The sequence below is a fragment of the Alloacidobacterium sp. genome, assembly GCF_035631355.1.
Lineage (GTDB): Bacteria > Acidobacteriota > Terriglobia > Terriglobales > Acidobacteriaceae > Alloacidobacterium.
On sequence record NZ_DASQIX010000061.1, the window covers coordinates 1 to 57,671 of the forward strand.

A 57,671-nucleotide genomic window follows, 5' to 3' on the forward strand; every position below is an offset into this window, starting at 1 on the left:
AAGAAGACTCTCGCTCGTGTCCAGCCTTTGCAGCAGCCGCGATTGGACGTCGGCCTGAAACTTGGCGATCTTGTAGCGGCGGATCGAGGAAAACAGAACCCAGACGATCCATCCAATCATGAAAAATGCGCCGCTTGGTACGAGAATGTCTTGCATGTCATTTAACTCCTGAGCGTTAATTACTATGTTCACCCGATAAAACGCGATTCACGCCGAATGGTTAACCAGCGCAGTAGAAAAAAATTGACAATGGCCCCGTCGACCTTCCGCGTAAAGCCGAAAAGGTCCTGTCCTGCTAGCATTGAGTAAAAGAGATTCAGGAGTTCATCATGGCTGACGCACTCACCGTTCCCGCCGGCGAAACCACAGGACACCCACATACCGCCCCTGCCCCGGCAAAATCTGAAGAGAAGAAAGTCAAGCGCCAGATGATCGGCTTCATCTTCTTCAAGGTCATGCCCGAATGGCGCCGTCTGCCGGAAGGCGAGCGCGCCGAGCACAAGCGCCAGTTTGCCGAGGTCATCAAACGCTGGAACAAGCCCGGCGAGATGCTTAACCTCACCTACTCCACCGTTGGCCTGCGCCCCGATGTAGACATGGTCCTCTGGCGCATCTGCTACTCGGTCGATGACCTGAACCGGATGATGTCCGATCTGCTGGCTACTCCGCTTGGCGGCTATCTCACTACGCCGCATCACTTTCTGGCCATGACCAAGCGGTCGCAGTACCTCATCGGACACGAGCATGAGGGCCAGGCCGACTCGCGCGGCTTTCTCCGCCCCGGCGGCCAGAAATACATCTTCATCTACCCATTCTGGAAGACCCGCGCCTGGTACCTGCTCCCCATGGAAGAGCGCCAGCGCCTGATGAACGAGCACATCCGGATCGGCCACATGTACCCGCGCGTCAAGCTCAATACAACGTACTCCTTCGGCATCGACGACCAGGAATTCGTCGTGGCCTTCGAATCCAACTTCCCCGAAGACTTCGTCGACTTAGTGCAGCAACTGCGCGAAACCGAAATCAGCGCCTACACGCTGAAGGACACACCCATCTTCACGTGCATCCGCATGACGCCGGAAGAGATGCTGGATCGGCTGGGGTGACTTGTAACAGGCGGCGCGCGGTTACTAAAAGAACCTGGTTCGTACCAAGTCTTCATGCGCAAGCTCAACTAACTTGTGATGAAGCTTGTTCTCGATCGCTGCTAGTTGCTCTTTACTGTATCGAAGCTCTAGTGGCGTCGCCCCCTTAGATCTGGGTCGTAATAGTTCATTTCTTTCATTTTTAGCCAATCAGTCTTTACGTCCGACTTTCTGAGCTGCTCCGCGATAAAAATTCGATCTTCAAACATCCTTGCAAGCTCTTGGACTGCCACGTTCAATCGCTCTGGATTATTCGGTCGTCCTGATCCTGGCCGTTCTTCAGTTACAACTGTAACCGTGTCATATAAGAGATCAATCAAATCACGATATTCAGCTTTCAATTGATCAGCCAACCACTTCTTGTGTTCGCGAGTGGTAGTAAGCACATGCCCCAGCAAGGCGCCGAGGATAAGGGTCACTACAGCAATGATCGTCGTCTGCATGTGCGGATTCCTCTCAAGCACTCCGTAGCCGAGCCTCGGCTATCGCTTCCGAGATCACATCATCCTTAACTCCATGCCGTCGCAGGCTTTCAGCAAGTACCTGCACCTGCGAATTCTCCATCCGCGCAAGGTCCTTCCTGAGCCCCTGCCCGATGTAAGCACGAATCAACGGCTGATATCCGGAAAACCCAAGCACTGGAGCAATTTCCTTCAGATCGTTAATCACATCTTCCGGAAGACGCATGCTGATGGTCGTCATCGTGCGGTCTTTCCGCAACCGCTTCCTGATTCGTTCACTCATCTTCATATTTCCTCCGTTCCTGTGCTGTAGCTACACGAGCAGAGATAATCCGGATTGCATCGTCTTCCCGTAAAAGATGGGCGACGAAGAGCAAATCCCAATCTTCCGTCATACCGATGGTCGCCTCGCGTTTCTCGTCAGTTGGGCCTGCGTGTTCTAATTTGACAAAAGGATCAAAGAATACCTCGCAAGCTTTCTCGAAGGAGACACCGTGCTTACTCTTGTTGCTCGCCGCTTTTTCTGAATCCCAAACAAATCGCTGCCCCTGATAAAGGAAGACAATATCCACCTAGGAACGTATATACATTATATATGCACAGGTCAAGGCGCATTCGCGTTACTTAAGACTCTTTCTTAGTGTTCTTGACGCCCTTTGCGATAAAATTCGTCGGCAGCCATGGCTCTCCTCGTAATTCCCAGTACGGTGATCTGGTCGTATGGCGTCGCTGCCGTCGTTCTCGCAGCCTGGCTGGTCGCGATTTCTCTTCGCGGCGATTGGCAAAAGGCGCAAGGATTCGACAAGCTGCTTCTGTTCGGGACGCTTTTCTACGCGGCTCCGGTCGCGGCCTTCGGCACCGAACATTTCACGTTGACCAACGCAATCGCGTCGATCATCCCGGCGTGGATTCCGTGGCATTACTTCTGGGTGTACCTGGTAGGCGCCTGCTTTATCGCAGGCGGGCTGAGCTTGGTGACAGGGATTCAGGCGCGTCTCGCGGCTAGTTTGTTCGCTTTGACATTTTTTCTTTTCGTAATCCTGATGGAGGCGCCAGCCTCGGCCCACCAGCTGCGGAACCGGTTTGCCCTGACAATCGTGCTGCGGGAAATATCTTTCAGCGGCGGCGCGCTGGCCTTGGCTGCTCGCCTCACCGAGGAGCAGCACCGACGCGGCGGACACATCCTTGCGACAATTGCGCGATACTTCATTGCCATTCCCGTGCTGTTTTACAGCTTTGAGCAGTTCATGCACGGCGATCACGTTCCCGCCGTCCCCCTGGAACCGTTGACGCCTACATACATCTACGGACATGCGATTTGGACATACCTGGCAGCCGTGGCTTATGCAGTGACGGGTGCCCTGTTGTTTGTCGGCAAGAAGACCCGCGCAGCGGCGACGTGGCTGGGCTTGACCGTGCTCTTTGTTGAGCTGGTCGTCTACGTGCCGATTGGAGTAGTGGAACGCGCCAGCCTCGACAACGGCCTCAACTACGTGTTCGATACGCTGATGTATTGCGGAGCCGTTCTTCTTCTCGCGGACGCCATGCCCCGGTCTCGTCAGAACTCACAGTCCATCTCTTGATATTCCTGGTGTCCTTCTGCGATAAAACATCACTATGCCCAACATGAAAAACGCCCCCCAAAAGGCTGCCCAGAAACCTCACTTGAACACCGTCCTCACAAAACCAGCGAAATCCTCCTCCAAACTTAGAGATAAGTTCAACTCAAAACGCGACCTCGCCCCCGAGCGTGTAGGCGAAATCCTGAAGCGCCTCGCCGCTACATACCCGAATGCCGAGTGTGCCCTGCACCATCGCAACGCATGGGAATTGCTCGTGGCGACCATCCTCTCCGCGCAGTGCACCGACGTACGCGTGAACATGGTCACACCCGAACTCTTCCGCCAATTCCCTACGCCGAAAGCGATGTCCGAAGCCTCACAGCCCGCGCTCGAAGAGCTTATCCGCTCCACTGGCTTCTACCGCAATAAGGCGAAGTCGATCTTAGGAGCGGCAAAAAAAATCACGCATGACTTCGGCGAAAAAGTTCCGCGCACGCTGGCCGAGCTGACCACTGTCCCCGGCGCGGCCCGCAAAACCGCCAACGTCGTTCTGGGGGTGGCCTACGGCCTCGCGGAAGGTATCGTCGTCGACACACACGTCCTCCGCATTTCGCACCGGTTGCATTTGACGCAGGCAACAGAGCCAAAGCAGGTTGAGCAGGACCTAATAAAGATCATCCCTAAAAACCACTGGATTGCCTACTCGCACGAAGTCATCCACCATGGCCGCCAAATCTGCATCGCCCGCAAACCGAAATGTGCCGCTTGCACTCTGGAAACCGTCTGCACTTCCGGCGATAAAACTTGGTCCAGCGATTAGGTGCTGTCATCCCCACCGACGCGGAGCGTAGTGGAGGGACCTGCGGTTTATCGTCACTTAGCGTTAACCATGAGGCTCACTTATAAATTAAATGAATCGAAGTCTCGGTCTGCGGGCACGCAACGTCGATACTCGCAGTCTTGAAGTCAGGTGGGGTGAGAAAGACCTTCGGATTGTTGGCAAACCCAAATCCTTCCTTCGGAATCCCGAGAAAATTCCGGTCCATTTTGTGGTTTCCATTTTCATCGTGAAGCACAGTAATCGCATATCGCCCGGCCAGAACATCGAGCGTGACCGTCGCCTTGTCTCCTGAAAAAGGATGAGGCCCATGAAGAAACGCCTTGTCATTTTTCTCTGGCCAGCCATCCGGAGAGGTGAACAGCGAAACTCCAAGATGGCCCTTCTGGTTGCGGAAACCATCGACATGAATGACAAGCGTACAGGTTGATTGGGCCCGTATCGGAGGAACCGACAACGCCAACGTCGCATACCACACCGCAAGCCCAGAAGTTTTCCACACCGGTGCAATGTTTGGCATAGTCGGCACCTTTCCTCCGCAGAATTAAATCGTGTCAAGCCCAAAATTGCATTTTTTGATCATGACTCATTAAAGAGAGGGGGATTGCAACTCCCGGAGCGTCGCATGAACCAGCCCGTCCACATCATGCGGATCGGCCTCATCCGCAGGCTCCCATCCGTGCTCATGCAAAGTGGCGGAGGTAATCGGTCCGATTGATAATGCCCGGACACCTGCAGGGGCGGAACAAATCCCGGCCTCATCCATCAGCCGGAAAAAGTTGGTCACTGTCGAAGAACTCGTGAACGTCACAGCGTCCGGTACTGGCGAACCCACGAAAACTCCCCGCATCAAGCGCGCCGATTCCTCCGGAACCACGGTACGGTAAGCCTCAACGATATCCACCACAGCACCCAATCGTCGCATCTCATCGGGAATGACATCGCGGGCCACTGCAGCCCGCGCCAGCAGCACGTGCGATCCGGCAATTTTACTGTCTAGCATCTCCACAACAGACTCAGCTACATACTTCGGTGGAACCAGATCGACGCGGAAACCTGCTGCTCTTACGGCAGAAGCGGTTGCAGAACCAACCGCAACCAGCTTGACTCCGGAAAGCATTGAGCGCCCGATTTGCAACAGTGCAAACCGCTCACCCAGCACGCGTGCAGTGTTCGCGCTGGTAACAATCAGCCATTGATACTGCTGCAGATTGCTGAGGGCAGCATCCAGGGGCTCATATGAATCAGGAGGAACGATCTCAATCGTCGGCAATTCGATCACGCAAGCACCGAGCGCCTCAAGTTCCCTGCTGAGCCGGCTTGACTGACTCCGCGGCCGCGTAACGACAATTGTCCGGCCTGCCAATGGCAATTCGCTCACGGCTGAGCTGCTCCCAGAATTTCGGGCGCGCCCTGCTCCATCAACCGCTCTGCCAGTTGCCTCCCGAGCTCTTCCGCGCTTTGAACGAGCTGATGATCGAATTCCGCGCGTACCAGCGCCGATCCGTCAGGATGGGCCACAACGCCAGTAATCATATGGCCTTCCGGCGAAGGCTCGCAATAAACGCCAATGGGTACATGGCATCCGCCACCAAGTTCTGCCAGCGCCGCTCGCTCTGCAGTCACGGCAAAGCGGGAGGTCGGATCGTCTAGAAACGCAACGGCATCAAGCGTTCGCGAATCATCAGCGCGTGTTTCGATGGCCAGCGCGCCCTGTCCCGGAGCCGGACAAAGGACTAATGGCGAAAATCTCTCTCGAATCCACTCTGTTCGCCTCAGCCGATCGAGTCCGGCAGACGCAACAACAATGGCATCGACCAAGTCTTCGTTGAGCTTGCGCAGCCGGGTATCGACATTACCGCGGAAATCGACCAACTCTACATTCCGCCGCTGCGCCCGAAGCTGGGATTGCCGGCGCAGGCTGCTGGTGCCGATGCGCGCGCCGGAAGGCAGCGATTCAAATGAATCATATTTGACAGAAACAAACGCATCACGCGGATCGACGCGCGGCGGGATGGCGGCAATAGTGAATGACTCGGCCAGTTCCGTAGGAAGGTCTTTGAGACTATGAACGGCCAGATCGATTTTGTTCGCCAGGAGCGCTTCTTCGATCTCCTTGGTGAACATGCCCTTTGTCGCGACTTTATCGAAGGCCACATTCTGCAACGCGTCGCCTGTCGTGCGGATAATCTCAATTGCGACTTCGTGCCCGGCGCTGCGCAGCTTGCCGGCGATATGGTTTGTCTGCCACAGCGCAAGCTGGGAACCCCTGGAACCGATACGGATCACGAGCGGTCCTTCTGATTGCCCGCAATGACCGGCTCGTCCGTTTCTGCTGGCACAGTCTTTGACGTAATACGAGAATTCGCTGGTTCCTGCGTCCGAGTGAGATGGAACACCGAACGCATCACTTCCAGCATCACGGTGTCGGCCTCAAGCGCCGCTGCTTTGATGGCCTGCATTGGCAAATGAAGAAACTTGTTCATCAGTCCGCGCGTCAGCGCCTCAACCGCCGCCTGCTGCTCTGGCGTTAGCGATTGCAGACGCGCCTGCATCCGCCGCAACTCCGCCTGACGCATCTCTTCTGCCGAACTCTGCAGATCGATGATCATCGGCGTGGCGTTTAATGCCTGCGCATGCCGCTGGAACCGCTGCACTTCTTCGGCGATGATTGCCTCGGCCCGCTGCGCCTCGCGCGCCCGGTCAGCCAGGTGCGATGCTGCGACGGATTGCAGGTCATCGATGTCGTAGAGAAAGACACCGTCTACGCGATTGATCTCAGGATCAATGTCGCGCGGCACGGCAATATCGATAAAGAACATGGGCCGATTGCGCCGTTTATGCAGAAACTGCTGCCCATGCTCGCGGCGGAAGATGTGTTCCTGCGATCCTGTCGACGTGATGATAATGTCCGCCTGGTCGGCAGTCGCATAGAGATCTTCGAAGCGGACAGCGCGACCCTGAAAATTCTGCGCCAGCCGCACCGCGTGGTCATGAGTGCGATTGGCAACATAAATTGCGTCCGCGCCCTGCTGCAGAAGATGCCGCGCTGCCAGCTCGCTCATCTTGCCTGCACCAACCAGCAACACGCGCTTCCCTTCAAGCGAGCCAAATATCTTCTTCGCCAGATCAACGGCAACAGAGGCAATCGAAACTGATGAGCTACCAATCTGCGTCTCGGTGCGGATTTTTTTCGCAACCGCAAACGTCGATTGCAGCAGCTTTTCCAGATGGGTCTGAACCGCCCCTACAGAACGTGCCGTTGTATAAGACTCCTTCACCTGTCCAAGTATCTGCGGCTCGCCCACCACCATCGAATCGAGACTCGATGCCACTCGGAACAAGTGCTGCACGGCATCCGTCTCGCGGTATTCATAGATATGCGGGCGCAGTGATGCGGTTCCGACGCCGAGATAACCTTCAAGAAAACTCAGCAAATCAGGGCTGTTGGATTCATGGCAGGCCAGCAATTCAACCCGGTTGCAGGTGGAGAGGATCATGGCCTCATGCACACCTGGAAAGTCGAGCAGCGCATGAGTCGCCTCTCCCAGGCGTTCGGGCGCAATGGCCAATTGCTCGCGTAATTCAACAGGGGCCGTTTTGTGGTTTACGCCTGTGAGCAGAAGTTTCATGGCGTACTGAACCTATGTACCGAGCTGAATAAGTTTGCAGCCCACACACACAACATGAGCAAAATAACTGCACTTGAGAGATACACGGCGCGCTTTCCGCGCAATCCTGCCGAGCGATGCACAAACAGGATTACCAGATACAGTACCCACATCACGAACGACAGCACAACCTTGGGATCGACGAAGTAGGCCGCGCCCATATGCTCCTGCGCAATCAACGATCCGATCAGCAGGCCGCCGGTCATGCAGTAGAAGCCGAATACGAGTGTCGTTCGGGCAATCTGGTTCATGGTGTCAAGCGGCGGCAGCCATCCTAGAAAGCCCGGCGATTGCCGGTTCTTAAGTCTGCGCTCCTGCGCGAGATAGAAAAGACTGGCCAGCAGGCTGAAAATCAGCGCGGCATAGGCCGCCAAGAGCAGCGTTACATGGATCGCGATCCATCCGCTGCGTACCAGCGATGAGGAGAAGGTGTATTTGTCCGGCCCGATGGCTGGGATCAGAATCACGAGAAACGCTAGGGGCAGCGCAAAGACGCCGAACGAGATTGTGCGATAGCGCAGCCAGATCAGCAGGAATGCCGTCACAATCAGGAGCGAAAGCGTGGCCTGCACCTGGTGCATGCCCACCGGCATCAGCCTGTGCGCCGCGGCCAGCATCTCTACAAACGCGACGATATGATAGAGCCACCCGGCAATCGCCAAAGGGAGGCAGACCCGCTGCCAGCGCGGACGCTCTCCGAGCACAGCCGGCAACGCAGCAACACTGGCCAGTCCATAAAGAGCCGCCGCAACTCTAAGCCATAGCAGATACATGTAATTAAACCTTAAGTATAACTGCGCAGCGCCGGCTGGCGCTTCGATTCACCAATCAACATGACGATGCGGTATGCTGGCCTTTCCCGGTGCCCGATACTTCCGTCCAATCTGTCGATACGGCGCAGACGCCGCTCATGCGCCAATATGCCGCCGCTAAGCAGCAGCATCCTGACGCGCTGCTTCTTTTCCGTCTGGGCGATTTCTACGAACTTTTTTTTGAGGACGCGCATGTGGCGTCGCGCGAGTTGCAAATCACTCTCACGGCGCGCGACAAGGAGCGCGCAGTGCCGATGTGCGGCGTTCCATATCATGCAGCTGAAAGCTATATAGCGAGGCTGCTGCGTAAAGGTTATCGTGTCGCCATCTGCGACCAGATGGAAGATCCAAAGCTTGCGAAAAAGATCGTCCGGCGTGAAGTGACGCGCGTTCTTACACCCGGAACGGCCATCGATCCCGCTCTTGGCTCCGAGCAGAACAATTTTCTGGCTGCAATTTTGCTCGGAGAAAATCTTGCGGCACTCGCGCTGCTCGATCTTTCTACTGGAGACTTTCGCGCCGCGGAATTTACCGGTCTACAGGCATCGGCTTTATGTCTTGATGAATTGCAAAAAGCGTCACCCAGCGAAGTGCTTTTATCAGGCACGAATCCGCCGCTGCTGCTGACACAAAACACGAATCTGTCTGCGCTTGACCGCATCAAAACCAAAACTCATCTTGAAGACTGGGTCTTTACCAAAGATTACGCCGTGCCGCTGCTGGAGCGTCAACTGGCGGCGGCATCACTTGACGGCTTCGGACTGTCACTGCATCCAGCCGCAGCCATTGCCGCCGGGGCCATTCTGCATTATGTGCGAAGCACGCAGCGCGCTGGGCTTGAGCATGTCGACAACATTCGCTTTTATGAACGCTCCGAGCACCTCCAACTCGACCAGGTTACAGTCCGTAATCTTGAACTGATTGAGCCGCTATTTAGCGGAGCAGGAGCGACGACAACGCTTTTCCATACGCTTGATTGCTGCCAGACGCCAATGGGCAAGCGGCTGCTTCGCGCATCGATACTGCGACCTCTTCTTGACAGCGGCGCAATCAACGAACGCTATGAAGCAATCGAATGCCTCAAGGATGACCTGATCCTCCGCGAGAAAGTCCGCAAAACGCTCGAAGGCATTCTCGATCTAGAGCGGCTGTTGGCCCGCATCTCATTGGACAGCGCAGGACCGCGTGACCTGCTCGCGCTGGCTGCCTCCCTGCAGCATCTTCCCCTGTTGCAAAGCGTGTTAAGCCAGATTGATTCGCCGCTATGGAAACAGCTTTCCGCGCGGCTAGACAAGCTTGAGGACTTGTGCGCCCGGATTCAGCAGACGATTCAACCCTCACCGCCTCTCACCCTTGCGGATGGTGGAGTCATCACTGTCGGCATTGACGCAGAACTGGACGAACTGCGAACACTCAGCCAGAGTGGCCGACGATCCATCGCAGCAATTGAAGAGCGCGAGCGGGCACGCACAGGCATTTCATCTCTGAAAGTCCGGTTCAACTCCGTCTTCGGCTACTACATCGAAATCACAAAAGCGAACCTCGCCAATGTCCCACCTGACTACGAGCGTAAACAGACGCTGGTCAATGCCGAGCGTTTCACTACGCCGGAACTCAAAGATTACGAGACGAAAATTCTGACTGCGCATGAGCGATCAGTGGAGATTGAAAAACGCATCTTCGCCGATTTGCGGCGCGGCATTCTGGACCACGCCAGTCGTATACGCAAAACCAGCAGCGCCGTTGCAGAGGTGGATTTATTAACGAATTTCGCACATCTCGCAGTACTCCGGCATTACGTGCACCCAAAGCTTGTAGAAGAGGCTGTGCTTGAAACGGCGCGCGCGCGGCATCCTGTGATCGAGTGCCTGATGGAGGAGGCTGGCGAAGGCCGCTTTGTTCCCAACGATTTGTATCTCGACATTCAGGGGCCTGCAATCCTGCTGCTCACCGGACCGAATATGGGAGGAAAATCGACCTATCTACGACAGTCCGCATTGCTCGTCATTATGGCGCAGATGGGCTGCTTTGTTCCCGCTGACAATATGCGCTTCGGACTGGTGGACCGCATCTACACGCGCATTGGCGCCAGCGACAACCTTGCCCGCGGACGATCCACCTTTATGGTTGAGATGACGGAAACGGCGACGATTCTCAACACGGCAACGGACCGGTCCCTGATATTGCTCGATGAAATGGGCCGCGGCACGGCAACCTTTGACGGCCTCTCGCTTGCATGGGCAACGCTTGAGTATCTGCACGCGAATATCGGAGCGCGAACGTTGTTCGCGACTCACTATCATGAGTTAACGATACTGGCGGAACAGCTGACAAAGCTCAAAAATCTACGCGTCTCTGTAAAGGAAACACCACAAGGCATTATCTTTCTACATGCCATTGAGCCTGGGCCGGCGAGCAAAAGCTATGGCATCGATGTTGCGCGTCTTGCAGGATTGCCACCTCAGGTCATTCAACGCGCCCGGCAGGTACTCAAGCAGCACGAACGGTCTGAGCGTCACAATGTCGCTGCGGAGACTGAAGCTCCGTTACAACTCACGATGTTCACGCCGCTATCACAGCGTATTCTCGACCGCCTGCAGGAAACGGACATCAACTCGCTGACGCCGTTGCAGGCTCTCAATCTGCTCGAAGAATTGCAAAGCGAAATCAAGTCCTCACAGGGCGGCAAAGCATGAAAGCAACGCTTCGCAGGCAGGTTGGACAACTCCTTATTGTGGGCCTTGAAGGCCCCGAGCTTACTTCCATCGAGCGCGCCTGGCTAAAGCTGGTGCGTCCCGGCGGTGTGATCCTCTTTCGTCGAAATATTGAAGAAGCAAGACAGACGGTGCAACTGCTTCGTGAAGTCACGGAGATAATTGGCAAATCATGCTTTCGCTGCATTGACATTGAAGGAGGCCTGGTTGACCGCTTGCGCGACCTGATCGCGCCCATGCCTTCACCTGCTGAAGTCTATGCCACCCGGAAACCAGCGATCTTCAGGAAGCATGGCCAACTCATTGCGCGGGAGGCTCGTAGTCTGGGCTTCAATACGGTCTTTGCCCCAGTACTTGATTTAGCCTTACCTGTGTCTGCCGACGTTTTGTGTAACCGCGCCGTATCCGCCGACCCCGCAGGGGTGACAGCTTATGCTTTGCCATTCCTTCAGGAGTTTGCCGCTGAGGGCATCCTTGGATGCGGAAAGCATTTTCCAGGCCTGGGAGGAAGCAGTCTCGATTCACACCAATCGATGCCTGTTATTCAGCGGTCATGGAAGGAAATGTGGGACGAAGATATCGCGCCTTTTCGTGCGCTCGCTGTTCGGCTGCCCATGATTATGGTCGCTCATGCAGCCTATCCGCAGGCTTCAGGGGCTGCGGTACCAGCCTCCATTTCACGATTCTGGATCACGAAAATTCTTCGCCAGAAGATTGGCTATAAAGGTCTAGTGATTTCCGATGACATGGAGATGGGAGGCATCCTTACACAGCGAATCATCGAAGAAGCTGCAGTCAATGCAGTTGCCGCTGGAACCGACATACTTGGAGTCTGTAAAGAGCCTGGACTAGTGATTCGGGCTTATGAATCGCTGTTGTCAGAAGCGGAATCTTCCCCATCTTTTCGCCGGTCCGTCCAGCTGGCGGCGCGACGCATGGCCCACTATAAAAAGCAATACCAACTGAAAAACTTTCCTAGAAGATTCTCGTCCAAGGTCCTCGAAAATCTCAGAACGGAAGCTAAAAAGTTCTCGACGAAGATTTAACCAAAATAGCACTACAACTGTGCTGCCGGGGACAACAACGCACCTGAACTGTATCGGATGCGTAAAATTGTCACTGTAATGATTACATTCGACTGGAAAACCCTCCAATCCTTGATTTTTTTCATTTGACATATAAACTGTTAAAAGACGACTATTCGAAGCAAATAACTTACTAACTTCACAGCATGCAGTCTAATGAGACTGCTATTAAATGGAGTAATGTGTATACTGTAGTCGTCTTGTTTTATCCGTGTATCACCAGCTTTTCAGGCATTGTGTGCTTCCCTTTGAATGCACGACTGTAACGTCCGGACGTTCCCAGATCCGGCAGCGTTGTTAAGAAGTTGTAATGTAAGTGCGACGGCAAGCCTCCGCCGCCCAATCGGCAAACCAGTAGCATCAGCGACCGAAATCAAGCTTCGTCTAACCGTGTTCTTAAAGAATTATGGCGACATCCGAATACATTCGAAAGAATGAGCCATCTGAAAAACAGCCGAAACGGTTCGATTACGAATCAGTTAAGGGGCATCGCAGAATCAGCGGGCCCGGTTTTGCCTCCAAGATCCTGCGGATGTCTGGTGACACAGTCATCGTTATTTTGGCATTTGCACTGGCCCTCGAAATAAAACTTCATTTTTTCACCAGTGGAAGTGCCTTAAGATCGATCCACTCTACTGCCGGCGCCATTTATCTTGGTTTCTTCGCGTGGTTTCTCTGTTGCTTGCTGCTCGTGTCGGAGCATTACGATCTTTACAGCCCGATTCTAGCGCCAGGGGGTGCTCGCGAACTACGCCTGACTGTTCAGGCATCGCTGAATGCGGGACTGCTGTTGTGTGGTGGCTTGTACATGGCACGTCTGGAGCTGGCCTCTCGAACAGTCGTGGTTCTGCTTGTCTGCACGACCTCGGTCGCCTTGTGCATCTGGCGGGCTAGCCTGCGGCTCGCCTACTACCGGCAGTTTGAGAACGGCATTGACACCCGCAACATTGCCATCATTGGCACTGGTCATCTGAGCCATGCGCTAGGCGAACACATCGCGGGCAACTATCGCCTCGGTTATCAATTTCTTGGATATATCTCTACGAGCGAGCAGACGAACAGTGAAGAAGCGGCGTCGACAAAAATTCTCGGCAACGTGGATCGGCTGCGGCAACTTACCCGTTTGCACTTTATCGACGAAGTTGTGATTACCCAAGCTCTCCCCGCCGAACAGGTCATATTGTTGCTGGATGAGGCTCGTGATCTAGGCATCGACATTCGCGCTATCTCCGGCCTTTTCGGAGACCTTTCTGTGCACGCCGCAATCGAGTACCTCGGCGTTTATCCGGTTACACCGTTGCACCGCAGTCAGTCCAGAACCATTTCGCTTTTTTTCAAAAGGATACTCGATATCCTATTTTCGTTTACTGTAATGGTCGCAGTATTTCCTTTGATGTTCCTTATAGCGGTGGCAATCAGGCTGGACAGCGAAGGGCCTGTCTTTTATGTATCGGAGCGTATTGGCAAGCGAGGCCGCGTTTTTCCCTGTTTCAAATTCCGCACCATGGTGAAAGACGCCGAGAAAAAGAAGCGCGAACTGGCAGCGCTGAATGAGCGCGATAGTATTCTTTTCAAGGTTTCCAATGACCCGCGTGTGACGCGCATTGGCCGCATTCTGCGCAAATATAGCCTCGATGAGTTGCCGCAGTTCTTCAATGTCTTCCGCGGTGAGATGAGCGTAGTGGGACCACGCCCACCGATTGCGAGCGAAGTGGAAAAGTATGAACTGGAACATTTTCGCCGTCTCGAAGTCATGCCAGGCCTGACTGGTTTATGGCAGATTCATGCGCGGCAGGATTCTTCGTTTGCCCGGTACATTGAGCTCGATACCGCGTATGTGGAGAACTGGACTTTCTGGCTCGACGTGAAGATTCTTATCCGCACGGCACACGTCGTCCTTCGCGGGACGGGCACCTAATAGAATCGTATACTGCTCCCAAACGCTGACCTATTGTGGCACTGATTGCGCCAGAAGGCCGTCCTTCAAAAGCATCTGTTTAATACCGCGCAGGGCCTGCCGTGTGCGCTCCTCGTTTTCAATCAGAGAAAAGCGCACATGTCCATCGCCAAATTCGCCGAAGCCGATGCCAGGGCTGACCGCAACCTTCGCTTCTTTGAGCAACTTGGTCGAAAACTCAAGCGAGCCCATCTCTCGATATGGCTCCGGGATCGGCGCCCACACGAACATCGTTGCCTTCGGCAGTGCCAACTGCCAACCGAGTTTGTTTAGTCCACTCACCAGCACGTCCCGGCGGCGGCGGTAGTACTCACAAATCTCCTCAACGCATTCCTGCGGACCTTCCAGCGCCAAAATCGATGCCACCTGCACTGGAGTAAACGTGCCATAGTCGAAGTAACTCTTGATTCGAGCCAGAGCTGCAACCAGCTTGCGGTTACCCACCATGAAGCCCACGCGCCATCCCGGCATGTTGTAACTCTTGGATAGTGTGAAGAATTCCACAGCGATCTCTTTCGCTCCGGGTACCTGCAGGATCGATGGTGCCTTATATCCATCGAAGCAGATATCCGCGTATGCCAGGTCGTGCACAAGATAGATGTTCTGCTGTTTGCACAGCGCAATCACGCGCTCAAAAAAACTCAGGTCAGCGCATTGAGTAGTCGGATTTGCCGGAAAGTTGAGGATGAGCATTTTCGGGCGTGGGTACATTAGCGGAATCGCGCGCTCCAATTCCGCCAGAAATGCCTCGGTGTCATGGATAGCAACGCTGTGAATGTTTGCACCCGCGATCACGGGGCCATAAATATGGATCGGATAACTGGGATTCGGCACTACAACAACATCGCCCTGATCGAGCGTGGCAAGGCAGAGATGGGCGATCCCTTCCTTGGATCCAATTGTGACGATCGCCTCGACATCCGGGTCTAGCGCGACATCATAGCGTCTGTGGTACCAGTTGCAGATCGCCTTTCTGAGTCGCGGAATCCCGCGAGACAGCGAATAGCGATGGGTCTCGGGCCTGCGCGCAGCGTCGATCATCTTTTCGACGATGTGCTCAGGCGTCGCGCCATCGGGATTTCCCATCCCGAAGTCGATAATGTCCTCACCTCGGCGTCGGGCAGCAGACTTCAGATCTGAAGTAATGTTGAAAACGTAGGGAGGCAGCCTCTTCAATCTGGAAAATTCTTCCACTCGATCAGTCCCCTGCATCGTTACATGCAGCATTCATCGATTGAACAACTGTCTCTCAATATAGAGGAAGCGAAAAGAATTTTCCTGTGTCTAGGCTCCGCTCAGAGCTTCCTGCAAGCGCTCGCTATAGCTGCGGCTCACCCTGAGTGTCGTTCCATCTTTGAGCCGGATGAGACAGTCCCGGTTAGCCAGCGCCTGCATCTCAGAAATTTGGTCCATGCGGACGATTGTTGAGCGATGAATGCGGACGAACACGGATGGATCCAGCCTGCGTTCCAGAATATGCAACGGTTCGCGCAGCAGGTGCGTTTTGCCGTTTACGTGCAACGCAGCATAATCGCCTTGCGCTTCAATCCACTCCACTTCGTTTGTTGTTACAAAGAAAATACGACGGCCATTGCGAATGGCAAACCGCTGTGCATTTCCGGATGGCCGCCTAGCATGCAAGTCGGAGAGGAGTGACTCCAGGCGGTCCCCCAGAGTGGTACCCTTCTCCATTTGCATTACACGCTGTACCCGATCAATCGCCTCAGCAAAGCGAATGTCATCAATCGGCTTCAACAGGTAGTCTGCAGCATGCACATCGAACGCCCGCAGCGCGTACTGGTCGAACGCGGTAAGGAAAATGACCGCCGGCCGCTCATCCGTGGGCAGGTTCTCAAGCATTTCAAAGCCATCCATCTCCGGCATCTGCACATCGAGGAAAATCAGATTGGGATGATGCTCCGCGATGGCGACCAATGCATCCATGCCGTTACCACACTCGCCGACAACTTCAAATTGAGGATACGGCCGCAAGCGGGAAATAATCCCCCGTCGCGCCAGAGGCTCGTCATCGATCACAATGGTTCGATAGCTCATCGTGTTCAGTTCTCCTGTACTTGTGCTTCTGCCAATTCCAGCGGCGCTACATATGTGTGCAGCGGAATTCTGATCGTTACCCTGCAAACATTGCCTGTCGAAAAATCGATGGTGAATTCATGCGACTCGCCATAAAGCTGGTGCAAACGCGTACGTATGTTTGTCAAGCCGATTCCGTACGTACAGGGTTTGCCATGCAGCGGCATCAGATCATTCCGCACCTGGATTACGAGATCGTCATGCTCGCGAAAAGCGGCGATAAATAGTTCACCGCCTTCGCGCCGTTTGGCGACGCCGTGACGTACGGCGTTTTCCACAAGCGGCTGTAACAGCAGCCGCGGAACGCCCGCTTCCAACAAGCGCGGGTCCGTATCTTCCACCACTTTCAGGCGATCTCCCAGACGTGTTGTCTCTATTTCAAGGTACAGTCGGGTAATGTCCAGTTCGTCCCGCAAAGGGCTCTCGTATGTGCCTTCACCGTCCAATGTAGCGCGGAGAAAATCCGCGAGACGCGCAATCATGCGATTGGCTGTGGCCGTGTCGCGCTCGTAAACAAGCGTCGAGATAGAGTTCAGCGTATTAAAGAGAAAATGCGGATGGATCTGGTATTGCAGCGCCTTCAACTCCGCCTCATGCACCAGTGATTCGAGCCGCAGCAGCCGCGCGCTCTCTTCCGTCTGGGCAACGTAAAACTTGATGCCGAAATAAAGCGCGCTCCAAAACGCCAGCATAAACGTCGGACTCAGCGCGTTGGCAAAAATGTAATACCATTCAAATTTTTCCCACGACGGCATCAGGTACTTCGCTTCCAGCCAGAGAAGTACCGTGCCGGACACAAGGCCAAGTGCGTAGCAGGAAAGAGCCACCACGCGTATCACGCGCGACCACGACGCCTGATGTCGCCACAAACGCCGGCATACGATATGCTGCGCGAAGCTAGCCACAAAACAGACTGCACAGAAGGTCAGCCTGTACATCAATTCCTGACGGAGTTCCTTCGATGGAAGGAAACTGAGCAGCATCATCAGGAAGTAAACCGTCCACCCGCCTAGCTGAAACTGCCAGAAGGATGGTATCCGCTGCTCTTCAGAAATTCTCACACCCGTGTATGTTAGCGGGAAACTTACCCTCGTGGCGATGCAGCATGCCGCAAAGTTTGCACGGTCCGTCGTTCTACATGCGAATATGTGGAGCAGGCAAATACAGCCTCTCGGGTTCAGAACTCTGATCCGACTCAGGTACATCCTTTGTGAAACTGCTAAATCCCGCTATAAATTGATTAGAAGAGTTTATGAAACAATTCTTTGTATTTCGAGAAAAACTGCGCTCGAATCAGGTTGTTGCTGTCGCGCTCTACACGTTCAGCAATCTATGGGTTATGCTGTTTTCTCATACCGGGCGCAAAATTCGTGCCGCTACCACTGGTGTGGCTCTTTGTCTGCGTTTTCGCAACGAGGCACGGTATTTGGAAGAATGGCTGGAATACCACCGCGCCGCCGGAACTGATCATTTTTTTCTATATAACAACTTCAGCAACGACAATTACCTCGATGTTCTCAAGCCTTGGATTTCGCGCAACCTCGTCACGCTGATTGATTGGCCAAAGGTACCAGCCTCGCCTGATGCTGAAGAAGATTGCATACGGCGCGCGGCAGGAAGATTTTCGTGGGTAGGGTTTATCGATGCTGATGAGTTTATAGTCATTGGGGATGGACGCAGTATTGGTGAATTTCTTGCCAGTTTTGAGGGTAAACCAGCTGTTGCATTGCACTGGAGAATGTTTGGATCGTCCTGGCACAAAGAACGGCCAGCTGAATCTGTCACCATCGCGTATCACCTGCGTGCGGAGAAAACAAACCGTCACGTCAAATGCTTTGTAAGACCAGAGGAAGTCACTGCATGCCGTAATTCGCATTGCTTCTTTTATCGCAAGCTGGGACGAGCAGTTACAGAACACAAACATCCTGTATACGGAAGCGTTCGTGTTCCAGCGAGCTCTGGTCTCGCATGGATCAATCACTACTACTGCAAAAGTCAAGAAGATTATCTCCTGAAGACAAAGCAATCTTCCACGCTGGACCGTGTCGGTATGAGATATCCCTCGCGCCAAATGGGGAAAATAGCCGAAGACATGGCAAGAAATAATGAGGTGTCCGATACTTGTGCAGTTGAATATTTTAGGAAACGAACAGAGAAACAAATGCGGTCCGCCTGAACTGGCCTAACTGTGGATGCTTTCTACCTATAAAGTTGGATCAATCCGCAGTCGGATCAATGACAGATCATGATGCGACCGAACAAGCTTGAGATGTCAGATGGTTTAGAAGTTCAACCCAAGCCTCTCCATATTCATGCCATCCTCCCATTTTATGGACACGTTCAAGTGCGCTCTGCTCATATACTGTTGAAGTTGTGGGTCGTCGGCAAGCTCCTGCAGCCTTATAGCAATTGCCTCGGGAGAGCGAATGGGAACGAGAAACCCTTCCACGCCGTCGGTGAACAAGTCCTCTCCACCGGTGTTGTAACTGCTAATAAGCGGACATCCACAAGCCATGGACTGCGCCTGCACCAAGGCTAAGCCTTCTTCGATCGACGGCAGCACCATCACATGGCTGCTGCTCATAATGGCCGGGAGCTTATCCTGCGGCAAACTTCCAAGAAACTCGACTCCTTCCGTGGGTAATTGAGGCAGCAGATTCGCCAACTCGGGCTGGACGGCACCGACGAATCGGAGCCTCTTGTGGGGATGATTGAGTTGTCTGAAAGCCTGCAACAGGTAAGGTACTCCCTTGCGCAATCCCACTTGTCCAACGAAAAGGATATCGAAGTGGTCGATTGCGGGTTGGCTTACCGGCAGGAAACGGTCGAGCCGCACGCCATAAGGAATTCTGTGAAGCTTCTCCGCCTGAACACCCATTTCTACGAAGGATCGCCGGGCGAATTCCGATGGCACGGTAATCGCGTCAGCTTGTTCGTATTCGGCCTCCTCACGCGCAAAAATTCGAGGATCGCAAACGATCCTATGAGCGCCCCAGCGTTCGAATTCTTCCCGGAGTATTTTGTCCTGATAGCGGATGTGTGACGACCCACGATCGCAGACATACTTGACTCCACGAGATTGTGCTCGTCGTCCGCTTGAAACGCCAGAACCAGAGATTGCTATGTAAACATCACAATCTGGCATCGTGCGGGCAACCCAGGCATCCAAGGTCCGGGGCACCATACCTGAAAGGCTTCTCCCCAGGTTGTCAGGAAGCTTGAACCGGCTACCTAAGACCACCAGCGGAGTATGAATCCAGGGGAAAATGTGGACAAATTCACGCGACACCCCTTCGCGCTTAAGACGAGTCCAGGGAAACGTAGAATAAATAGCCTTCAGAAAGCCCCGTGCCTCTAGTTCGCGGGCCAGGTCGAAGTGATGAAAGGCGCCGCTCACTGCCAGGGTCACTTGGAGGCGCTGGGGGGATTTGGCTTGTTCTATCATTCTGTTGCGATCCTACTTGGAGGATATCAACTATTCCCGTACACTCGCCTGCCGCGCTGATACTGAAGGCTGATATCTGGCGCCTACCGCCATCTCTTTCAAGTAGAACAATGGGCCCCAAAATTCTTTTCTCCTTGACTGCCTAGGTGAACAGGATTACTCTCCTAGGTATTCTAGGAGGAGGAACCTTGGCTCCGAAACAAAACGATCTCCTGCAAGGCACCTTGGACATGATGGTGCTCAAGGCTGTCTCGCTCGGCCCGCTGCATGGCTATGGCGTGCTGCTGCGCATTCAGCAGATTTCCGGCAACAGGCTTGAGGTCCAGCAGGGATCGCTCTACCCGGCCTTATACCGGCTGGAGCATGAAGGCTTGATCGCTGCCGAGTGGGGACAGAGCGAGAACAACCGCCGCGCCCGGTATTACCGCCTCATGGCCGCTGGACGCCGCCGTCTGCGCGCTGAGACGGAGAAGTGGAATCAGATGGCCGACGCCATCGGCGCAGTGTTAAGCGCATCCCCGGAGGAAGTATGAGTATTCGCAGCCGCATTGCTACGTGGTGGAAAGCAGTCACGCGTCCGGAACAACTCAGTACGGACATCGATAACGAACTCGCGTTTCACATCGAGGCTTACGCCAATGACCTCATAAGCAGCGGCATTCCCCGCGAAGAGGCCTTCCGTCGCGCCCGCGCCGAACTCGGCGGCCTTGCGGCGCAGAAGGAAAACTGCCGCGAAGCGTGGGGGACGCGCGCATGGGATGAATTGCGGGCCGACCTCCGCTATGCAACCCGCATGTTGGCGAAAAGCCCAGGATTCACGGCCATCGCCATCGTCTCGCTCGCATTGGGCATAGGCGCGAATACCATCATCTTCACCGTGACTAGAGCAGTTCTGCTCGATAAGCTCGCTGTTCCGCATCCGGATGAACTGCGGCTTTTCGCACTGACACAGGGCGATAAGGGAGTTGTTCACGGCTCATGGGGCGATTTCGATCGGGCGCCCGACGGTAAATTTATCAGCACTTCGTTTTCATATCCCGTGTATCAGCAGCTCCGCCAGCATAACCACGCGCTCCAGGACATCTTTGCTTTTAAAGATTATGGCCGGATGACTGCGACCATCGACAACAAGGCGGAAGTGGTCACGTCGGAGATGGTTTCCGGCAACTATTATCGCGACCTCAATGTTCATCCGGCGCTGGGGCGCGCGATTGTTGACGCTGACGATGGCGCAGTTGGCAGTGGGCCTGTGGTGCTCATCAGTTATGGTTACTGGACACGGCGCTTCGGGCGCTCGCCGGATGTTATCGGCAAGAAGATTGAAATCAATTCCACGCCAATGACCATCATCGGCGTCAATCCTCCGGATTTTACCGGAGCTTTCGGCGTGCAAAGTTCGCCCGACATATTTTTGCCTTTCAGCATGCAGCCGATTGCCGCGCCGAAATTCAAGTCTTCCCTGCTCGCGGACAAGAACCTCTGGTGGGTGCTGATGATGGGAAGGCTGAAGCCGGGCATCTCTGCCGAGGCTGCCCGCGCTTCGCTCGATGTGGACCTGAGCGCCGCAATTCACGCCACGATGGAAGTAGGCAAAGACGATGAAATGCCGCGCTTGCTGCTGGAAGATGGAAGCCGCGGACAGAATGAAATCGGCGGCGATCTTACCAAGCCGATCTATGTACTCATGTCTCTTGCAGGTTTTGTGCTGCTGCTGGCATGCGCAAATCTTGCGAACCTCCTGCTTGCCCGCGCCAGCAGCCGCCAGCGCGAAATGAGCGTGCGTCTTGCGCTGGGCGCCGGGCGTGGACGCGTCCTGCGCCAGATGCTCACCGAGAGCCTGCTGCTTTCCGTCGCAGGCGGAGCAGTTGGACTGCTGATTGGCTATGCTGGCCGTAATGCGCTTCCCCGCCTTATGTCATCATCATGGCAACCGCCAGTCATGGATGCCAGGTTCGATTGGATGATCTTTGGATTCACCGCTGCGGTCTCCATCTTCACCGGCCTGCTCTTTGGCCTTGCTCCGGCGTGGCAGGCCACGCGCACACAGGTCAGTTCCGGGCTGAAAGACAATGCGCAGACGGCAACGCAGCGCAAACGGCATTTCACCGGCAAGACACTGGTCGTCACGCAGGTGACGCTGTCGATGCTCTTGCTGGTTGGCGCAGGCCTATTTATGCGCACATTGGTCAAGCTCAACAACACGCAGCTGGGATTCAACCCGAACAATATTCTGTTGTTTGATCTACAACCTCCCCAAACCCGCTATCAGGCCGCGAAACGAATTGCTCTTTATCATCAGGTGGAGGAAAAGCTCGCTGCTGTGCCCGGCGTTGACAGAATTACGTTGTCTGAAAACCCGCTGATTGCGGGCAGCATGTCAAACCATTACTTCGTTCCCGACGGCCAACCTCAGAAATCACAAGACAAACAAGTAGCCGACTTTAACCCAGTCGGAACAGATTTCTTTCAGACCTATAAAATTCCCCTGGTTGCCGGACGGGGGTTCAATGCAACGGACACAGAAACCTCACCCAAAGTCGCTATCGTCAACCAGATGCTGGTCAAACAGTTTTTCCCAGATACCAACCCCATCGGTAAGACTTTCAAAATCGGCGATCACGATTACCCGGAACACATCGAGATCGTCGGGATCTGCAAGGACACAAAGTACGACAGCATCCGTCGTGACATGCCTCCAACCTTCTATGTGCCCTACCGGCAGCGCGACGATCAGGAATCTATGACCTATGCCGTTCACACAGGAATGAAGCCGGAATCCATCGTGCCTATGCTGCGCAGCGCTGTTGCCTCGATCGACAAAGACATACCGCTCCAGGACATTCGCACACAGAATGAGCAGATTGACGAGACCACCCGGGAGGAGCGCATCTTCGCATCACTCACCAGCGGCTTTGGAATTCTTGCGCTCGTGCTGGCCTGCATCGGCATTTACGGCATTATGGCCTACACCGTTACGCGGCGTACCAATGAAATCGGCATCCGCATGGCGCTGGGCGCGCAGACAGGCCGCGTGCTGCGGATGGTCCTCCGTGAAGCCTCGTGGATGGCCATTGCCGGCGTTGTTCTCGGTCTCGGGGCAGCGATCGCCATGGGGCGCTTGATTGCGAGCATGCTTTTCGGTCTCAAATCCTATGATCCGCTCACTCTCGGCGGGGCCGCGTTACTGCTTGTTCTCGTTGCGCTCGCGGCCAGCTGGATCCCAGCGCGGCGCGCGGCGAGCGTCGATCCCATCAAGGCGCTGCGCCATGAATGAGCCATGCCATACTGAAAAAGTATGGCAATGGATCAGGATCGAGTCTTTATGCAGCGGGCCATCGCGCTCGCCACGGAAAATGTCCGCAGCAGCGCCGGAGGCCCGTTTGGCGCGGTCATCGTAAAGTATGGCAAAGTCGTCGGCGAAGGCGTTAATACCGTCACAGCAACGAACGATGCCACGGCGCACGCTGAAGTTACTGCCATCCGCGACGCCTGCCGCAACCTCAACACATTCGATTTGACTGGCTGTGTGCTCTACACAAGCTGCGAACCCTGTCCCATGTGCTGGGCCGCCTGCTACTGGGCGCACATCAGCACGATTTACTACGGCAACCGCGCCGAAGATGCGGCGCGCATTCACTTTGATGACGCGTTTCTGTATCAGCAACTGGCGCTTCCGCGCGAGCAGCGCACCATTCCTGAACTTGAACTGTTGCATGATGAGGCATGGGAAAGCTTTCAGGCATGGGCCGACAGCGCGAATAAGCTTGAATACTGATTACCGGTGAATGATGTGCTCTCCCACCCTTCGCGGCGCGAAGGATGGGGCACCCATTTTCGTGTGGACCGATGCGAAAAGCGGGCCTTGCCTTGCTTGCGCAAGGCGAGAAGCGCACCCTTCGGTGCGGGTTCCTCGGCTGCGCGCTACGCGCTTCGCTCGGAATGACAACTCTAAGATAAGAGGTTCGCTCAGGATGACAATCTTTTCTCTTTATAACTAAATCGGCAACGGCGTGAATGGTGAGCGAGCCGGGCTCGCTTAATTCATTTGCTTCGTCCTCTTCTGCCAGCTCATCTTCGGCTTTAGTTTCTGCCTGCATCATGCTCGCTTCTTCTGCGGCGAAGTAGTGGCACTCGCCGCAGCGGCAGTCGGGGTGGTGGGGTTCGTCGGTTTCTGAGCTGTAGCAGGTGCTGCATTGGCAGTCCTTCTTGTGGCCTCGGGTGTCGCGTTCTTCGAGGACGGTCTCGGCCTCCGCGACCTGCTGGTTCTGCCGGGTGAGGATGACGCGGCGCACGGGATCGAGCGGAGAAATAACGCCGGTTTCGCGGGGCAGATTGGAGGAGGCGATCTGGACGCCGTAGAGGTAGAGGCCGGCGTCCTTGCGGTCGATGGCGCCGGAGGCGAGGGCGGCGAGGATGCGGCCGATGGCCACCTGGATGGCGAAGCGGTCTTCGAGTGGCGGGAACTGGAGCGGAGCTTTTTCCGGCAGGGCCTGGCGCTGGGTGGCGTGGTAGTGGCAGAAGTGCTGGCTGGGCAGAGCGGCGGAGCGGCAGCGGTTTCCGCTGGTGCGGACGTGGCGGCAGAGCTTGTACACAGGAACCCCTCCCCCGATTTTGTACGGAGATCGTTTGGATTCAATGGCTTAGGTGGATGATTCGGTACGAGAATCGTTTGTTTTGTGCAAGTTACAGCTGAAAAGGCATGGCTTGGGGCCATGCCTTCTATATCCAGTGTAGCAAATTATGCGGTAATTATCGGTCATGCTTAAGCTGTTTAGAGTGTGTGAGTTAGTGGCTCGGGGGGCTTGACAAAGTTTTCCACAGGGTCGGGGCTTCAGGCCTTTCACCGCAGAGGACACAGAGGTTCCGCAGTCTTACAACACCTACGGATAGTCTCGCCGAGTCAATCTCGCCAATTGAGATGTTGTGGAGAAGGTAAAGAGATTGAGTTCTCAAGTGAGGGTAGAATCTCTTCACCCTATGGGACGCGGCGATAACTTTACTTTGCTAGTTGCGCGAGCGCCGCACGCAGAGGGGCATCAGAGATCTGAATCAGTCCCGAATAGGGGTAGTAGAACTCGAGAATCAAGTAAATGGCTGCGCACACAGCCACTGCAGCGATGAACTGGCTGGCGACCACAGTGACATTCAGCGGAGCAAAAAGCCCGAAACTGATAAACAGCGCAGTGAGCCAAAAGACCAGCGTGATCAGCAACAGACTTGGAATTGGGACTCGCCGCTGTTGGAACATCAGCAACCGGACCTGCCCTAATTGGATCGCAAGATTGAGAGCCTGCGCCTGTAAGGCCCGTTGCCGGTCCTCTTTTGGGGAAAGCTCCTGAATCTTGTCGAGGAGAATTTCATTTTGCGGCGCGTCAAGCTGAGAGAAAGTTGTGTGGGAGTCTCGCCACCACATCAAATCGATCTGAGCCTGGATACCGGTTCGCAACGTCGAACGGGCTTCGGCGGCTTCCGGTCCATAGTGAGCGAGCAGACGGTCAAGCAGCACAATGTTGGTAGAGAGTTGAGTGACTTCGGCGTTCTGGGTGTCGTAAAAGCCTTTGGCTGAAGACACCAGCAACCCAAGCACCAAGGCCACCGTTGTTGACACGAGAGCCATGCCGAGTTTTACGACATCTTTGGTTTCGCCACTCAAGTGGTCTTCAGGGAGCCGGCGGTGGATGAAGATGCCAAGCAGCGCACCACCAAAAGCGCACACGAACACGACGAGGCTTGCAGTGATCGGATTCATGCCAGTGGCTCTTGATTTGTTACCGCATTCTACTTACGAACCTTATCGACGGGGAAAGAAAAACATTGCGATCTCCATTGCCCCGCTGTTGGCTCAGACTACTCCTCTTTTTCACCGCTTTTGAATGTTGTCCAAGGGCCGGATTTCATGTCGCGGAGGACCGGCTTCAGGTAGTTGAACTCGGGGTGTGCGGCGAGAAATGGCGCGGCAAGAAAATCTTCGCCGCAGGGATGGCCCGCATGGGCGATCAGGCTCATGTTCTCCGCCATGTCGCTGGTGGTGACTTTACCCTGCACCGCGCCGCCGGGATAATACGGCCGCCACTCCCACTGCGGGATACCTTCCTTCACCGTGTCGACGTGTCCGCAGAGAGTGCGCTGGTCGGCCTGCTCTTTTTTGAGATAGCTGTCTTCGTGATCGGCGAGAAATTGTTCAGCGGCTGATGCGTCAATCGCGCCCTTGTGCGTCGCCATCTCCTGCTCCCAGCGCACACGGCGGGCGTTGGGCGAGGTGGAGAGATCGTTGTAGTCGAAGCCGTCCGTTTCTTCCTTAATCAGTTTTGGATCGCGTGCGAAGTTCGAGCTGACAAAGTATCCGTCTCTGGTCCGCCATAGCGGCGTGTTCTTCAAGCCCAGCTCAAGATAGGCGATTTCGTTTGTCTTGCGGTCGCCGATGAGCCAGTCGTTGGCGTAGCCGCCGTTGTTGCCGTCACGCATGATGGCGACTACGTCGTCAATCGAGTCCGCATACTGGAGAGCCTTGCGCGAGCGCATGAAGGTCGGCTTGCCATCGGAGTCCCAGCCCTCGAACTGGCTGATGGTGGTTTCGCTCAGCATGATGCCGGCGTCGTTGACGCCGAAGTCGTCGTTGCTGGTAATCATGCCGGGGACGCCGTCCATGAGAATGCGATGGCCCTTTGCAGGCTGGATGTCGAAGATCATGGTCCAGCGTGAGCCTTCGGCGTACGAGCTCCAGTTGTTGTGCGCGATGACGATCTTGCCGTCTTTGGTATAGCTGCCGGTAGCAATGAATGCGCTGCAATTGCCGGGCGCATTGACTTTCGGGGCGTTCTTTGCGTGCTGCTGCTTGTTCAGCCAGGGAACATAGTATTCGGACAGTTCCATGGTTGCGTTGAGGGCGACGATGTCCCAGACATCGAGCTTTATGCCCTTGGCCTGGACGCCCTCGGCGATGGCAGACAATTCCTGCTGGTATTCAGGGTCGATGTGCGGCCAGAGGATTGTTTTCGCGGCGTTGCGATAGAAGGCCCAGTCACGCTGCGTGCTGTGCTCATCTTCCAGTTTGTAGACGTGGTAGGCGTCTTCGATTTTGCCGGCGAGCAGATAGCCATGCTGGTAGCCGATCTGTTCAGGCGTGCCCTGCAGGTGGACGTATGTCCAGCCATTACGCTCGAAGGTGTAAGCGCCTTCGAGACGCGCATTGTTGTGATTTGAGGGTTGGGCAATTGCCGCGCTGAGACCCATCGTTAGGATTGCTGAGAATACCCACCTGCAACAGGAAGAGAAGCCGCTTGCCATACGTCGCGCTCCTTAAAAATTAGCTATCGCATTACAGCGCAAAAATACCCAGGACTGAAGCCCTTCATATTCCGTGCGAATTCGCTGGGCTAAAGCCCTACGCTTCCACCAAGTCCATTTGAAATATGCCTACGACGATAGCATGGCGTTTCAATGGCAAGCGTAAGCGCGTTCAGCGCTTCTTTTTTGCGGCTTTCTTTGCAGGCCTGGCCGGCTTCGCCACGACCTTCTTTGCAGGTTTCTTCGCAACCGGTTTTGCAGCGGTCTTCGCAGGCTTTTTGGGCGCAGGCTTCGGAGCGCTCTTCTTCACGACTTGCTTCTTTGCTGGAGGCGCGGCCTTCTTTGCAGATTTTGCCGGTGCAGGTTTCGCAGGCTCTTTCTTAGCCGGGACAGTTTTGGCATTGACTGCCGGCCTGGCAGTTTCCTTTTTTGCAGACCTGGCAGGCGCGGGAGATGCTGGTTTCTTCTCCGCTTCTTTCTTTGCAGGCGCAGGTGAAGCCTTCGATTTTGCCGCGGGCTTCGTTTCTTCCTCTTCGGCTTCTTCTTCGTCTTCTGTTTCTTCGAGGTCGTCTGCTTCCAGATCGAGGTCGTCGGGATGGGGCAATTCTTCCTCGTCGACTTCTTCGTCGGTGGGCTTTTCCGATTTGATCTTCGGCTCGGCGGCTTTTTTGCGCGAGCGGCGAATAGTGACCGGCGGAGGCGGCGCGGGCGGAGAGTAGGGCTCCAAAAACGCCTTCATCTCTTCATCGGTTCGCAGCTTGTTGTCGATCAAGTTGAAGAAAAGCTCGCGCAGCAGCTCGTCATAGCGTTCAATGTCCGGAGTGATGCGCATCTCCTGCATGAGCGCAGCGGGGACCTTCTGCCGCGCCTCGGGCCAGACGGTGAAGAAATTCTTGAACTTGTTCTGGATGGCTGCGCCCTTGCCGGTATGCGCCAGCCAGAGAACCGGCTCCGGTTGATACGAGGTCAGCAGTTTCCACGTCGCCGAAGGCGTGGCCGCTTCTTTGCCGGTAAAGACCTTGGCAAAGTGCCTGGTTTCGGTTTCGAGGTGGTTCCACTGCTGTACAAATCCGGGACGGATGAATGCCCGCTTCAGGGTTGCGATATCCTTCGGCTGCATCTTGGCCGTAAGTAGCTCCATCTGCGGGGCGGAGATGTCAGGATGCACCCCCTGGATGAGCAGTTGATAGTAGTTTTCGCGCAGGTTTTCGAGGTTGCGCACGTCCGCCTTTGCGCTCGTCCAGGCCGGGAAGATGTGCTTCATCCAGCCTTCGGATTCGAGAGTTTTGAGAGCGCGCAGACCGTCTTCTTCATGGCCAATCTCTTCGAGTTCGTACCCTTTCAGGTGCGTAGGGATGGCGTCAATCACGCCCTCATTCTTGGCGTTCTCGTAACGCGCCTGGGTTCGATCATCAAGGTCCCATCCGAGCCGTGTGCGCAGACGGACAGCCCGTAGGACACGGGATGGGTCTTCGATAAATCCATAAGGGCTGACCAGGCGGAGGTGCCGCGCTTCAATGTCGGCCATGCCGTTCAGCGGGTCGAGCAGGAGACCATAGGAGCCTTCGTTAAGCGAGATGGCCATGGCGTTTGCAGTGAAATCGCGGCGGCGCAGGTCATCAAGAATTGGCGCCCAGTGATAAACGGGCTTACCCGGTTTGGGATACTCTTCGCGGCGCGCGCTGGAGACCTCGACGCGCACGCTGCCCGGAAACCAGAAGAACAAGGTGCGGGTGGGCTCGTACTCGCCCCAGAGTGTAGCTCCTGCCTTTTCCAACGGCTTCTTCAACTTGGTGGCGTTCCCCTGAACGGTGAAATCGAGATCTCGGACAGAAGTGCCCGTGGAAAGGTCGCGCACCGCGCCGCCAGTCAGAAAGACGGTCATTCCGGCGTCACGGGCGGCGTCGCGAACCTGTTGAACTGCTTTCTGTTGAGCTGGAGAGAGGCGATTTTCGAGGAGATAAATGTAGTCAGGCATGCCTTAACAATCTGAGAAGAAATCTGATGAAGCCAAGCGGGACGCACTCCTGACGGAGTACTTAAATCTATTATTTGCAATTATTTAGATGCCGCGCTTCCCGCAATACAAAGCAATACTTTAACATACGGGAACCCGATTGGCTATGGGCTTGCACAATTTTCGCTGCGAACCGGTTTTGCGGCGTGCGACAATGACGTGCGTCATCTGTGTGAATCGATGAGCTCAGGGCGGAAAAAAGCGATTGTCCGGAGATATACCCGCGATTGGGTTGCAGGCTATGTGTCTGTCTCTGCTTTCACGCGCCAGGGAGCCATCGAGATTCTTGATCTGAGTGGAAAAGTATTAGCTATTTCAATTCAGGAAGTTAAATGGGTATGCTTCGTGCGTGACTTTAATTCTGGAGAGATTGACAATCCGGAAAAACTGGCGCGCAAGAGTTTTGCCGGACGACCACGGGGTGAGGGTCTCTGGGTCCGGGTTCAGTTGAGAGACGGCGATGTGCTGGAAGGTCTGTCTGAGAACAATATCGGGCTGCTCGATGCCGAGGGGTTCTTCCTGACTCCGCCGGACACACGCAGCAATACGCAGCGCGTCTGGCTGCCTCGTGTGTCGCTGGCAGAGCTTGAGGTTGTGGCCGTAGTTGGAGGCGCAGCCCGGAAGAAGCCTGCGGTGGCGGCTAAGCCGGAGGAGCGGCAGGAATCGTTGTTTCCGATGGCGCGAAATTAAACCCCATAACCTGTCTGTCTAATCCATTTACAATCGCCGCATGAAGTTAGGGGAGCTTGCAGAGCAGCTGGGCGCGGAGTGCCGGGGCACGCCGGACACCGAAATTACGGGCGTTGCCGGAATTGAAGAGGCAGGACCGGGACAAGTCACGTTCGTAGCCAATTCCAAGTACGCACTTCTGGCCAAAAAGACCAAGGCTGGAGCTGTGCTGGTTGCACCCGACTTCCCTGAGATCCACGCTTCGACGCTTCGTATCAAGAATCCCTATCTGGCTTTTGCCCGCGCCATCGAGATTTTTCACCCACCTCCGCTTTACGCGCCCGGGATTCACGCGACCGCAGTCATTAGCCCAACTGCAAAAATCGGGCGAGAAGCGTCTATCGGCGCTTACGTGGTCATCGGAGAGAACTGTGTCATCGGCGATCACGCTACCATTCTGCCGCACGCTGTTATTTATCCCAACGCCCGCATTGGGGATCATTTCTTTGCGCACGCACATTCTGTCGTCCGCGAGGACTGTCGCCTGGGCAATAATGTCGTACTGCAAAACGGGGTCGTAGTCGGTTCTGACGGCTACGGCTTTGCGAAGGATGATGCGGGAAAGTGGCACAAGATTGTTCAGTCTGGCCCTGCGATTGTTGAGGACGATGTTGAGATCCAGGCCAACTCGTGCATTGACCGCGCCAGCGTAGGCGAAACGCGCATTGGACGCGGCGCGAAGATCGACAACCTGGTGCAGGTAGGACATGGCTCATCGATTGGCGAAAACACGTTATTGTGCGCGCAGGTGGGGCTCGCGGGATCGACGCATATCGGCGATGATGCGATTCTTGCCGGCCAGGTCGGGGTTGCGGGGCACTGCCATATTGGAGATCGCGTGATCGTCACAGCGCAGTCGGGCGTGGGTGGCAATATCGAGGCAGGAAAGATCATCAGCGGATCACCGGCTTATGACAATCGGCAATGGCTGCGCGTAAGCGCTATCATGCCGCGTCTGCCGGAGATGCTGAGGCAATTTCAACGGAAACGGAAACCTGAAAACGAATAGCAGCAATGCGGTAGAGTGTTGCATCACAGATACAGATGGAAAATGAACAAGGTATCGAAAACGAACGGGCACCGCAAGCCGTAGCCGAGCCTATTCGTGTGCTGTTGCTTGATGACCATCCGGAGAACCTTCTCCTGCGGTCCACTATTCTTCGCAAGCACGGCTATCTGGCCGAAACAGCCACCACGATAGAAGAGGCGGAGAAGCTGCTGGATGATATCGACATTGCCGTGCTGGATTATCACCTGGGCGCGGGGCAATTCGGTACCGATGTGGCGGCCAAGCTTCGAGAGCGCCATCCCGAGGTGCCGATCATCATTCTTTCGGCAACGCTTGAGCGCAGGTTTGGCGGCCCGGAAGACATGCACCTGCTCAAGGGCTACAGTTCCATCGACGACCTGATCGCGGCGTTGCGCTCCCTTGAAGCAAAGAAGCGCGGCAAACCTGTGGTGGTGGATGCGCGTGACTTTTTCTACTCGCGCATCAACATGGCCATTGGCGATGATTCGGTGCTGGAGATTCTCGATGTAAATGGCAACTGGCAGTATGTGAATGAGACATGCGCACGCCTGCTGGAACGTCCGCGAGAGTGGTTCATTGGCCGCAACATGTTCGACGAGCTGCCTGAACTTGCTAATGACTGGCGCGAAATCTTCCGCACCGTCGCCGTGCAGCGAGAGACGTACATTGACCGTACATATCGGGGCCTGCTCAATCTTCCCCGTAAGGGCGAGGCGTGGGTTTGGAATGTCCTCGTTTTTCCCATCACGCTGCACACGAATCAGACTGGAGTTGTCCTGACGGCGCGTATTCTCGAACGTAAGACGATACTATGAAAAAAGCCTTTGCCGTTGCTTCCCTTCTTGCCCTGGTCTGTTTCGTTTTTGCCGGCTGCCGCTCAGCTTTTGTATCGGCGACGATTACCAACAACAGTGGCGCCAAGCTCGCGCTCATTGAAGTTGATTATCCTAGCGCAAGCTTTGGCGTCGGTTCGCTGGCGGCGGGAGCACAGTACCACTATCGCTTCAAGATTCTGGGCAATGGCCCCGTCAAGCTCCAGTACACGGATGCCTCGGGTCAGGAACACACTGCTACAGGACCGGACTTGCAGGAAGGTGGACAGGGGACGCTCCAGATTAACATTGACACATCAGGGAAAGTATCCTGGATTCCCAATCTCACAGGAATGAGGTAGGCTGAACCTGTTCCGGCGTTCGTTCATATACTGTTCCTCATCGCCGAGCGTTGCTCTTAAAAAATGATTTGTGCTTCTCCGATAACTATGAGAGCGATATGGAACGTTCAAGCACCGCTGAAGCGTCACTTGTTGACTTAAAATATTTTTCTGTCCTGGCTGTCCTGTTCTCCGCCGTCTACCTGATTGCACGGGTCAGCATGCTTTTCGACACAGGAGCGGAAGGCGACGCAGCGTTCTGGTGGCCCAACGCGGTTCTTCTTTCTGTCCTATTGCTGAATGTGCGGAAGAGATGGCCTGCGATTTTCATTACTGGATATGCCGCATACGTATCGGCGCATCTGACTGGGGGGGATTCCGTTCCCGTCAGCTTTGCACTTTCAGGGTGCGACATATTGGAAGCCGCTATCGCAGCTTACCCATTCGCCTGGATTACAGAGCGCACTGTACGCTTTTCGCGCCCTCGCGAACTCGCCCGGCTCTGTCTGGTGGGCGGATTCATCGCGCCTGCGATATCGGCTGCCTGCGCCGCTCCGCTATATCGCCTGCTGCATCAGAATGTGCCACCGCACTTCGGACGTAACTGGTTCTACTCCAATGCGCTTGGCGCGATCATCGTCACGCCCATCATTCTTTCTTTCTTTGATCGTGAAGGAGTTGTGTTGCTGGAGCGGAGGCGCATTTTGGAGAGTACTGGTCTCCTGGCGCTGATGTCAGTCTGCTCATATTTCGTTTTCCACACTACCGGCTTTCCCGTATTCTTTATTCTCTTCCCACCACTACTTTTGATTGTTGTGCGCCTGGGCATGCGCGGAGGGATTCTCGGCGTCTGTGTCATAGCAGTCTTTGCGGTTATCTCCCTGATGCGCGGACGAGGAGCAATGACTCTGATCCAGGACCAGAGCTGGCAGCATCAGGTCCTGCACGTTCAGATTTTGCTGGCCTGCGCGGTGCTTTGCGTGGCATTGGTGGCCGTTGTGCTCAACGAGCGCCGTCTTGCTGAACAAGCCGCGCGAAAAAGCGAGCAGCTTTACCGTTTACTGGCAGAAAATTCCCGAGACATCATCGTTCTTACCGACCTCAATCACCACCGCGAATATATTTCTCCCGCGGTGCAATGGATGATGGGCTGGGACCCTAGGGAGCTGATTGGAGCTACATACGAGGACGGTATCGTTCATCCTGACGATGTTGCAGCATTGACAGCCATGCTGGAAGCGCTGAAGAGCGGCGAGCCGGCAAAATCCCTAACCTACCGCTGCCGAAAGAAAGACGGGACATACCTCTGGATGGAGGCCAACATAAGCCTCTACTGCGACCGGATTACAGGAGAGCCGATTGGCTATGTGAATGTTGTCCGGAATGTAGCCGAACGCAAGGCGGCGGAAGAACGTCTGCAAGATGCTTATCTCGCTCTCGAAACACTGGCCTCGGTAGATCCTCTGACCGGCACAGCCAACCGCAGACAGCTTGATGAAACCCTGGGGCACGAATGGCTCCGAGCCTGTCGCACTACATCGCCCATCTCGCTTCTGCTATTCGACGTGGATCATTTCAAGTTCTATAACGACCTGTATGGGCACCTCCGCGGAGACACCTGCCTGCGCAAGATCTCTGATGCCGCGCGACAGGTATTCCGGCGCGCAGGAGACACAGTCGCGCGCTTTGGCGGCGAGGAATTTGCAATTGTGTTACCCGATACCGACCGGCAGGGTGCGTTTGAAATGGCGCAGCGGCTCCGCCAAACGGTTGAAAGCCTCCGGATCGAACACCCTGGCAGCCAGCACAATATTGTCACAGTCAGCGTTGGCTGTGCGACGCTGGTTCCCGACGTGGGCGCGGACGCAAGTGTCTTGATTGAGGCCGCAGACCGCGCTCTTTACGAAGCCAAGCGCAGCGGACGTAATCGGGTCGTCGATGCCTTTGATCCGCATGGCCAGGCTCTTAATGCCTGATGAAAGGCTGGGGACGCTTCGCACCATTGTCTATTTCCTGCTGTTCGCCGTGATTGTCGCAATTGCCCTTTTCCGCAGCAGCAAAGTTTTTTGAACTCGTCCTCACATCGACTGCACTGGAATTTGCAGTAAGTCCTCGACCAGCCATACTTCTTTCTGCACAAAAGGTTCCGCATAGCGTACACCGCCCAGCAACCCGTAGTGGCGCGCCTCGGCGAACGTACGCTCGCGGATCTCTTCCTCGGGCACAAACAGGCCGCTGCCGGCTGCCTGGTTCCGGTATTGGGATTTGTACGCCATCAGCGCCCGATGCCGCTGTTCGATGTATGGCGTGATATCGACCACGAAGCTGGGCCGCACGTCTGCGTAAAGGCTGGCATAAAGAATCTTGAATGGACGGTGCGGAGGCGCTCCGGTCTCGAGCTTGGCAAGGCCAGACAGAAAACACGCTTCGTAGCCAAGCGATGATGTCGTGTAGTGATCCGGATGCCGGCCCGTCCAATACGGCAGAATCACCACGCGCGGACGTACTTCGCGCAAAACGTGGACGATCTTGACGCGGTTCTCGTAGGTGTTTTCAACGCGGCCATCGGGAATATCAAGGGCCTGCCGCCGGATTACGCCGAGAATCTTTGCTGCATCAGCCGCCTCGGCCGCCCGATCAGCGGCTGTGCCGCGCGTGCCGGCTTCTCCCTGGGTGAGGTCCAGAATAGCCGTGCGCCAGCCGAACGCCTTCATCTTGAGCAAAGTGCCGCCACAGGTCTGCTCTACATCGTCGCGATGCGCCGCGATGGCCAAAATGTCAGCTATGGAATTTTCAGGCATGAGGATTCGGCCAGAGGTCTCCTCAGCCTTTGTATCACTGATTCGGGCTAGAGACGGGTATATAGAAGGTCATCAGTTTCCCACAACAGCAGATGGCGGCGTTCACATTTGCAGTGTCATGCTGTTGCCTATGCCTTCTCGTCTCATTGCAATTGCCGTTTTCCTTGGCAGTTTCTTTGCCCCGTCCGCCCACCTGTTCGCCCAGACCAATCCTGACTGGGTTGAATCTTTTCCGCCGCATCGCATCATCGGGAATATCTATTATGTCGGCAGCAAAGATCTTGCCGCGTTTCTCATCACGACGCCGCAGGGACACATCCTGATCAACAGCAATCTCGCATCTTCTCCGGCGCAAATCAAAAAGAGCGTAGAGCAGCTTGGGTTTAAATTCTCTGACATCAAGATTCTGCTTATCAGCCACGCACACATCGACCATTGCGCCGGAAGCGCGCGCATCAAGCAGATGACCGGAGCGAAATACATGGTGATGGACGCTGATGTTCCATCCGTGGAAGACGGCGGCAGGAGCGATTTCCAGTATGGCCATTCAAAGGACATGCTCTTTCCGCCTGCGAAAGTCGATCGCGTACTCCACGATGGCGATGAAGTGAAGCTGGGCGACGTCGTCCTGACAGCGCACCTGACGCCGGGGCACACGAGAGGATGCACCACCTGGACGCTTAAGGTTCAAGACAGCGGCAAAACATACAACGTTGTGATCGTGGGGAGCCCGAACGTCAATCCCGGATACAAGCTGGTGAATAACACAAAGTATCCGCAGATTGCGCAGGACTACGAGCGCACCTTCCGCGTGCTGAAGTCATTGCCCTGCGACGTGTTTCTCGGCGCGCACGGAGGCTATTACGCAATGACCGAAAAATACGCCCGGATAAAGAACGGCGGCACAAACCCGTTTATCGATCCGGATGGCTATAAAAACTATGTGGAAGACCGCGAGCAGGCGTTCCTTACAGAGTTGAAGAAACAGCAGACGAACGGCGCGAGGTAATGTCGCGGTCATCCACAACTCAAAAAGAAAGCCTCCTGCGCTTTTGGTCGCGCAGGAGGCTTTTCTGGCAGAGTGATTGATTACTTTCCGAAATCGAAGAGATCGAACAGGTCTCCAATTGCTGGACCGTTGACAGGTACGTAATGATTGTCCTTTGCGTACCGCGGATTGGGGAAGTTATCGCGGCTCCGGTTAGTTAAGGGATCCAGGTCCCAGTTTCGCTCGATGAACTTCAGGATGGATACGTGGTCGGTATAGTCATGCGAAATATGGCCCGGCTTCGTGAAACGTGAAACCACAAGCATCGGAATTCTGGTTCCGTCGCCGAAATAGTCCAGCGCCTGAACATAGCCCGAGTCATAATAGCCGCCGCCCTCGTCGAATGTGATGAAAATGGCGGTGTCTTTCCACAGTTTGGGATTGCTCTTCACTCCATCCACGATCTTTTTTACAAACCCTTCGAACAGATCGAGCTTCGATGAAGCAGGATGACCGTCCACCCACCCACTCGGCTTCACGAAAGAAACCGCCGGAAGCGTGCCAGCCTTGATGTCGGCATAGAGGTCGGTTGTGTCCTTCAGGTGCGCAGTCCGTACGGCTGCGTTGGTCATGATCGAGGTGGAGTACTGGAAGAAATTGCAGATGTTGCAGTACTGGTCGCTGTTCGCGCCGACTGTTCCAAAGTTCTGCTGATATTTGTCCTTCAGGTAGGCGTTCCATTGGTCACCGAAGTACACCCAGGAGATGTTTTTCTCAAGCATCGCATCGCCTATATTTCTCACGCTTGAGGGCGGAATCGTAAACGGCGTATTCGCAACATTGTGGTCCGTGTACGCATTCGAACCGTCTCCGAAGTAGCCCGGATTGTAGTTGTTCAGCAGGTAGTAGTGATCGGGCTCGCAGCGCGGATCTACCAGCCGCGGCAATGAGGAGAGATAGGTCAGGACCGCGTCCGCGCCCGGCGCATCGCTGTCAGAGCAGTTCGTGTAGCTTCCGCCGCCATGGGCCGGTGATCCAAATGCGCCGGCGCCATAGCCGTCTTCCGTGTACCAGTTGTTTGTCTTAGGCTGCGGGTTAGGATTCTCAATCTCATCCACTACGCCCGCGCTCGGCGTACCAGCATATACCAACTGTTTGTGGGGAGGCGTGGCAGGATTGCCATCAGCGTCGCTGAACCAGATTGCGTCTCCCGTTCCCAGCATGATGTGATTCGCGCCGGTCCCGCCCATGACCGCCTGGTGGAAGTTGTCGCTCATGGCGTAGTGGTCCGCCAGGTACTTCAGGTAGGGAGCATCGCCCTGTAGTACGTTATAGAAGCCCAGGGCAGTTGACCCTTCGCCCGTAGTTGTCGCCGTCGGGCTGTAGTCGGTGCTGAAGTTGGCGGCCTGCTTCAATCCGTTGGTTCCCGCTCCCACGGTGGTTTCAACATAAGAGAACAGGTCGGCGCGGCAACCCTCAGGGTTCCACTCCGTCCCATAACCGCGGTTGCAATCCAGTTGCTGCCACATCTGATAGAAGCGGTGCACGGGACTTGCAGCATAGGCGTCATAAGGAAAGGTATCGGAATTGGTCAGCTGGAACGGCCCGGCAGGCAGATTCGAATAAGGCGCCGTGCTGAGCACTCCCTGAATGCGGGTGTCCGGAGTGTGGCTTGCCAGCCCGGTGCCGCCCGTCAACAGGTACTTGTAATATCCGGGCGCCAAGCCATTTTCTGAAGTCCGCGCCTGCGCCAAGGTGCAAATACCGTTGTCCTTGCAAACGTCGGTTGGACCTCCAGACAGCGGCGCCAGCAGATTGGGATAAAGCGATTTCATCTGTGGGCTGGTGTCATATTTGTCTGCGTGCGTATCTTCCGCGTTGAGTTGGGTGGCCAGCCAGTAGTTCGGGCCGGGGTTTCCATCTTCGTCGATGATCTCCTTGGATAGAAGATTAGAGACAGTTTCACCGGCCTTCGGCTTATAAGTTGCGAAGACATGGTCGAATGTACGGTTCTCACCGATAATCACAATTACATGTTTGATTGGTGAGCGGGTATGGGCGGAGTTGTCATCCTGGGCGTTCGCCAGTTCAGAGAACGGTGTTCCCAGGCATAGCTGCAAGAGCGCCACCGCGATGGTGCTGGTGCGGACGCTCCTGAGGGTTTGCGATGCGATTTTCCGCAGGGTCATAGGGGATTCCTCCGAGAAAGTTGAACCCACGAAAGAATGCACCCAGAGTGTGACCGCACCGTTACGGAACTGTTTCTATATCTTCAATTTTCTGGTTCACGGAAGGAAATGTACTGTGATCTATGCAAGACAAAAAAGGCGCGATGTCCAGATCGCGCCTCTCTCCTGAATTTATGACCTGGCTAGTATGTGGTATTGTCCCCGTTGGTCGCGGCGTCCATATAAGCCACGTCGTAGGCAGTGCCTGTAACGGTCACGTTGGTGTTATCGCGTGCAGTGCCGTCGGCAGTGTTATAGATGTAGACTTGGCCGCCTTCCGCCGTATAGACCTTGTTCAGGCCAGTCACAGCAGCGATGCCAGTGCCGTCGCCCTTGAAAGACTCCACCAGCACCGAATTGTTCGATGTGTTGAACATGGTGATGCAGCCGAAGGGGGTACCCGGCGCGGTCGATTGGCTCAGTTTGTAACGCTCGCCCGACTGGCACTGATAGGAGCCGATCCAGAGCGTGTTGTTGTCCGCCAGCACCATCTTGTTATGCGTCCCATCGCTGATGGAAAACTGCCCTGTCACCTGTCCAGTTGAGATGTTTACGACGGAAAGGTTACCTGCCAGCAGGCCATCGCTTTGTAGTTGCTGACCCGCCACATAGAAGGAGTTTCCGCTGAAGACACCGTTGGTAACGCCTCCCGGCACAGCTATATTGCTCGTCCCGACCAGGGCGATGCCGCTGGCCCCAACTCCCGAGGGATTGAGTGATGAGGTTGTGATTGGGATTGTCGTAATCCCAGCGGTTGTTCCGCCGCATTCAGGGCCGCAGTCAAGGACATAGGCGGTCGTGCCATCGGGTGAAAAAACGGCCTTTACCGGGCGGTCAAATGAGACGCCGCTGGCCGCACTCACTGGAAAGACGCAATACACTGGCAGGTTTTGCGGCTCGCAGTCCTGCGCTGGCTGCGAATTCGGCAGTCCCGGGTTCCAGTGCGGATTATTAATAGCGGCCTGCTGCTGGTCGGCATTCAGGTGGACGACGCTGTACACGTCATTTGTGTTCTGAACAAAGGCCAGCGCGACGGTATTGCCGGGGTTCATGGACACGCGATAGACGCCGGGAAGATTCAGCGTGTAGGTCGTGCCGTGATCGACAACGGTGAGCGAGTGGAGCGATTGCGAAGCTGCGTAGATGTAGGCCAGATCGCGGGAAATGAAGATGCTCTGCGAGATTCCGTTCAGGTTGGCTGCGCCCGTGCTGCTCTGCTGCTTTTCGCTGGCATAGCTGACGGTGGCAAGGCTGCCATCGCCAATTGAATAGATAGCGCCGACCTGCTGCTCAGGCATGTTCTGGATGGTGACCGGCAGCGCGCCGGAAAAGCCACTGATTGAGAAGTTTACGTTCACATTGTTGTAGGCATGGCGAATATCGTAAAGTGCGTCGTCAAATAGCAGCGTGCCCTTGGCCAGCGCACTCGGGTTCTGGACGGCGACGAGTACGCGATTCAAAACGCCGCTCGGCGGAAGATTGCGACCTGCAAAGTAAAAATTCTTACCGCAGGCGGTCAAAAATGTTACCGAGCAAACCAATCCAACAACTGAAAGCAGACTTCTTCTCTTCAAATCCTGAGACCTCAACCGTTCTTCGTTAAGAAGTTCGCGGGAAAGCCAAGTATAACAAAGCAGAAGCGTCCAGTCTGCTCGCGGCCGCGTGATTCGCCGTGCCGGAATTGGTTCTCCGCTGGCGATTGTGGCGCAACTGCCTTAGCATGACAACAAGACCGATGACGAACCGCCTTCACGACCTCTTTGGCAACCGTACTGTTCTGTTTGACGGAGCAATGGGCTCAATGCTGTACGACCGCGGCGTATTTATCAACCGCTGCTACGACGAGCTGAATCTCTCGCAGCCTGAACTCGTGCGTTCCATTCATGAAGAGTACCTGCAGACCGGCGCCGAGGTCATTGAGACAAATACATTCGGCGCGAACCACTTCCGCCTGGTCCGCTATGGGTTTCAGGACAAGGTCGCCGAAATCAATAAGGCTGGAGTTAAGATCGCCCGTCAGGCCGTTGCTCAACTAAAAGACAAGCAGGCCGGAACGGCATGGGTCGCCGGGTCAATCGGGCCGTTGGGCATCCATCTTGAGCCACTCGGCAAAACATCTCTTGAGGAAGCACGCGCAGCCTTTGCCGAGCAGATACGTGGCCTCGTTGCTGGAGGCCCAGGCGTGGGCGTCGACCTGCTTGTGATTGAAACCATGCCCGCGCTCAACGAAGCCGAGCAGGCGCTGCTGGCCGCCCATGAAGTGGCGCCCGATATCCCCGTCATGACGCTTGTCACGGTCGATGAAGAAGCACAGTGCCTCGACGGCACAAGCCCGGAAGCGGCAGCAGCCAAGCTCACATCCTGGGGGGCGGACGCCATTGGCGTGAACTGCAGCACCGGTCCGGCGACCGTGCTTACCGCCCTTGAGTGCATGGCAACAGCCAGCAGCCTTCCGCTTGCGGTGATGCCAAATGCAGGCATGCCGCGCGCCGTGGATGGGCGCAACATTTATCTCTGCTCGCCCGAATACATGGCGAGCTTCACCAGAAAATTTCTGCGGGCAGGCGCGCAATTTATCGGCGGCTGTTGCGGCACCACGCCGAACCACATTCGGGCCATGAAGTCCGCGACACGCGCCATGGATGCGCAGAAGACCAGTCCCACGCACAAATCGCGCGCGCCCATTGTGACGGAGACACCGCCCGCGCCCCTGGCGGAACGCTCGCGCGTTGGGCGGCTTGTCCATGAGGGAAAATTCATTGCGATGGTGGAGATCGTTCCGCCAAAAGGCATTGACTGCTCCAAAGAGCTGGCAGGCGCAAGCCTGCTCGCGGGTCTCGGTATCGACGTCATCAACGTGCCGGATTCGCCTCGCGCTTCGGCCCGCATGAGCGCACAGAGCCTTTGCATCCAGATCCAACAGAAAACCGGCATCGAGACGATCCTGCACTACACCTGTCGCGACCGCAACGTACTCAGTATCCAGAGTGACCTGCTGGGCGCTTCGTCGATCGGTCTGAAAAATATTCTGTGCCTTACCGGCGATCCGCCGAAGCTGGGCAATTATCCTGACGCCACCGCTGTTTTCGACGTGGATTCCATCGGCCTGGTGAACATCGTCCACCGGCTGAATCATGGACTCGACATCGGCGGCAACCCGATTGGCGCGTCTACCGGATTCACAATTGCCTGCGCGGCCAACCCCGGCGTGCCTGACATTGATGGCGAGGTCCGCCGCTTTGCCTACAAGGTAGAGGCGGGCGCGGAATACGCCATCACACAACCCGTCTTTGACCTGCGCGTGCTTGAAGCCTTTCTGAAGCGTGTTGAAGAATTCCGCATCCCGGTGATTGCCGGCATCTGGCCGCTCACCAGCCTGCGTAACGCCGAGTTCATGAAGAACGACCTGCGCGTCGCCGTTCCGGACAGCATCATGCTGCGCATGCAGGCAACAACGTCGCCCGAAGCCGCGCGTGCTGAAGGCATCCGCATCGCGCAGGATATGCTTGAAACCGCGCGTCCCATGGTGCAAGGCGTGCAGGTCAGCGCGCCATTTGGCCGTTACACTGCCGCTGCAGAAGTGCTGGCCAGCGTGCTGCCCGGCGTCAGCGCTGTATAAACACAATCGAGGGGACAGGCATTGGCAAGCTTTGAAGAATCGCTGAAGAGGCTGGAGAAGATCGTCGAGCAGATGGAGCGCGGCGACCTGCCCCTTGAAGACTCAATCAAGTTGTTCGAGGAAGGTATGCGCCTCTCAGCCGAGTGCAGGGAGCACCTGGAGAAGGCCGAAGGAAAAGTACAGATTCTGATTAAGCAGAGAGACGGATCGATGAAGACTGAGCCATTCCCGCCACAGAAGTAAACCTATTTCTGGTCGATGTCGGCAAAGATCGTATCGAGATGTAGTTCAACCGGAGTTCCCGCCGCTGCGAAATCACTCGTCTCAATCCAGTCACCTGTTGAGCAGTCAAAGCCCTTGCGCGCTGCCGGATCGATGACCCAGATGTTCTTCACGCCCATTTTCCGGTAGTCATCCAGCCGCCGGCGATAGCGGCTTACGCGATCATCTGGCGAAAGAATCTCAATGACGGCAAGCGGAGCTGTCATGATGATTTGTTCGCGTGGCGCTGAACTTGAGATCACGCAAACATCGGCCACGCGAAACCGCGTCGAAGACGTTTGTATCCGAATCTCCGGCACTGCTTTAATTCCCCATTCACGCCTGTGTGCTGCAAACCAGGCCAATAATGCGCCTTGCAATTCCGAGTGGTCCAGCTCTCCCAAATTCCGCTCCTCGATAATGCCGTCCACATAGTCGCAATCCGGGTGGTAGCTGGTATGCAGGTACTCGCTTACCGAGATTGGGAGGTTGTGCGCTGTCGCCATAACGCCTCGTCTGCTCTCATCATGCTATCTTCTTCCGCTATTGTCTACGCGTATACAACCCCACCAATTTGCCCTCGGCCACCACATGCCCTTTTGCCGCCTGCGCTACCACTGATCTGGTGGAGCCTTCAGGAAGCTGCAAGAAAGTATCCAGCGCATATATACGGAAAAAGTAATGGTGCGGCTTGTTCCCCGGCGGGCATGGACCTCCGTATCCGTTCTTATCGAAATCATTTCTCCCTTGCGCCCCGCCCTGCAGGGTTTCTGGTCTGGCTGAAGCTCCCTCAGGCAGGTCATGCAATCCTGGTGAGAGATTGAAAGCTACCCAGTGCACAAAACTGCCCGCAGGAGCGTCCGGATCGTCCACGATCAATGTAAGACTCTTTGTTCGGGTCGGTGGTGAGGAAATGGATAGCTGCGGAGAAACGTCTTCGCCATCACAGGTGAATCTTGCCGGAATCATGCCACCATTGGGAAAACTCGAGCTGGTGACGGTCAGAGCCGGTACTGTCTCGGCATCCACGATGTCTCTGCGGCCCTCGCTTCGCCGCAGAAATACCCACGCCATCGCCAAAATCACGATCAGGAATACAAGCAAAACAAGCGGCCGCCCCAATTTCCTTTTCATGTTTCACCTCGAAAGCGCATCTGCCCTGTCTGAACTTCGTGCAAGCGCCGCTCCACAAAATCTGCCACCTCGTGAGTCATGTAATCCGGCGGAGTGATCTCAAACTGCGGCTTGCCCTCGATCAGCCGGAGCGAAACCCCGCTCCAGCGCGGAACCAGACTGTGTCCCGCAGTGTTTATGAGCACTGCATCTGCGCGGTCGAGAAACAGCCGCGCCGAATCTTTGAAGTCAGCAGTACCAGGATCAAGAACGGTCAAATACAAATCCGGTTTCAGAAATTGCAGGATGCTGTTCGATTCGATGATTACATCCTCGGCTGCGGCAATTTCTTTGCGGATGCGCGGCATCGCCTCGGCCAGCATGCCCACGCGCGTCCGCACCCAGATCGATCGCTCTGCCCCGGCGGCCAGAAACCGGGCAGTGTCCGTGCCACTGGTTGTGCTGCGCTCTTCGCTGAAGGCCAGAGTATGATCGTCGGTCTGGCAATCGCATGGCTCGCCGTTCGCTGTGCAGAAGCCATGACCGTATTGCGTAACCTTGAATGCTGTCCAGTGATACTGCGGCAGGTGCGCGATCAGGCCCGCAGCCACGGCGGTCTTGCCGATATTGCGAGAGTGCCCGCCGACGACAACGATAGCCACAGCTAGTCCTCTTTTTTATTGCGGGGACGCGCCAGCCGCGCCAGCGCAGCCAGTTCTTTCAGATACTCTTTGAGCGGTTTCGCGGGCGTTCCCCAGTGGACCACACCCGGACCGCGAAGCTTCTTCCATGGAAGAATCCCGGACTGCGAGCCGAGAATAACTCTTTCGCCGATATCGGCGTGGTCACCGATCCCGATCTGTCCGCCAAGAACAGCGTTATCGCCAATCACGCTGCTGCCGGAGATGCCGGTCTGCGCAGCGATGACGACGTTTTTGCCCACGCGAACGTTATGACCAACATGGACAAGATTATCGAGCTTTACACCGCGCGCGATGCGCGTCTCATCAAGCGCCCCGCGATCGACCGTAGTATTTGCGCCAATTTCAACATCGTCTTCAATGACGAGCCTGCCCTGCTGGGGAAACTGCAGGTACTCACCCGTCGCTGCGTCGCGAACGTAGCCAAAACCATCTGCACCCAGCACCGCGCCCGCATGAACCACCACACGATCACCCATCGTGACGCCGGGATATAGCACAACCCGCGGATATATCCGGCAATCTTTCCCGATATGCGCTCCTGCGCCAATCATCGAACCTGCGCCAATTCTTGATCCCGCGCCAATTTCCGCGCTGTCTTCGACAACGGCATGGGCATCGATAAAAACACCCTCTCCAAGAACGGCATTTGCAGCCACTATCGCGGAGATGTGTATGCCTGTCTTGCGATCAATCATCTGCAGCAGACGCGCCGCCCGCGCAAATCCCAGACGAGGTTGGCGCATGACCAGCAGCGGCTTTGCACAAGCTGCCCGTGAAGCCAATTCCTCCGTCACGAGCACCGCCACAGCCTTTGAATCCAGCGCTTCGCGCAAGGTCGCCGCGTCTTCAGCAAAGATCAGGGAATCAGCATCAGCCCGCGCAGCGCTGGAAACGCGCGTTGCTGTCGCGTCACCATTTCCGCGCAACTCTGCGCCAATCGAAGCTGCTAGTTCGTTCAAGCGCATTGCCTGTTCCATCAATACACCGGCCCTTCACCCTCGGGACACGTTTTCCATCTTCTGTGTACCCACAGCCACTGATCAGGATACCGCCTTACATACGCCTCAATTGCCGCCGTGCATTTCGCTGTATTGGTCACCGCATCGGCTTCGTTGTTACCGGTGCGGTCAAGCACAATCTCCTCGCCAAAATGCAGCACGTATTTCTGCTCAGCCTTCTCCCACAGCATGAAGCCAGGCAACACGGTCGCACCGGTTTTCAATGCCACCCGCGCCAGCCCGGAAGCCGTACACGCCACCTTGCCAAAATACGGAACAAAGACACCCTGGGGCGGTGTCATGTTCGTGTCCATCAGGATGCCGACGGTCTCACCCGCCCGCATCGCGCCCAGCAGACCGCGCGCGAAATCATCCTTGTGCAAGACGCGATTCCCATGCAAACAACGAATGTGATTAACCAGATTGTCTACTCTGGCGTTATCCAGCCGCCGTATGACCATGCTCATGGGATAGCCCATGAGCGAGTGGTAAAAACTCGACAACTCCCAGGCGCCCAGATGCCCGGTCACAATCAACACACCTTTGCCCTTGGCGCGTGCGTCCAGGTAGTGTTCCAGTCCTTCATAACGAAGAAATGCCCGCGAATTCTCCCGCGTGTATTTCGGCATCTGGCAAAATTCGGCCATCAGCCATCCCAGGTTTCTATAGAGGAGGCGCAGGGTCTCCCGCCTTTGCCTGTCAGGCCACTCTGGAAACGCCAGTGTGAGGTTTCTCAACCCAACGCTTCGCAATCTGGGCACAATCCGGAATGCCAACCACCCTATCGCCGCGCCAACAGGCCGGGCAATGCTCCGCGGCAACAGGCCAAGTAGACGTACAAGCATCCAGACAACAGCGAACTCGAGATTTTCCTGCATTTAAGAAAATTAATTGTCAGTGTAAATGCAAAAGAAAATTCGTAAATACAGACTCCAGGGGCCAAATGGAAAGGGCCGCGAAAGCGGCCCTTTCTTCTACTGGTTGAGGAAACCTTACAAACCCGATTCCACCTGTGAAGTATGGAAATACTTAGCAATCGTGCGCAGGAATGGCCGCGAATCCTCCGGCGGCAGCACATTTCCTTTAAGGATTTCATTAAAGGTATGCGGCGCGCCATACAAGGTCGTTGTGTCTTCGGTGTTCTGGCTGACTGTCGTGCCGTCAAGGTCGATGCCGGCAAACAGTCCCTTGCTGCGCGAATAGGTCAACAACTCGGCCCGCATGGAGATGTCGGTCTCAGCCTGTGCGTTACGCCCAACCGGACCGGCGGAAGCGGCAGCATCCCCGCCAATCTTAAACTTACTTTTCAACAGGTCCTGCAATCCTTTGTCATTGACGGCTACCAATACAAGATCTGTTCCCTGCCCGCCAATCTGGAAACCAAACGATCCTCCCGCCATACGGATGAAGACTGGGCCGCTCCAACCCCGTCCGGTGCGGCAGGTTACCACCCCCTGTCCATATTCCGCACCAACGATGAACGCGCCCTTCTTCAAGCTGGGAACAACTGCAATGCAGGTGGCCTTTTTCACAATCGAATTAGGAATACCCTTGTCAGGCGTCTGCATGATCTCATCGATCACCGTACGGGCGCTCTCCAGACGTGCGTTAAGAGTTGCTTTATCGCTCGCAGCAAGCGCTGGCAAAGTCATTCCCACAATGCACAACAACGCAAAAATCTTTTTCATAATTTTTGTTCTCCCTTACATACCATACAGTCGTATTTTGTTCTTCCGCGAAGATCGACATGCTTTTCATCCTTCTGGAAAAGGACCCCGCGGTCAAGAATCCATCACTCAAGAAGTTGGGATGCCGGACCAATCACTCGGGTTTGAATTTGAAAAAGCAGATTCATGTCAGGAGGGTTATTGCCGGGTGATGTGGAAAGAAGGCTACCAATTGATCTTGAAAAAAAGGGGTGGCCTTGCGATACCTGCACAGGCCAGCCCCGTTCCCCAGATCTGCGTTGTTGCTAGTAGGGTTGTACGGCTTTCCTATAATTGCTGCAAGATAACTGAGGTAGGATGCACCTAAGTAAGTCCCTCGGGAACTCGGGCACAGCAGAGCGTATGCTATTGATTTATCAGGCAGATAAAGCGGGCTGCGTCTCTAATTGCTCTTGCCTGGGCCTCCACCAAGAGCATGCTTTGCGGCGTGGATTGAGAGTGCAATCCGGTTCCCCACACCGACTTTCCGCATCATCCGCCCAACATAAGATTTGACGGTGCGGACCTCAATGCCGAGCGCTTCGGCAATCTCGCGGTTGGATCGAGCGAACACCAGCAACTGGAGCACTTCCAGTTCACGATGGGTGAATTGAGGGGCGGTCCGTTGAGAGAATGTCCCTCCATCGACCATGCGGTCAACCAGCATGGACAGGGTCCTGCGCGGCGCCCAGATTGATCCGCTCGCCACAACTTCCACGGCCCGTGCTACCTCGGCCGGCTCTGCATTATCCTGCAGATATCCCTTCGCTCCCGCCAGAATTGTGGTGATGACGCTTTCGTCGTCTCCGCCTTCGCTCATCACGATGATGCGGACAGCAGGTGTGGCCGCCCGCAACCGTTCGATAGTCGTCAGAACTTCTGAGCGGACCATCAGGCTGATGACGGCTATGTGCAGCGCTTCGGCGGCAAGCAGGCCATCCAGGCCAGCATCAATCAGCTCGATGCTGGGCATTTCTTCCAGAATGCTGCGCAATCCGGCGCGTCGAATCGGCTCAACTGCGAAGAGGCCGACTCTGAGGCGCTGCGCGTACTTGCGTGCTTCTTCCATCACAACTTCGGCAGAACAATTCCCTGCTGTTTCTGATACTTCCCGCGGCGATCAGCGTAGCTTATTTCGCATACATCATCCGACTGGAAGAAGAGAATCTGGCAGAGCCCTTCATTGGCATATACACGAGCCGGCAAAGGCGTCGTGTTTGAAATTTCCAAGGTCACGTAACCCTCCCACTCCGGTTCAAATGGGGTCACGTTCACGATGATGCCGCACCGGGCATATGTCGACTTCCCAACACAGATTGTCAGTACGTCCCGCGGAATCTTGAAATATTCGACTGAGCGCGCCAGTGCAAAGGAGTTTGGGGGGATAATCACCGACTCGGCCTGCACTGTCACAAACGACCGCTCGTCAAAATCCTTAGGATCAATGATAGCGCTATTTACGTTTGTAAAGATTTTAAATTCATCGGAAACCCGTAAATCGTACCCATACGAAGACAATCCATAGGAGATAACCCCTTCCTTTACCTGCTTTTCGCTGAAAGGATGGATCATCTGGTGTATGGTGGCCTGCTCACGAATCCAGCGGTCGCTCTTAATTGACATGCAACTCCTTGCCCTGCTCTTTCAGGGTATCGCGAAATCAAAAAAAGTAGAATAATCCACTCAAAATGTGCATCTTAAGTGACACAGGCGCATTGACATTGCAGGAAAAGCTTTCTAGTATCCCTGTAGCCGTGATTCCATCGGCAAAGCCTTACAGATAGGGGTGAACGCGTTGATAAAACAAGACATTATTCATCACGTCATCGAACGTACGGGCCTGCCGCGCAATAAGGCGGAAGCTGCGGTGGACACGGTATTTGAAAGCCTGAAAAAGGCCTTGGCCGCAGGCGATCGCATTGAATTAAGGGGCTTTGGCGTTTTCAATGTGCGCCCGCGCAAGACCGGGATCGGCCGAAACCCGAGGACCGGCGCAGAGGTGACCATTACCCCCGGCAAGGCGGTTCGCTTCAAACCTGGCAAAGAACTGCATCTACTCGACGAATAGCTATTCCTTTCCCATCTCACACTGAATTAGCCGCGATGTGTGTTCAACGGTAGCCGCGCGCGAGAAGGTATTTCGCGCCAGCCTCAAAAGCATCAGGACCAGGCACGAAGAACCCGAAGGCATCGGCCAACCGTCCGATCACATTGAACGAGAAACAGACCGCGAGCGCATCCTCAATCTGTTGGCGCGTAGCCCCGGCGGCCAGGACTGCGCGCATGTCATCCGCATTCACTACGTGTTCGCGCGTTAGTTTGCCCAGCATGAGCAGGGTCGCACGCAATGGCTCCTCGACGGCATCCTTATCGAAATCGGGCGACAAGTCAGGAAGCTCTTTCCCGTCGCGATAATATGCCGCTTGCGCAACCGCCGAATGCGCCTTGATACAGAATTCGCACTGGTTCGTCTTCGCGATGAACGCGGCCATTAATTCGCGATCACCTACAGACCAGGTGGAAGGCCCGCGCATCGCCTCCTCGGTCACTCTCGACATCGGGCCGCCGTAAAAGTCAGACCGATACTTGACCAGTTTGACAACGTCAAGCACAGGCTGGCGCGAGACAGTTCGAATGATCGCGAAAAGCGCCTTCGTACCAAAACCGTGGCCGTTATCAAGGATTTGAAGGCGCATGATCTCACTCCTTCCCGAGCGCGGTCCCAAGGGCCGCAAGCGCCGCATCGTACTGCCGAGTGGCTTGCCCAACCGCAGCGCACACCACGATCTCGAATATCTCGTCTTCGCTGAGACCTGCACCACGCGCGGCGTTGATGTCTTCGTCCGTGATCCAACAGGCACGTCTGGCAACCTTGTCGGCCAACGCGCTAAGTGGTTCGGCGAGACCGCTGTTGTCGAACGCTGCCCGACGCTCGGAGGGCGACGCCTTACCGGCTCCTTCCAGAATTCGCTGTACCAACGCTGCTCGCGCTTGTCTGATATCTGACATGTGTTGTCCTCATCGAAGTATGCACGCTAAGAGTGTCCGGCCTAATTTCCCGGATTGGCCGGACTGGAATAGAAAAGCTAAAAAGGGGCCGTCTAATAGCCCCTCTTTATATACATCCATTCCTCTCAAGCTAGAAACTATATTGCGCTGCTACTTGCAGCACGCGTGCGTTCGGAATCAAAGCGCTGAAGCGGGTTGAAGTAATGCTGCTGGCTGAATTGCCGGTCAGGCTGTTGTTCGGATTCCCGAAGGATGGATGATTTAAGAGATTGAAAGCATCGCCCCGGATCTGGACGGCGGATTCATGGAACGGGATGCGGAAGCTCTTGAAGAGCGACATATCCAGCCCGTAGAAGCCCGGCCCATTCAGTGAGACGCGTCCCGGAGGCCCAAAGGGTTGGGTGCCGGCATTGGCGATGTTGATTAGGTTATGGCTTGGATCGTCAGGTCCATTGTATGCACGCGGAGGGTTCTTGAAAGCGCATGGGTTATACCAGGATTGCAGCGAGCGCACCGTCGTCGTGCAGTCAAACTGCGGCTGCGTTGCCGGGTCTGCAGTGCCTCCGGCTGAAAATGGATCGCCGATTTTGATGGGGTAGCTGCTGCCCTGATTGCTTGAGTTCAGGAAGATGGGCGTGCCTGTCTGCACCTGGAATATGAGACTCGTTTTCCATCCCCCTACAACTGCGTCGGTGATGCCGCCATGATTGAGGAACCTCTTTCCCGCGCCGAAGGGCAATTCATATTGCGGAGAGAAGGTGAACCGGTTGCGGACGTCCTGCGTGCAAGCGCCGTAGTCATAACGGAAGCCCAGGAAGTTCGGGTTGCGATAGCCGCCGTATTGCGATTGGCCAATCGGACCAAAAGCATCGTCCAGGCAATGCGACCAGGTATAGCCAGCGAGAAAATACAAGCCGTGTGAATAACGCTTATCCATCTTCGCCTGCAGCGAATCGTAGCGGCCGACGCCGGTATTTCTGACGGATACGACGCCGAAATCATGGAAGGGCTGATAGTCCTGTCCATTCGCGCCGCGAGGAACAACTCCCGGATATTGGTTTGCGTTATAGCTCGACTGCAGATGCCGGCTCTGGTTGCCCTGATAGTTAATAGTGAAGGTGAGAGTATTGGTGAGCGCGTGCTGAAAACTCAGGTTGTAGGCCACGATATACGGGCTTTTCGCATTCTGGTCAGCGGTGTAAATGGTGGGCAGGTTGGCAAAGTTGACCAGGCCTCCATTAGGAGCGTTCAACGCTTCGCTGAAGCCTGTCTCCAGAGTCTGCCCATTGGTCGGACAGGTGACATCCCCGTTGATGTTCTGGCACACATTTGGAATGGGATTGAAATTCGCATTCACATTAAACGGCGCATTGTTGCCCAGGTTCAAGCCTAGGCCGATGTTCTCCAACCCGCCGTAGAACACACCTCCCCCAGCCCGCACCACTGTTTTTGGATCGGCCATGAATGCCACGCCCACGCGAGGAGCAAAATTCCACTTCTGCGGATTGACCAGGTATTGATTCGAGACGTATTGCACAGTGATGTTGTCGGCAGCAAAGGCCTGCTGCAACTGAGTTGGAATCGGATAGCTCGCCTGCGATTTTGGAATGAGATATGTGCCGCTTCCCTGGTTCATGCCGGCAAAGTTGCCGATAAAGTTCGCCTGGTAATCGTGGACCTCGCGTATCGGCTGGGTGTATTCCCAGCGCAGGCCCAGGTTCAGAGTCAGGCGCGGCGTCACCTTCCAGTCGTCCTGGACATAGGCTGATTCATACCAGCGCACGTCTGTTACCGGAGTGATGCTGGTGATGGAAGAGCTGTTCATCAGGTCCAGAAGAAAATCCGCGGCGCCGGAGCCGGTAAGAATATTCGGGTTCCCGGGGTCGGAAGTGTAGGTGCCGGAGAAATTTTCGCTTCCTAACCCATTGGGCGGTTGCAGGCCATAAAAACGAATGTGCTGAAAGTCCACACCCATCTTGAGGCTGTGCCTTCCCCATACTTTCGACACGTTGTCGATCAGTTGCAGCACGTTCTGTTTTTCGTCTGACGGCACATATCCCGCAACGCCGACACCGTTGAGATATCCTCCAAACCCAATGTCCGGCATGCCGCCCAAGTTCGGGCCGAAAGGTATGCCGCCCATGCCGAGTTGCGCTGCAAGGTTCAGGTTGCTGTTGGCCTGCAGATATGCGGCAAAGAGCCAGTTAAAGCCGGCGCGAAATTCATTGGAGAGCGTCGGACTGAAGAAATGCGTCTCGCTCACGACGCCGCTCTTGCCATAGTTGGAGTTCTGTCCACCGGTGCCAAAACCGCCGCCGTCAAGAATTCCCAGCGGAGGCGTATACGTCGTCGGATTGTTGGAGTAGCTGTAGCGCCCGAAAATCTGGTCTGATGCGGATAGGTTGAAATCCAGACGGGCATCATACTGAGTCGTGTTGTTGCTGAAGGAGGTTGCCGGAATGGTGTAGTTGTTGAACACCTGATGCGGACCACCCTGATTCGGCGCCGGAAAGAGATTCAGAATTCCCTGCGCAACCGTGTTGACCTGACCTGGGCAAATCACATTCTGCACGCCATTGCATGTCAGATAGTTCTGAGGCCCGTTCGGATTTTCTGGCGCGCCCGGAGCGCTGGTGGGATTACCGCCAACCTGATAAAGCGGGATGGATCCGTTGCCCGCTGTATTGTTTGGATCAAGCATCTCGGAGAAGTCGCCATTCCGGATGGCAGCGGTGGGCACAGTATTGTCGGGCGAAGCAGGCACAAACGACGAAATGCGAGTCCCCTGCGCGTCGGCAAAGAAGAAGAGCTTGTTCCTGAGAAACGGACCGCCCAGGGTCGCGCCGAACTGGTTCTGATGATATGCAGTCTGGCCACTGTTGAAGTAGTCAATCGCCGCCATCTTATCGCTGCGGAAATATTCCCAGAGGCTTCCGTGAAAACTATTCGTGCCGGACTTGATGGAGGCATTGACCGCTGCTCCGGTCGAGCGCCCCAGTTCCGCGCTGTAGTCACTGCTCTGCACTTTGAACTCCGCTAGCGCATCCGGGGGCGGGCGCACGGCATAGGTGGCTCCATTCAGGAAGTCCTGCATGTTCGAGTTGTTGTCCACGCCGTCGAGAATGAAATTATTCTGCGAGACGCGATTTCCATTCGACGTGAAATCTCCCGCGCCGGCAACCTGACGGAAACCCTGATTCGGCGCGGCTACGCCGGTGGCCAATTGCGCGACAAATACATAGTTGCGTCCGTCAAGCGGTGTGTCCTGAATGACCTGCGTGGAGAAAACCTGCCCAGTTGAAGCGTCTTCCGTCTGGAGAGCCGGCGTCCCAGTGACGGTAACGGTTTGAGTGGCTGCGCCAGCCTTTAGAACAAGATCGACGCCGACCCGCTGGCTGACATCGACCTGAATATTCTCGCGCTTTTCCGAAACAAATCCAGACGCGGATGCTACCAGGGAATAATGGCCGATTTTGATAGGCGTGAAGATGTAGAAACCGCTGGCATCCGTCGTGCGTGAGAACTCAAGGGCAGTATCTGCATTGGTGAGAGTGACGGTGGCGTTTGGAATGACCGCGCCGGTCGTGTCCTTCACCGTTCCACTAATCGATCCCTGGTCGATTTGTGCTAAAACGTTTGCTGGTACAAGGAATAAAAACGAGACGACAAGAACTACACAAAGTGAACGGAACGACACGCCTGTAAGGCGTGATCGCAAGCCATTAAACATGGTGTGCCTCCGGAAATCGTTTTCACATCATTTGTTATTCATTGGAGCGGTCTAGATGTATAGGCAGCTCAGTGGGTTAAAACCATCATCGATTACGCTCATTAATTTCGCAAGCGAACGGATTTATTTATATGCAAAATAATTTGTACGACACGAAAATCTTGTGACTAGCGCAGGCAACCTATTGAGCTCTTTACATCAGGCTGACTGCATCGACGTCGATGATCAGGTTTCGCCGCGGGATTCCGGACTCTTCAGCATGGGCCAGCATGGCCTGAAGAGTTTTGGCAAGAAGCTGCCGCTTTTCCGCCTTCATGACAAGGTGAAAGCGATAAATGCGTTTGATTTTTGAAATCGGCGCGGTCGCCGGACCCAACACCCGTACGCCGGTCATCTGCGTCTGCTGAAACCAACGCCCCAGCGTCGCGGCCCATCCAGCTGCTTCTTCGAGATGCTGGCTCTGAATCAGCACATTTGCCAAAGAATTGAACGGCGGATAGTGCATCCAACGGCGGTATTTTAATTCGCGATCCACAAATGCGTGAAAATCGTGCTTGGCCGCGCATTCAATCGCGTAGTGATCGGGATGATAGGTCTGCACAATCACTTTTCCCGGAAGCTCTCCGCGCCCGGCGCGTCCGGAAACCTGCGTCATGAGCTGAAATACACGCTCTGACGCGCGAAAGTCCGGCAATCCCAGCGCATGGTCGCAGCCCACGACGCCGACCAGAGTTACGCCGTGGATATCGTGGCCCTTGGCGATCATCTGCGTGCCGACAAGCAGATTGATCTCGCCGGAGTGCAGCCGCATCAGCAGCCGTTCGAGATCGTGCCTGCCGCGCACAGTATCGCGGTCCATGCGCCCGATGCGCGCGCCGGGGAAAATTTCCTGCAGCCGCTCTTCGCCCTGCTGCGAGCCCGCGCCAAGAAAATACAGGTGCTCGCTTTCGCATTTGGTGCAGAGCTTCGGCACGGTTCTTTTGTAACCGCAATAGTGACATTCCAGTCGCTGCCCCACCTGCGCGCGCACGTCCTCACCGACGGCTTTATGGTAGGTCAGCGAGATGGCGCAGTTCTCGCATTCAAGCTTTTCGCCACATGCGCGGCACAGGACTACATAGGAATAGCCGCGTCGGTTCAATAGAATGATGGCCTGCTCGTCCCGGTCGAGCGCGGCTTTCGTTTCCTCAACCAGAGCGCGGGAGAAAAGCTGCTCCTGCCCTGTCTCCTGAAACTCGCGCCGCATGTCCACTAGCTCGACCAGAGGCAGCGGCCGCTGATTCACGCGCTCGTGCATTTCGATTTTTGTGTAGCGCCAGCGCAGAGCGTTCTGCCATGACTCGAGCGATGGCGTCGCCGACCCCAGCACCACGACAGCCGATGACAGCTTCGCCCGCATCACCGCCACATCGCGGGCATGGTAGCGCGGCATCTCTTCCTGCTTGTAGCTTGAATCGTGCTCCTCATCGACGACAATCAATCCAAGATTCGCAACCGGAGCAAAAACAGCGGACCGCGTTCCAACCACAATTCGCGCATCGCCTCTGCGAATCCGGTGCCATTGTTCGGCGCGCTCTTCCGGAGTAAGCGCGGAATGCAGCAGCGCCACTTCGGATCCAAACGCATGATGCAGTTGCGCCGCCATCGCCGGAGTCAACCCGATCTCCGGCACCAGCAGAATCGCGGACTTGCCCTGATCAAGCGCGTGACGCATAGCCGACAGATACACCGCCGTCTTGCCCGATCCGGTAACGCCATGCAGCAGATGCGGCCGAAACTCGCCGGAAGCAACCGCAGTCGTAATCACGTCGAATGCGGCGACCTGTTGGGCGTTCAGTTCATACTCAGGCCGCTTCACTCCCAGCGCGGTCAGATGAAAATCCGCTGGCCGCTCTTTAATCTCCACCAATTCGCGCTTAACCAGCGTGGCCAATGTTGACTGCGGCAGGGTCAGCCTGCATAGCTCGGCGACTGGAAGCTCGCCACCAGCTCCAGCCAATTCGGCCAGAATCGCCTGTTGGTTCTCGTTCAGCTTCGGCAGCCGCGCGCCTTCTACCAGCACCGCAAAGCGCACTGTCCGGCGAGCATCGCGAGCATCCGCCGCTGTTTCGCGTGCAATCCAACGCTTGCGCAACATGCCATGCAGTAGTTGCAGGCTGGCTCCGGTTGAAGAGCGCAGGCGCGAAACCTTCATCGCCTCCCCGCTCTCCAGGTAATTCAGTACGGCGTATTCCATGTTCTGGTCTGCGGGTGAAAGCTTGGAGCGCCGCGATGAGCCTTTTTCAGCGCCTTCGTGCAGCATCTGACGGCCAGTGTCGGTGATCTTATACAGCACCACACGCCGCACCTCGGCCATCAGCGGCAGCATGGTGCGCAACACCTCACCCAATGGAGCGATGTAGTACTGCGCTATCCACTGGGCCAACTCCAGAAGAGCTTCAGACAGAATTGGCTCGCGGTCGAGCACTGTTATCAGCGCCTTTGCTTCTACAGGCGGCGCATTGTCATGCAATCGCACCACTACGCCTGTCAGCTTTTCATTGCGAAACGGAACCAGAACGCGGCAGCCTATGCCCGGGACCTCGCCATTCAGCGCATAGGTAAATGCGCGGTCCAGCGGAACCGGCAGGGCAACATCGCAAAATGCAGGCATGGCTTTAGGCGAGAGTAACAGAATGAACGAAGGCCTACACTTCGCCGGCTTCACAGTGCGACAGCACTACTTTCGAAGCATTTCTGAGCGTGTTGTGTATCTCGGCCACGGAGTCTGTATGCCGCATGAGATCCAGGATCTCTTCCCGGCTCGCCTCGGCATCCACTGATATCACGCGCCGCTTCGCCCTCGTTGCCAAATTCGCCGCTCACCTCGACTTCAACGCTTCTTACCTCAATCCCGCGCTTCCCCGCTTCGCGGTAGATGTCATTGCAGTAGCAAGTCGCAAGAGCGAGAAAGAGCAGTTCTCCGCCATTCACGCTCGAACCACGGCTGTTCGCCTTGGCCGGGATGTCCAAAGAGTGCTTATGCTCGCCGGTCTGAAGATCGAGCATGTTTCTGTCGTGTTGATTGGATACCCGTGCTGAAATCCTCATAAGTTCAGTCCACCTCGAAATATCTGCAACGCATTAGCCTCCAGAAACACTACCAGACAAGACCGCATTACGGGCCCCGATCACTTTTTATCCGTGTGGGCGAACCACCTATTTGAAGGAGCAGAAAATGGAGAAAAAATCTGAAAAAAAGGCCGACCTACAAGCTCTGAAAAAGCAGATTGAAGTTGCCGCGGGCCACGAAATCGACATTGCGCCGGAACAGATCATTAGTTTGCGATGGCCTGTCGGCGCGCATGATTATGCCGATGGGACCGTCCTCTGGAGAAGCATCATTGTTCTCGGCCAGAGCTGCGTTTCGTCTTCCCTACTCGATGGCAACGCAAGCTCTACCACGGGAGGCAATGGCAACGTCACCTTCCTGTTGAGCAGCGCGATATGCCTGCCGCTGGTCCGGTCACTGGCCGCCCCAATCAACCTGCAGGCGACTGTCCGCTCGGCCAGCCCGTCGTTCCTTACCATGACTTACTCGTTGGTGCCTGATCCGAACAGTCCGAACAGTTATAACGATGTTCAAATTACTGTTTACACATGGGACGCTAATGGAAACCCCGCGCCTAATGTCACTTTTGACTGGCGTATCCGGCTGGTCTCCAACCAGATCATCCTCTGACGCGCTTCAAGGCCGGGACAGCAATCCTGTTCCGGCTTTCTTCTGAATCCAATCCCCGTCTGGTTCATCTCAATGACACCACTGAGGAGTACTCTACGAGCATGGCTACAGAGAAAAAAATTGCATTTATTACTGGCGGGAACCGGGGCATTGGTCTTGAAACAGCGAGTCAGCTGGCACAAGCCGGCGTCAAAGCCGTTATCGGCTCGCGTAGTCTGGAGAATGGCAAAGCAGCTATCGCGAAGCTGAAGGCTGAAGGTCTCGATGTGGATGTTATTCGCTTCGACATAACCAAGCCGGCTGACTACAAAGAAGCTTATGCCTACTTCGACAAGAATTATGGCAAGCTCGACATTCTGATTAACAATGCTGGGATCTCAAGGGAAAACTTTCTGGATGGAAACAACGCGAGCAAAGTTTCGCCGGCCGTCCTGCGTGAGACTTTCGACACCAACTTCTTCGGCACGATTGAGCTGACGCAGACGCTGCTCCCGCTCATCAAGAAAGCGCCTGAAGGCCGCATTGTCAATCTGTCCAGCATTCTGGGCTCGCTCACTCTGCATGCTGATCCCGGCTCGCCCATCTATGGCGCCAAGGTCCTTGCCTACGATGCATCCAAGGCGGCACTCAACGCATTCACCATTCATCTGGCTTATGAGTTGAAGGACACGAAGATTAAGGTCAACTCCGCGCATCCCGGTTGGGTAAAGACCGATATGGGCACCGACGCGGCGCCGATGGAAATCCCAGATGGCGCAAAGACCAGCGTCCAGCTTGCAACGCTGGCCGCCGA

53 protein-coding genes (1 of these 53 running past the window's edge) are annotated in these 57,671 nt (G+C 55.4%); 23 read left to right on the forward strand and 30 right to left on the reverse strand.

The window, feature by feature from the left end:
• The first annotated feature begins 329 nt into the window (after positions 1–329).
• Positions 330–1,106, forward strand: coding sequence for a chlorite dismutase family protein (locus tag VEV40_RS10270; protein ID WP_324832119.1), 777 nt, complete (start codon positions 330–332; stop codon positions 1,104–1,106).
• Between the two features lie 128 nt (positions 1,107–1,234).
• Here the strand turns inward: VEV40_RS10270 and VEV40_RS10275 are convergent, their stop codons facing one another.
• From VEV40_RS10275 to VEV40_RS10285, 3 genes are read right to left on the reverse strand one after another with little or no spacing between them, the layout of a single operon-like run.
• A complete protein-coding gene (locus tag VEV40_RS10275; RefSeq protein ID WP_324832120.1) occupies positions 1,235–1,588 on the reverse strand; it encodes a hypothetical protein in 354 nt (117 codons plus the stop codon).
• 13 nt (positions 1,589–1,601) lie between these two features.
• On the reverse strand, positions 1,602–1,889 hold the full coding sequence (locus tag VEV40_RS10280; protein WP_324832121.1) for a hypothetical protein: 288 nt from the start codon (positions 1,887–1,889) through the stop codon (positions 1,602–1,604).
• Complete coding sequence (locus VEV40_RS10285; RefSeq protein WP_324832122.1) at positions 1,882–2,178, reverse strand: BrnT family toxin; 297 nt, start codon at positions 2,176–2,178, stop codon at positions 1,882–1,884. Before VEV40_RS10285 ends, VEV40_RS10280 begins: the two co-directional genes overlap by 8 nt.
• A 108-nt stretch (positions 2,179–2,286) precedes the next feature.
• On the opposite strand from VEV40_RS10285, the gene VEV40_RS10290 reads away from it, so the two are divergent.
• Both VEV40_RS10290 and nth read left to right on the forward strand, forming a co-directional pair.
• Complete coding sequence (locus VEV40_RS10290; RefSeq protein ID WP_324832123.1) at positions 2,287–3,189, forward strand: hypothetical protein; 903 nt, start codon at positions 2,287–2,289, stop codon at positions 3,187–3,189.
• Between the two features lie 82 nt (positions 3,190–3,271).
• Entirely contained in the window at positions 3,272–3,988 is a 717-nt protein-coding gene (gene nth / locus VEV40_RS10295; protein WP_324832125.1) for an endonuclease III, read from the forward strand.
• A 76-nt stretch (positions 3,989–4,064) separates the two neighbouring features.
• On the opposite strand, the gene VEV40_RS10300 is transcribed toward nth, so the two are convergent.
• From VEV40_RS10300 to VEV40_RS10320, 5 genes are all read right to left on the reverse strand, one after another.
• Positions 4,065–4,526 carry a DUF2141 domain-containing protein gene (locus tag VEV40_RS10300; protein ID WP_324832126.1) on the reverse strand — a complete coding sequence of 154 codons (462 nt, stop codon included), beginning with the start codon at positions 4,524–4,526 and terminating at the stop codon, positions 4,065–4,067.
• A gap of 69 nt (positions 4,527–4,595) precedes the next feature.
• The gene (locus VEV40_RS10305; RefSeq protein WP_324832127.1) at positions 4,596–5,387 is read right to left on the reverse strand and encodes a uroporphyrinogen-III synthase; all 792 of its coding nucleotides are present in this window, start codon (positions 5,385–5,387) and stop codon (positions 4,596–4,598) included.
• Positions 5,384–6,295 (reverse strand): hydroxymethylbilane synthase, encoded by a 912-nt coding sequence (hemC, locus tag VEV40_RS10310; protein ID WP_324832128.1) that lies wholly within the window; start codon positions 6,293–6,295, stop codon positions 5,384–5,386. The genes VEV40_RS10305 and hemC overlap by 4 nt, the downstream gene beginning before the upstream one ends.
• A complete protein-coding gene (hemA, locus tag VEV40_RS10315) occupies positions 6,292–7,638 on the reverse strand; it encodes a glutamyl-tRNA reductase (protein WP_324832129.1) in 1,347 nt (448 codons plus the stop codon). Before hemA ends, hemC begins: the two co-directional genes overlap by 4 nt.
• Entirely contained in the window at positions 7,635–8,450 is an 816-nt protein-coding gene (locus VEV40_RS10320; RefSeq protein WP_324832130.1) for a cytochrome C assembly family protein, read from the reverse strand. Before VEV40_RS10320 ends, hemA begins: the two co-directional genes overlap by 4 nt.
• A gap of 89 nt (positions 8,451–8,539) precedes the next feature.
• Between VEV40_RS10320 and mutS the strand changes: the two genes are divergently transcribed.
• The 3 genes from mutS to VEV40_RS10335 all read left to right on the forward strand — a co-directional run bounded on the left by mutS (position 8,540) and on the right by VEV40_RS10335 (position 14,206).
• Positions 8,540–11,185, forward strand: coding sequence for a DNA mismatch repair protein MutS (mutS, locus tag VEV40_RS10325; RefSeq protein ID WP_324832132.1), 2,646 nt, complete (start codon positions 8,540–8,542; stop codon positions 11,183–11,185).
• On the forward strand, positions 11,182–12,249 hold the full coding sequence (gene nagZ, locus VEV40_RS10330; protein WP_324832133.1) for a beta-N-acetylhexosaminidase: 1,068 nt from the start codon (positions 11,182–11,184) through the stop codon (positions 12,247–12,249). Before mutS ends, nagZ begins: the two co-directional genes overlap by 4 nt.
• 445 nt (positions 12,250–12,694) lie before the next feature.
• Positions 12,695–14,206, forward strand: coding sequence for a sugar transferase (locus VEV40_RS10335; protein WP_324832134.1), 1,512 nt, complete (start codon positions 12,695–12,697; stop codon positions 14,204–14,206).
• Positions 14,207–14,236: 30 nt separating this feature from the next.
• Here VEV40_RS10335 and alaC read toward each other — a convergent pair whose 3' ends face one another.
• Genes alaC through VEV40_RS10350 form a run of 3 tightly spaced genes read right to left on the reverse strand, consistent with a single transcriptional unit; the run spans position 14,237 to position 17,400 of the window.
• On the reverse strand, positions 14,237–15,472 hold the full coding sequence (gene alaC / locus VEV40_RS10340; RefSeq protein ID WP_324832136.1) for an alanine transaminase: 1,236 nt from the start codon (positions 15,470–15,472) through the stop codon (positions 14,237–14,239).
• Between the two features lie 57 nt (positions 15,473–15,529).
• Positions 15,530–16,300: a LytR/AlgR family response regulator transcription factor gene (locus tag VEV40_RS10345; protein WP_324832137.1), complete on the reverse strand. Its 771-nt coding sequence runs from the start codon at positions 16,298–16,300 to the stop codon at positions 15,530–15,532.
• 5 nt (positions 16,301–16,305) lie between these two features.
• Positions 16,306–17,400, reverse strand: coding sequence for a sensor histidine kinase (locus tag VEV40_RS10350; protein WP_324832138.1), 1,095 nt, complete (start codon positions 17,398–17,400; stop codon positions 16,306–16,308).
• 191 nt (positions 17,401–17,591) lie between these two features.
• Here VEV40_RS10350 and VEV40_RS10355 point away from each other — a divergent pair, with 191 nt between their 5' ends.
• The gene (locus tag VEV40_RS10355; protein ID WP_324832139.1) at positions 17,592–18,515 is read left to right on the forward strand and encodes a glycosyltransferase family 92 protein; all 924 of its coding nucleotides are present in this window, start codon (positions 17,592–17,594) and stop codon (positions 18,513–18,515) included.
• A 105-nt stretch (positions 18,516–18,620) separates the two neighbouring features.
• Here the strand turns inward: VEV40_RS10355 and VEV40_RS10360 are convergent, their stop codons facing one another.
• Positions 18,621–19,784, reverse strand: coding sequence for a glycosyltransferase (locus tag VEV40_RS10360; RefSeq protein ID WP_324832140.1), 1,164 nt, complete (start codon positions 19,782–19,784; stop codon positions 18,621–18,623).
• Positions 19,785–19,972: 188 nt separating this feature from the next.
• Here VEV40_RS10360 and VEV40_RS10365 point away from each other — a divergent pair, with 188 nt between their 5' ends.
• From VEV40_RS10365 to VEV40_RS10380, 4 genes are all read left to right on the forward strand, one after another.
• Positions 19,973–20,317 carry a PadR family transcriptional regulator gene (locus tag VEV40_RS10365; protein WP_324832141.1) on the forward strand — a complete coding sequence of 115 codons (345 nt, stop codon included), beginning with the start codon at positions 19,973–19,975 and terminating at the stop codon, positions 20,315–20,317.
• On the forward strand, positions 20,314–23,058 hold the full coding sequence (locus tag VEV40_RS10370) for an ABC transporter permease (protein ID WP_324832143.1): 2,745 nt from the start codon (positions 20,314–20,316) through the stop codon (positions 23,056–23,058). Before VEV40_RS10365 ends, VEV40_RS10370 begins: the two co-directional genes overlap by 4 nt.
• 27 nt (positions 23,059–23,085) lie before the next feature.
• Positions 23,086–23,559 (forward strand): nucleoside deaminase, encoded by a 474-nt coding sequence (locus VEV40_RS10375; RefSeq protein ID WP_324832145.1) that lies wholly within the window; start codon positions 23,086–23,088, stop codon positions 23,557–23,559.
• A gap of 418 nt (positions 23,560–23,977) precedes the next feature.
• A complete protein-coding gene (locus tag VEV40_RS10380; protein ID WP_324832146.1) occupies positions 23,978–24,436 on the forward strand; it encodes a hypothetical protein in 459 nt (152 codons plus the stop codon).
• Between the two features lie 344 nt (positions 24,437–24,780).
• Here VEV40_RS10380 and VEV40_RS10385 read toward each other — a convergent pair whose 3' ends face one another.
• The 3 genes from VEV40_RS10385 to VEV40_RS10395 all read right to left on the reverse strand — a co-directional run bounded on the left by VEV40_RS10385 (position 24,781) and on the right by VEV40_RS10395 (position 29,049).
• Complete coding sequence (locus tag VEV40_RS10385) at positions 24,781–25,533, reverse strand: hypothetical protein (protein WP_324832147.1); 753 nt, start codon at positions 25,531–25,533, stop codon at positions 24,781–24,783.
• A gap of 98 nt (positions 25,534–25,631) precedes the next feature.
• Positions 25,632–27,017, reverse strand: coding sequence for a C45 family peptidase (locus tag VEV40_RS10390; protein ID WP_324832149.1), 1,386 nt, complete (start codon positions 27,015–27,017; stop codon positions 25,632–25,634).
• A gap of 226 nt (positions 27,018–27,243) precedes the next feature.
• The gene (locus VEV40_RS10395; RefSeq protein ID WP_324832150.1) at positions 27,244–29,049 is read right to left on the reverse strand and encodes a CCA tRNA nucleotidyltransferase; all 1,806 of its coding nucleotides are present in this window, start codon (positions 29,047–29,049) and stop codon (positions 27,244–27,246) included.
• Positions 29,050–29,268: 219 nt separating this feature from the next.
• On the opposite strand from VEV40_RS10395, the gene VEV40_RS10400 reads away from it, so the two are divergent.
• The 5 genes from VEV40_RS10400 (at position 29,269) to VEV40_RS10420 (ending at position 33,976) form a co-directional block, all read left to right on the forward strand.
• Positions 29,269–29,778 (forward strand): DUF6982 domain-containing protein, encoded by a 510-nt coding sequence (locus tag VEV40_RS10400; RefSeq protein ID WP_414637839.1) that lies wholly within the window; start codon positions 29,269–29,271, stop codon positions 29,776–29,778.
• Positions 29,779–29,818: 40 nt separating this feature from the next.
• Entirely contained in the window at positions 29,819–30,826 is a 1,008-nt protein-coding gene (gene lpxD, locus VEV40_RS10405; protein ID WP_324832152.1) for a UDP-3-O-(3-hydroxymyristoyl)glucosamine N-acyltransferase, read from the forward strand.
• Positions 30,827–30,861: 35 nt separating this feature from the next.
• Positions 30,862–31,662, forward strand: a complete 801-nt coding sequence (locus VEV40_RS10410; RefSeq protein WP_324832154.1) for a response regulator — start codon at positions 30,862–30,864, stop codon at positions 31,660–31,662.
• A complete protein-coding gene (locus VEV40_RS10415) occupies positions 31,659–32,021 on the forward strand; it encodes a hypothetical protein (protein ID WP_324832155.1) in 363 nt (120 codons plus the stop codon). The genes VEV40_RS10410 and VEV40_RS10415 overlap by 4 nt, the downstream gene beginning before the upstream one ends.
• A gap of 98 nt (positions 32,022–32,119) precedes the next feature.
• Positions 32,120–33,976: a sensor domain-containing diguanylate cyclase gene (locus VEV40_RS10420; protein WP_324832156.1), complete on the forward strand. Its 1,857-nt coding sequence runs from the start codon at positions 32,120–32,122 to the stop codon at positions 33,974–33,976.
• Between the two features lie 102 nt (positions 33,977–34,078).
• On the opposite strand, the gene bshB1 is transcribed toward VEV40_RS10420, so the two are convergent.
• A complete protein-coding gene (gene bshB1, locus VEV40_RS10425; RefSeq protein ID WP_324832157.1) occupies positions 34,079–34,801 on the reverse strand; it encodes a bacillithiol biosynthesis deacetylase BshB1 in 723 nt (240 codons plus the stop codon).
• 130 nt (positions 34,802–34,931) lie between these two features.
• On the opposite strand from bshB1, the gene bla reads away from it, so the two are divergent.
• The gene (gene bla / locus VEV40_RS10430; protein ID WP_324832158.1) at positions 34,932–35,810 is read left to right on the forward strand and encodes a subclass B3 metallo-beta-lactamase; all 879 of its coding nucleotides are present in this window, start codon (positions 34,932–34,934) and stop codon (positions 35,808–35,810) included.
• Between the two features lie 80 nt (positions 35,811–35,890).
• Here bla and VEV40_RS10435 read toward each other — a convergent pair whose 3' ends face one another.
• Positions 35,891–37,978 (reverse strand): alkaline phosphatase family protein, encoded by a 2,088-nt coding sequence (locus tag VEV40_RS10435; protein ID WP_324832160.1) that lies wholly within the window; start codon positions 37,976–37,978, stop codon positions 35,891–35,893.
• Between the two features lie 182 nt (positions 37,979–38,160).
• A complete protein-coding gene (locus VEV40_RS10440) occupies positions 38,161–39,477 on the reverse strand; it encodes a hypothetical protein (protein WP_324832161.1) in 1,317 nt (438 codons plus the stop codon).
• A gap of 275 nt (positions 39,478–39,752) precedes the next feature.
• Between VEV40_RS10440 and VEV40_RS10445 the strand changes: the two genes are divergently transcribed.
• Positions 39,753–41,636, forward strand: a complete 1,884-nt coding sequence (locus VEV40_RS10445) for a bifunctional homocysteine S-methyltransferase/methylenetetrahydrofolate reductase (RefSeq protein WP_324832162.1) — start codon at positions 39,753–39,755, stop codon at positions 41,634–41,636.
• A 21-nt stretch (positions 41,637–41,657) separates the two neighbouring features.
• Positions 41,658–41,879: an exodeoxyribonuclease VII small subunit gene (xseB, locus tag VEV40_RS10450; protein WP_324832163.1), complete on the forward strand. Its 222-nt coding sequence runs from the start codon at positions 41,658–41,660 to the stop codon at positions 41,877–41,879.
• 2 nt (positions 41,880–41,881) lie between these two features.
• Here xseB and VEV40_RS10455 read toward each other — a convergent pair whose 3' ends face one another.
• The 8 genes from VEV40_RS10455 to dcd form a co-directional block, all read right to left on the reverse strand.
• Positions 41,882–42,403: a Uma2 family endonuclease gene (locus VEV40_RS10455; RefSeq protein ID WP_324832164.1), complete on the reverse strand. Its 522-nt coding sequence runs from the start codon at positions 42,401–42,403 to the stop codon at positions 41,882–41,884.
• A 37-nt stretch (positions 42,404–42,440) separates the two neighbouring features.
• Positions 42,441–43,031: a YbhB/YbcL family Raf kinase inhibitor-like protein gene (locus tag VEV40_RS10460; protein WP_324832166.1), complete on the reverse strand. Its 591-nt coding sequence runs from the start codon at positions 43,029–43,031 to the stop codon at positions 42,441–42,443.
• Entirely contained in the window at positions 43,028–43,672 is a 645-nt protein-coding gene (locus VEV40_RS10465; protein WP_324832168.1) for a hypothetical protein, read from the reverse strand. Before VEV40_RS10465 ends, VEV40_RS10460 begins: the two co-directional genes overlap by 4 nt.
• A gap of 2 nt (positions 43,673–43,674) precedes the next feature.
• On the reverse strand, positions 43,675–44,679 hold the full coding sequence (gene lpxD / locus VEV40_RS10470) for a UDP-3-O-(3-hydroxymyristoyl)glucosamine N-acyltransferase (RefSeq protein ID WP_324832169.1): 1,005 nt from the start codon (positions 44,677–44,679) through the stop codon (positions 43,675–43,677).
• Between the two features lie 11 nt (positions 44,680–44,690).
• A complete protein-coding gene (locus tag VEV40_RS10475) occupies positions 44,691–45,590 on the reverse strand; it encodes a lysophospholipid acyltransferase family protein (RefSeq protein WP_324832170.1) in 900 nt (299 codons plus the stop codon).
• 114 nt (positions 45,591–45,704) lie between these two features.
• Positions 45,705–46,400 (reverse strand): lipid-binding SYLF domain-containing protein, encoded by a 696-nt coding sequence (locus tag VEV40_RS10480; RefSeq protein WP_324832172.1) that lies wholly within the window; start codon positions 46,398–46,400, stop codon positions 45,705–45,707.
• 421 nt (positions 46,401–46,821) lie between these two features.
• The gene (locus tag VEV40_RS10485) at positions 46,822–47,487 is read right to left on the reverse strand and encodes a response regulator transcription factor (RefSeq protein ID WP_324832173.1); all 666 of its coding nucleotides are present in this window, start codon (positions 47,485–47,487) and stop codon (positions 46,822–46,824) included.
• The gene (gene dcd, locus VEV40_RS10490) at positions 47,487–48,041 is read right to left on the reverse strand and encodes a dCTP deaminase (RefSeq protein WP_324832175.1); all 555 of its coding nucleotides are present in this window, start codon (positions 48,039–48,041) and stop codon (positions 47,487–47,489) included. Before dcd ends, VEV40_RS10485 begins: the two co-directional genes overlap by 1 nt.
• Before the next feature lie 172 nt (positions 48,042–48,213).
• Between dcd and VEV40_RS10495 the strand changes: the two genes are divergently transcribed.
• A complete protein-coding gene (locus VEV40_RS10495; protein ID WP_324832426.1) occupies positions 48,214–48,486 on the forward strand; it encodes an HU family DNA-binding protein in 273 nt (90 codons plus the stop codon).
• A 43-nt stretch (positions 48,487–48,529) separates the two neighbouring features.
• On the opposite strand, the gene VEV40_RS10500 is transcribed toward VEV40_RS10495, so the two are convergent.
• On the reverse strand, positions 48,530–49,114 hold the full coding sequence (locus VEV40_RS10500) for a hypothetical protein (RefSeq protein ID WP_324832176.1): 585 nt from the start codon (positions 49,112–49,114) through the stop codon (positions 48,530–48,532).
• On the opposite strand from VEV40_RS10500, the gene VEV40_RS10505 reads away from it, so the two are divergent.
• Entirely contained in the window at positions 49,113–49,424 is a 312-nt protein-coding gene (locus VEV40_RS10505; RefSeq protein WP_324832177.1) for a hypothetical protein, read from the forward strand. The two genes, VEV40_RS10500 and VEV40_RS10505, sit on opposite strands and share 2 nt — an antisense overlap.
• 133 nt (positions 49,425–49,557) lie before the next feature.
• Here the strand turns inward: VEV40_RS10505 and VEV40_RS10510 are convergent, their stop codons facing one another.
• The 3 genes from VEV40_RS10510 to VEV40_RS20720 form a co-directional block, all read right to left on the reverse strand.
• A complete protein-coding gene (locus VEV40_RS10510; protein WP_324832178.1) occupies positions 49,558–53,157 on the reverse strand; it encodes a TonB-dependent receptor in 3,600 nt (1,199 codons plus the stop codon).
• Between the two features lie 193 nt (positions 53,158–53,350).
• A complete protein-coding gene (gene priA / locus VEV40_RS10515) occupies positions 53,351–55,810 on the reverse strand; it encodes a replication restart helicase PriA (protein WP_324832179.1) in 2,460 nt (819 codons plus the stop codon).
• A gap of 50 nt (positions 55,811–55,860) precedes the next feature.
• Positions 55,861–56,247, reverse strand: coding sequence for an OsmC family protein (locus VEV40_RS20720; protein WP_414637840.1), 387 nt, complete (start codon positions 56,245–56,247; stop codon positions 55,861–55,863).
• A 127-nt stretch (positions 56,248–56,374) separates the two neighbouring features.
• Between VEV40_RS20720 and VEV40_RS10525 the strand changes: the two genes are divergently transcribed.
• Both VEV40_RS10525 and VEV40_RS10530 read left to right on the forward strand, forming a co-directional pair.
• On the forward strand, positions 56,375–56,878 hold the full coding sequence (locus VEV40_RS10525) for a hypothetical protein (protein ID WP_324832183.1): 504 nt from the start codon (positions 56,375–56,377) through the stop codon (positions 56,876–56,878).
• Positions 56,879–56,979: 101 nt separating this feature from the next.
• Positions 56,980–57,671: the 5' portion of an SDR family oxidoreductase gene (locus tag VEV40_RS10530; RefSeq protein WP_324832184.1), read on the forward strand. It continues 49 nt past the right edge of the window; only the first 692 of its 741 coding nucleotides appear in the window; the start codon lies at positions 56,980–56,982; its stop codon lies beyond the right edge, outside the window.

What these genes read in the sequence shown, in the direction of transcription:
- VEV40_RS10290 (WP_324832123.1), top strand. Translation starts at nt 2,287, where the DNA reads ATGGCTCTCCTCGTAATTCCCAGTACGGTGATCTGGTCGTATGGCGTC.
- bshB1 (WP_324832157.1), bottom strand. Translation starts at nt 34,801, where the DNA reads ATGCCTGAAAATTCCATAGCTGACATTTTGGCCATCGCGGCGCATCGC.
- VEV40_RS10435 (WP_324832160.1), bottom strand. Translation starts at nt 37,978, where the DNA reads ATGACCCTGCGGAAAATCGCATCGCAAACCCTCAGGAGCGTCCGCACC.
- VEV40_RS10360 (WP_324832140.1), bottom strand. Translation starts at nt 19,784, where the DNA reads ATGATAGAACAAGCCAAATCCCCCCAGCGCCTCCAAGTGACCCTGGCA.
- VEV40_RS10525 (WP_324832183.1), top strand. Translation starts at nt 56,375, where the DNA reads ATGGAGAAAAAATCTGAAAAAAAGGCCGACCTACAAGCTCTGAAAAAG.
- VEV40_RS10280 (WP_324832121.1), bottom strand. Translation starts at nt 1,889, where the DNA reads ATGAGTGAACGAATCAGGAAGCGGTTGCGGAAAGACCGCACGATGACG.
- VEV40_RS10385 (WP_324832147.1), bottom strand. Translation starts at nt 25,533, where the DNA reads ATGAATCCGATCACTGCAAGCCTCGTCGTGTTCGTGTGCGCTTTTGGT.
- VEV40_RS10455 (WP_324832164.1), bottom strand. Translation starts at nt 42,403, where the DNA reads ATGGCGACAGCGCACAACCTCCCAATCTCGGTAAGCGAGTACCTGCAT.
- VEV40_RS10415 (WP_324832155.1), top strand. Translation starts at nt 31,659, where the DNA reads ATGAAAAAAGCCTTTGCCGTTGCTTCCCTTCTTGCCCTGGTCTGTTTC.
- VEV40_RS10390 (WP_324832149.1), bottom strand. Translation starts at nt 27,017, where the DNA reads ATGGGTCTCAGCGCGGCAATTGCCCAACCCTCAAATCACAACAATGCG.
- VEV40_RS10460 (WP_324832166.1), bottom strand. Translation starts at nt 43,031, where the DNA reads ATGAAAAGGAAATTGGGGCGGCCGCTTGTTTTGCTTGTATTCCTGATC.
- VEV40_RS10410 (WP_324832154.1), top strand. Translation starts at nt 30,862, where the DNA reads ATGGAAAATGAACAAGGTATCGAAAACGAACGGGCACCGCAAGCCGTA.
- bla (WP_324832158.1), top strand. Translation starts at nt 34,932, where the DNA reads ATGCCTTCTCGTCTCATTGCAATTGCCGTTTTCCTTGGCAGTTTCTTT.
- VEV40_RS10375 (WP_324832145.1), top strand. Translation starts at nt 23,086, where the DNA reads ATGGATCAGGATCGAGTCTTTATGCAGCGGGCCATCGCGCTCGCCACG.
- VEV40_RS10485 (WP_324832173.1), bottom strand. Translation starts at nt 47,487, where the DNA reads ATGGAAGAAGCACGCAAGTACGCGCAGCGCCTCAGAGTCGGCCTCTTC.
- priA (WP_324832179.1), bottom strand. Translation starts at nt 55,810, where the DNA reads ATGCCTGCATTTTGCGATGTTGCCCTGCCGGTTCCGCTGGACCGCGCA.
- VEV40_RS10345 (WP_324832137.1), bottom strand. Translation starts at nt 16,300, where the DNA reads ATGAGCTATCGAACCATTGTGATCGATGACGAGCCTCTGGCGCGACGG.
- VEV40_RS10300 (WP_324832126.1), bottom strand. Translation starts at nt 4,526, where the DNA reads ATGCCAAACATTGCACCGGTGTGGAAAACTTCTGGGCTTGCGGTGTGG.
- VEV40_RS10355 (WP_324832139.1), top strand. Translation starts at nt 17,592, where the DNA reads ATGAAACAATTCTTTGTATTTCGAGAAAAACTGCGCTCGAATCAGGTT.
- VEV40_RS10395 (WP_324832150.1), bottom strand. Translation starts at nt 29,049, where the DNA reads ATGCCTGACTACATTTATCTCCTCGAAAATCGCCTCTCTCCAGCTCAA.
- VEV40_RS10270 (WP_324832119.1), top strand. Translation starts at nt 330, where the DNA reads ATGGCTGACGCACTCACCGTTCCCGCCGGCGAAACCACAGGACACCCA.
- nagZ (WP_324832133.1), top strand. Translation starts at nt 11,182, where the DNA reads ATGAAAGCAACGCTTCGCAGGCAGGTTGGACAACTCCTTATTGTGGGC.
- VEV40_RS10475 (WP_324832170.1), bottom strand. Translation starts at nt 45,590, where the DNA reads ATGCAGGAAAATCTCGAGTTCGCTGTTGTCTGGATGCTTGTACGTCTA.
- lpxD (WP_324832152.1), top strand. Translation starts at nt 29,819, where the DNA reads ATGAAGTTAGGGGAGCTTGCAGAGCAGCTGGGCGCGGAGTGCCGGGGC.
- VEV40_RS10505 (WP_324832177.1), top strand. Translation starts at nt 49,113, where the DNA reads ATGATCTCACTCCTTCCCGAGCGCGGTCCCAAGGGCCGCAAGCGCCGC.
- VEV40_RS10320 (WP_324832130.1), bottom strand. Translation starts at nt 8,450, where the DNA reads ATGTATCTGCTATGGCTTAGAGTTGCGGCGGCTCTTTATGGACTGGCC.
- VEV40_RS10335 (WP_324832134.1), top strand. Translation starts at nt 12,695, where the DNA reads ATGGCGACATCCGAATACATTCGAAAGAATGAGCCATCTGAAAAACAG.
- VEV40_RS10480 (WP_324832172.1), bottom strand. Translation starts at nt 46,400, where the DNA reads ATGAAAAAGATTTTTGCGTTGTTGTGCATTGTGGGAATGACTTTGCCA.
- alaC (WP_324832136.1), bottom strand. Translation starts at nt 15,472, where the DNA reads ATGCTGCATGTAACGATGCAGGGGACTGATCGAGTGGAAGAATTTTCC.
- VEV40_RS20720 (WP_414637840.1), bottom strand. Translation starts at nt 56,247, where the DNA reads ATGAGGATTTCAGCACGGGTATCCAATCAACACGACAGAAACATGCTC.
- VEV40_RS10275 (WP_324832120.1), bottom strand. Translation starts at nt 1,588, where the DNA reads ATGCAGACGACGATCATTGCTGTAGTGACCCTTATCCTCGGCGCCTTG.
- VEV40_RS10445 (WP_324832162.1), top strand. Translation starts at nt 39,753, where the DNA reads ATGACGAACCGCCTTCACGACCTCTTTGGCAACCGTACTGTTCTGTTT.
- VEV40_RS10420 (WP_324832156.1), top strand. Translation starts at nt 32,120, where the DNA reads ATGGAACGTTCAAGCACCGCTGAAGCGTCACTTGTTGACTTAAAATAT.
- dcd (WP_324832175.1), bottom strand. Translation starts at nt 48,041, where the DNA reads ATGTCAATTAAGAGCGACCGCTGGATTCGTGAGCAGGCCACCATACAC.
- VEV40_RS10500 (WP_324832176.1), bottom strand. Translation starts at nt 49,114, where the DNA reads ATGCGCCTTCAAATCCTTGATAACGGCCACGGTTTTGGTACGAAGGCG.
- hemA (WP_324832129.1), bottom strand. Translation starts at nt 7,638, where the DNA reads ATGAAACTTCTGCTCACAGGCGTAAACCACAAAACGGCCCCTGTTGAA.
- lpxD (WP_324832169.1), bottom strand. Translation starts at nt 44,679, where the DNA reads ATGCGCTTGAACGAACTAGCAGCTTCGATTGGCGCAGAGTTGCGCGGA.
- VEV40_RS10400 (WP_414637839.1), top strand. Translation starts at nt 29,269, where the DNA reads ATGAGCTCAGGGCGGAAAAAAGCGATTGTCCGGAGATATACCCGCGAT.
- VEV40_RS10510 (WP_324832178.1), bottom strand. Translation starts at nt 53,157, where the DNA reads ATGTTTAATGGCTTGCGATCACGCCTTACAGGCGTGTCGTTCCGTTCA.
- VEV40_RS10370 (WP_324832143.1), top strand. Translation starts at nt 20,314, where the DNA reads ATGAGTATTCGCAGCCGCATTGCTACGTGGTGGAAAGCAGTCACGCGT.